At 43.2% G+C, this 57,671-nt stretch carries 42 protein-coding genes (2 of these 42 only partly in view); 19 read left to right on the top strand and 23 right to left on the bottom strand.

The window, feature by feature from the left end; genetic code table 11:
• From ID165_RS05870 to dnaG, 5 genes are all read right to left on the bottom strand, one after another.
• Positions 1 to 1,302, bottom strand: the 5' portion of a protein-coding gene (locus tag ID165_RS05870) for a tetratricopeptide repeat protein (protein ID WP_192349439.1). The gene continues 648 nt to the left of window position 1, outside the view; 1,302 of the gene's 1,950 nt are visible here — the first part of the coding sequence; it begins with the start codon at positions 1,300 to 1,302; its stop codon lies beyond the left edge, outside the window.
• A gap of 78 nt (positions 1,303 to 1,380) precedes the next feature.
• Positions 1,381 to 2,166, bottom strand: coding sequence for a 5'/3'-nucleotidase SurE (gene surE, locus ID165_RS05865; protein WP_192349438.1), 786 nt, complete (start codon positions 2,164 to 2,166; stop codon positions 1,381 to 1,383).
• A complete protein-coding gene (locus tag ID165_RS05860; protein ID WP_225587004.1) occupies positions 2,167 to 2,820 on the bottom strand; it encodes a hypothetical protein in 654 nt (217 codons plus the stop codon).
• 85 nt (positions 2,821 to 2,905) lie between these two features.
• Positions 2,906 to 4,117 (bottom strand): bifunctional 3,4-dihydroxy-2-butanone-4-phosphate synthase/GTP cyclohydrolase II, encoded by a 1,212-nt coding sequence (locus tag ID165_RS05855; protein ID WP_304503153.1) that lies wholly within the window; start codon positions 4,115 to 4,117, stop codon positions 2,906 to 2,908.
• Between the two features lie 86 nt (positions 4,118 to 4,203).
• Entirely contained in the window at positions 4,204 to 6,141 is a 1,938-nt protein-coding gene (dnaG, locus tag ID165_RS05850; protein ID WP_192349436.1) for a DNA primase, read from the bottom strand.
• A gap of 152 nt (positions 6,142 to 6,293) precedes the next feature.
• On the opposite strand from dnaG, the gene ID165_RS05845 reads away from it, so the two are divergent.
• From ID165_RS05845 to ID165_RS05820, 6 genes are all read left to right on the top strand, one after another.
• On the top strand, positions 6,294 to 7,388 hold the full coding sequence (locus tag ID165_RS05845; RefSeq protein WP_192349435.1) for an Mrp/NBP35 family ATP-binding protein: 1,095 nt from the start codon (positions 6,294 to 6,296) through the stop codon (positions 7,386 to 7,388).
• 4 nt (positions 7,389 to 7,392) lie between these two features.
• On the top strand, positions 7,393 to 7,641 hold the full coding sequence (locus tag ID165_RS05840; RefSeq protein WP_192349434.1) for a NifU family protein: 249 nt from the start codon (positions 7,393 to 7,395) through the stop codon (positions 7,639 to 7,641).
• A gap of 11 nt (positions 7,642 to 7,652) precedes the next feature.
• Positions 7,653 to 10,730, top strand: coding sequence for a M43 family zinc metalloprotease (locus tag ID165_RS05835; protein ID WP_225587003.1), 3,078 nt, complete (start codon positions 7,653 to 7,655; stop codon positions 10,728 to 10,730).
• A gap of 409 nt (positions 10,731 to 11,139) precedes the next feature.
• On the top strand, positions 11,140 to 11,796 hold the full coding sequence (locus ID165_RS05830) for a PASTA domain-containing protein (RefSeq protein ID WP_370539738.1): 657 nt from the start codon (positions 11,140 to 11,142) through the stop codon (positions 11,794 to 11,796).
• A 5-nt stretch (positions 11,797 to 11,801) separates the two neighbouring features.
• Entirely contained in the window at positions 11,802 to 13,637 is a 1,836-nt protein-coding gene (locus ID165_RS05825) for a T9SS type A sorting domain-containing protein (protein ID WP_192349432.1), read from the top strand.
• A 3-nt stretch (positions 13,638 to 13,640) separates the two neighbouring features.
• Positions 13,641 to 13,937 (top strand): rhodanese-like domain-containing protein, encoded by a 297-nt coding sequence (locus tag ID165_RS05820; protein WP_192349431.1) that lies wholly within the window; start codon positions 13,641 to 13,643, stop codon positions 13,935 to 13,937.
• Between the two features lie 298 nt (positions 13,938 to 14,235).
• Here the strand turns inward: ID165_RS05820 and ID165_RS27080 are convergent, their stop codons facing one another.
• Entirely contained in the window at positions 14,236 to 14,481 is a 246-nt protein-coding gene (locus tag ID165_RS27080; protein ID WP_192349430.1) for a helix-turn-helix domain-containing protein, read from the bottom strand.
• A 1,177-nt stretch (positions 14,482 to 15,658) separates the two neighbouring features.
• Here ID165_RS27080 and ID165_RS05810 point away from each other — a divergent pair.
• From ID165_RS05810 to ID165_RS05790, 5 genes are read left to right on the top strand one after another with little or no spacing between them, the layout of a single operon-like run.
• Positions 15,659 to 16,060, top strand: coding sequence for a PleD family two-component system response regulator (locus tag ID165_RS05810; RefSeq protein ID WP_192349429.1), 402 nt, complete (start codon positions 15,659 to 15,661; stop codon positions 16,058 to 16,060).
• Positions 16,057 to 17,253, top strand: a complete 1,197-nt coding sequence (locus ID165_RS05805; protein WP_192349428.1) for a sugar transferase — start codon at positions 16,057 to 16,059, stop codon at positions 17,251 to 17,253. Before ID165_RS05810 ends, ID165_RS05805 begins: the two co-directional genes overlap by 4 nt.
• Complete coding sequence (locus ID165_RS05800) at positions 17,253 to 18,011, top strand: TolC family protein (RefSeq protein WP_192349427.1); 759 nt, start codon at positions 17,253 to 17,255, stop codon at positions 18,009 to 18,011. The genes ID165_RS05805 and ID165_RS05800 overlap by 1 nt, the downstream gene beginning before the upstream one ends.
• Complete coding sequence (locus tag ID165_RS05795; RefSeq protein ID WP_192349426.1) at positions 18,008 to 20,083, top strand: hypothetical protein; 2,076 nt, start codon at positions 18,008 to 18,010, stop codon at positions 20,081 to 20,083. Before ID165_RS05800 ends, ID165_RS05795 begins: the two co-directional genes overlap by 4 nt.
• 37 nt (positions 20,084 to 20,120) lie before the next feature.
• Positions 20,121 to 21,569: an O-antigen ligase gene (locus tag ID165_RS05790; protein ID WP_192349425.1), complete on the top strand. Its 1,449-nt coding sequence runs from the start codon at positions 20,121 to 20,123 to the stop codon at positions 21,567 to 21,569.
• Here ID165_RS05790 and ID165_RS05785 read toward each other — a convergent pair.
• From ID165_RS05785 to ID165_RS05775, 3 genes are read right to left on the bottom strand one after another with little or no spacing between them, the layout of a single operon-like run.
• Positions 21,566 to 22,738: a glycosyltransferase family 2 protein gene (locus tag ID165_RS05785; protein WP_192349424.1), complete on the bottom strand. Its 1,173-nt coding sequence runs from the start codon at positions 22,736 to 22,738 to the stop codon at positions 21,566 to 21,568. The genes ID165_RS05790 and ID165_RS05785 overlap by 4 nt on opposite strands.
• Positions 22,739 to 22,744: 6 nt before the next feature.
• Entirely contained in the window at positions 22,745 to 23,998 is a 1,254-nt protein-coding gene (locus ID165_RS05780; protein WP_192349423.1) for a glycosyltransferase, read from the bottom strand.
• Positions 23,999 to 24,004: 6 nt separating this feature from the next.
• Entirely contained in the window at positions 24,005 to 25,237 is a 1,233-nt protein-coding gene (locus tag ID165_RS05775) for a glycosyltransferase (RefSeq protein ID WP_192349422.1), read from the bottom strand.
• Between the two features lie 346 nt (positions 25,238 to 25,583).
• Here ID165_RS05775 and ID165_RS05770 point away from each other — a divergent pair, with 346 nt between their 5' ends.
• The 4 genes from ID165_RS05770 (at position 25,584) to ID165_RS05755 (ending at position 29,828) form a co-directional block, all read left to right on the top strand.
• Positions 25,584 to 26,570, top strand: a complete 987-nt coding sequence (locus ID165_RS05770) for a glycosyltransferase family 2 protein (protein WP_192349421.1) — start codon at positions 25,584 to 25,586, stop codon at positions 26,568 to 26,570.
• A 12-nt stretch (positions 26,571 to 26,582) separates the two neighbouring features.
• A complete protein-coding gene (locus ID165_RS05765; protein WP_225587002.1) occupies positions 26,583 to 27,191 on the top strand; it encodes a DapH/DapD/GlmU-related protein in 609 nt (202 codons plus the stop codon).
• 169 nt (positions 27,192 to 27,360) lie between these two features.
• The gene (locus ID165_RS05760) at positions 27,361 to 28,497 is read left to right on the top strand and encodes a glycosyltransferase family 1 protein (RefSeq protein ID WP_192349420.1); all 1,137 of its coding nucleotides are present in this window, start codon (positions 27,361 to 27,363) and stop codon (positions 28,495 to 28,497) included.
• Positions 28,494 to 29,828, top strand: coding sequence for an oligosaccharide flippase family protein (locus tag ID165_RS05755; protein ID WP_192349419.1), 1,335 nt, complete (start codon positions 28,494 to 28,496; stop codon positions 29,826 to 29,828). Before ID165_RS05760 ends, ID165_RS05755 begins: the two co-directional genes overlap by 4 nt.
• Positions 29,829 to 30,048: 220 nt before the next feature.
• Here the strand turns inward: ID165_RS05755 and ID165_RS05750 are convergent, their stop codons facing one another.
• The 8 genes from ID165_RS05750 to ID165_RS05720 all read right to left on the bottom strand — a co-directional run bounded on the left by ID165_RS05750 (position 30,049) and on the right by ID165_RS05720 (position 42,072).
• Complete coding sequence (locus ID165_RS05750) at positions 30,049 to 31,221, bottom strand: glycosyltransferase family 2 protein (RefSeq protein ID WP_192349418.1); 1,173 nt, start codon at positions 31,219 to 31,221, stop codon at positions 30,049 to 30,051.
• A 438-nt stretch (positions 31,222 to 31,659) separates the two neighbouring features.
• Positions 31,660 to 33,321, bottom strand: coding sequence for a glycoside hydrolase family protein (locus ID165_RS05745; RefSeq protein WP_225587001.1), 1,662 nt, complete (start codon positions 33,319 to 33,321; stop codon positions 31,660 to 31,662).
• A gap of 132 nt (positions 33,322 to 33,453) precedes the next feature.
• Positions 33,454 to 34,911 carry a RagB/SusD family nutrient uptake outer membrane protein gene (locus tag ID165_RS05740; protein WP_192349417.1) on the bottom strand — a complete coding sequence of 486 codons (1,458 nt, stop codon included), beginning with the start codon at positions 34,909 to 34,911 and terminating at the stop codon, positions 33,454 to 33,456.
• Positions 34,912 to 34,932: 21 nt separating this feature from the next.
• The gene (locus ID165_RS26635; RefSeq protein ID WP_225587000.1) at positions 34,933 to 36,237 is read right to left on the bottom strand and encodes a hypothetical protein; all 1,305 of its coding nucleotides are present in this window, start codon (positions 36,235 to 36,237) and stop codon (positions 34,933 to 34,935) included.
• A 90-nt stretch (positions 36,238 to 36,327) separates the two neighbouring features.
• Positions 36,328 to 37,857: a SusC/RagA family TonB-linked outer membrane protein gene (locus tag ID165_RS26630; protein WP_225586999.1), complete on the bottom strand. Its 1,530-nt coding sequence runs from the start codon at positions 37,855 to 37,857 to the stop codon at positions 36,328 to 36,330.
• Between the two features lie 92 nt (positions 37,858 to 37,949).
• A complete protein-coding gene (locus ID165_RS05730) occupies positions 37,950 to 38,954 on the bottom strand; it encodes a FecR family protein (RefSeq protein ID WP_192349416.1) in 1,005 nt (334 codons plus the stop codon).
• A 91-nt stretch (positions 38,955 to 39,045) separates the two neighbouring features.
• On the bottom strand, positions 39,046 to 39,789 hold the full coding sequence (locus ID165_RS05725) for an RNA polymerase sigma factor (RefSeq protein WP_225586998.1): 744 nt from the start codon (positions 39,787 to 39,789) through the stop codon (positions 39,046 to 39,048).
• Positions 39,790 to 40,956: 1,167 nt separating this feature from the next.
• Positions 40,957 to 42,072: a mechanosensitive ion channel family protein gene (locus tag ID165_RS05720; RefSeq protein WP_192349415.1), complete on the bottom strand. Its 1,116-nt coding sequence runs from the start codon at positions 42,070 to 42,072 to the stop codon at positions 40,957 to 40,959.
• 1,493 nt (positions 42,073 to 43,565) lie between these two features.
• On the opposite strand from ID165_RS05720, the gene ID165_RS05715 reads away from it, so the two are divergent.
• Positions 43,566 to 46,184 carry a thiopeptide-type bacteriocin biosynthesis protein gene (locus ID165_RS05715; RefSeq protein WP_192349414.1) on the top strand — a complete coding sequence of 873 codons (2,619 nt, stop codon included), beginning with the start codon at positions 43,566 to 43,568 and terminating at the stop codon, positions 46,182 to 46,184.
• 12 nt (positions 46,185 to 46,196) lie between these two features.
• Here the strand turns inward: ID165_RS05715 and ID165_RS05710 are convergent, their stop codons facing one another.
• Positions 46,197 to 46,910, bottom strand: a complete 714-nt coding sequence (locus ID165_RS05710; protein ID WP_192349413.1) for a LytTR family DNA-binding domain-containing protein — start codon at positions 46,908 to 46,910, stop codon at positions 46,197 to 46,199.
• Positions 46,879 to 47,985: a histidine kinase gene (locus ID165_RS05705; RefSeq protein ID WP_192349412.1), complete on the bottom strand. Its 1,107-nt coding sequence runs from the start codon at positions 47,983 to 47,985 to the stop codon at positions 46,879 to 46,881. Before ID165_RS05705 ends, ID165_RS05710 begins: the two co-directional genes overlap by 32 nt.
• A gap of 948 nt (positions 47,986 to 48,933) precedes the next feature.
• Here ID165_RS05705 and ID165_RS05700 point away from each other — a divergent pair.
• The 3 genes from ID165_RS05700 to ID165_RS05690 all read left to right on the top strand — a co-directional run bounded on the left by ID165_RS05700 (position 48,934) and on the right by ID165_RS05690 (position 50,538).
• Positions 48,934 to 49,167: a MauE/DoxX family redox-associated membrane protein gene (locus tag ID165_RS05700; protein ID WP_192349411.1), complete on the top strand. Its 234-nt coding sequence runs from the start codon at positions 48,934 to 48,936 to the stop codon at positions 49,165 to 49,167.
• A 47-nt stretch (positions 49,168 to 49,214) separates the two neighbouring features.
• Entirely contained in the window at positions 49,215 to 49,700 is a 486-nt protein-coding gene (locus ID165_RS05695) for a MauE/DoxX family redox-associated membrane protein (RefSeq protein WP_192349410.1), read from the top strand.
• Positions 49,701 to 50,277: 577 nt separating this feature from the next.
• Positions 50,278 to 50,538 carry a hypothetical protein gene (locus tag ID165_RS05690; RefSeq protein ID WP_192349409.1) on the top strand — a complete coding sequence of 87 codons (261 nt, stop codon included), beginning with the start codon at positions 50,278 to 50,280 and terminating at the stop codon, positions 50,536 to 50,538.
• Between the two features lie 53 nt (positions 50,539 to 50,591).
• On the opposite strand, the gene ID165_RS05685 is transcribed toward ID165_RS05690, so the two are convergent.
• The 4 genes from ID165_RS05685 to ID165_RS05670 form a co-directional block, all read right to left on the bottom strand.
• Positions 50,592 to 51,911 carry a RagB/SusD family nutrient uptake outer membrane protein gene (locus tag ID165_RS05685; protein ID WP_192349408.1) on the bottom strand — a complete coding sequence of 440 codons (1,320 nt, stop codon included), beginning with the start codon at positions 51,909 to 51,911 and terminating at the stop codon, positions 50,592 to 50,594.
• Between the two features lie 323 nt (positions 51,912 to 52,234).
• A complete protein-coding gene (locus tag ID165_RS05680) occupies positions 52,235 to 55,438 on the bottom strand; it encodes a SusC/RagA family TonB-linked outer membrane protein (RefSeq protein WP_192349407.1) in 3,204 nt (1,067 codons plus the stop codon).
• Positions 55,435 to 57,195: a TlpA disulfide reductase family protein gene (locus ID165_RS05675; protein WP_192349406.1), complete on the bottom strand. Its 1,761-nt coding sequence runs from the start codon at positions 57,193 to 57,195 to the stop codon at positions 55,435 to 55,437. The genes ID165_RS05680 and ID165_RS05675 overlap by 4 nt, the downstream gene beginning before the upstream one ends.
• 472 nt (positions 57,196 to 57,667) lie before the next feature.
• Positions 57,668 to 57,671, bottom strand: partial view of a hypothetical protein gene (locus ID165_RS05670; protein WP_192349405.1) — the 3' portion only. 191 nt of this gene lie beyond the right edge of the window; 4 of the gene's 195 nt are visible here — the last part of the coding sequence; its start codon lies off the right edge, out of view; the stop codon is at positions 57,668 to 57,670.

The following is a 57,671-nucleotide window of genomic DNA, read 5'->3' as shown; positions in this document are numbered from 1 at the left end:
TACAGGCCCTCTCAAGTCATGCCCCAGTATAGAAAATAACTTGTTTTTGGTTTGATTGATTTTCTCAAGCTGGGTGGATTTGGCTTCCAGTTCCGCATTCTGCTTGTAAATTCTCCGTTTTTGTACTATCAGCCCAGCATTATACCTTTTAATATTACGATTTAGGATAAACAGCCAAGCCATGAGCCCAAAAATCAAGATAGAGCCAATTCCTATCAGAATCATTATCCTTCTATTCATAGCCAATCTAGTGGCTTGATGCTCATTCTGCGCTACAAGTAAGTCTAGCTCTGATTGCTCCAAATCATTCTGGAACATCCCCTGCATCAATGCCAATCTATCCCTCGCTGCTCTGTTTGCCAAAGAATCGTTCAACGCCACATAATTCGATTGCTGTTCAAAAGCCTCTCTATAATCCCCCATCTCTTTGTAATATTCTGCTAAATATTTATAGCTGTTTAAAAGTTCATCGAGATAACTGTTTTGGCTAGACAACTTCACTCCCTCAAGCAGTACTTTCTTAGCCTGTTCCGGTTTTCCATTTAGAAGATACGTACGCCCTAGTCTATGCAAAACACTGGCATTAAAAGCTGTGAGTCCCCTGGCTTCACCATTTTTGAGAGCTTTTTCATAAACACGTTCTGCAGAATCAAATTGATTTCTTTTTAGGTAAACATCGCCGATGACACGGTTTGAGAATGACAGCATGTAGGGTGAGCCCGCACGGGTATTTACCTCAATAGCCTTTGAAGCATACAGCATAGCAGAATCATATTCATCCAGGTACAGATAATTGAAGGCGATATTATTAAGGCTCCTTATCATGGTATAAAGATCATTTTCTTTATTGCTGATCTCAAAGGCCTTTTTAAACTGAATAATGGCAAAAGTGTAATTATGCTGCTCATAGTACAAAGCCCCCATGTTGTTCAACACCCGTGCAGCCTCTTGAAGATCCTCTCCTTCTATCGCCAGATCATACGCACTTTTAGAGTAATCAAAGCTCTTCTGCCACTGTCCTCTACGGTAGTAGATCCAGCCTATATTTTCTTTCGCCTTCGCTTCTCCGGATTTATGGTTCAGGGAATGTGCTAACTGTTCTGCTTCCGATGCATATTCAAATGCTTCCTCCTGCTCGACTTCGCGAAGGTAGGAAGACAACTCATTTAGAACTGTCAATCTGTTTTCACCCGTAGTAGTAGAAAGCTCGCTTTTGAGACTATCTATATTTGGGACTTGGGCAAATGCTCCAATGGTGACACTCAGAAAAAAAGTAAGAAAACTATATAATTTTGGGTTCAAATGTTTTTTACTATTTATGAATGGTAAAAGTAATTAAATACATTACACCGAAACCAAAAAATAGATAAACATCAAAATCTACTTCTTGAACTCCTCCCAGTCCCAATTTTTGTTCATTTGAGAGATTGCATGATGTGCAGTCAAATCATATTGACAGGGAACTATCGAAATATAGTTGTTTGCGATCGCCCATTCGTCATTATCTTCTCCCTTATCAAAATTCACAAAGTTACCTGCTAGCCAAAAATACTTTCGTCCGTTAGGATCAAATCGCTCATCGAATTCCTCCTGCCACTTTGCTTCTGCTTGGCGGCAAACCTTCACCCCTCTGATATCCTCATTTTGCTTTGGAGGAAAATTTACATTTAGCGCGGTGCCCTTAGGCATTCCATTCTTCAATACCTGGCGGGCAATTTTCTCCACCCAATCTTCTATATGGGAAAAATCAGCATTTAATGAAAAGTCGCATAAGCTAAACCCAATTGAAGGATATCCTTCCAAAGCACCTTCGATGGCCGCAGACATAGTTCCGGAATAAAGCACCGAAATCGATGTGTTGGAGCCATGGTTGATCCCACTTACTATCAGATCAGGGCTTTTATCCTTCATCACATAATGCTTAGCCAGTTTCACACAATCCGCCGGAGTTCCGCTTGATTTATATGCTTTTACGTCTTCGAAGATATCCTCATCATCCAGACGGAGCGTCTCTCCAATGGTAATGGCATGTCCCATGCCTGACTGGGGACTGTCAGGAGCTACCACGACTACATCTCCCAGCTTCTTCATTACAGACACAAGCACACGGATGCCCTTCGAGGTGATTCCATCGTCATTAGAGACTAGAATTAAAGGTTTTGACATTTAATTTTGATTCAATTCGTTGTAGTAAGCTGTAATCCTAAGAAGATCACCTCTCTTATCATAATCCAAGCGGTTTTTTCGCATAAAAAGTGAGATCTGTTCGTCATGCCCCGGAAGCATTTCAAAAAGGTCTTTTTTCTTCATGCTGTATTGTTCAATTTTACCATTTTTCAAAAAGTAAAATTTAAAAGCAAGTCTTTGTCCCATCATCGATGGACCATAAAAAGGATTCATTCCATAGCCTCCCATCATACCATACCCTCCCATGCCTCTGGAGTCGGTAGCTACATATTCTCTGCAAAGCAAAGCAAGGTCGTCTCCTTCGGTCAGCACCTCAAAGAAAATGGGTGTAGCGTAATCACTTCCTTGAGCATAAGGCAGGCTGAAAAACTTGCGAACCCCACCGTATATTTCATCATACAATTCAAAATAGGTGACGTTGGTAGCAGTAAATGTATCCACTGTCTGATCTTGAAGCTGGACCACATTATTTTCCAGATCATACTTGATATTCCCTCCATACACCTGCCCATCAGCGGCATAGATATTACCCTTGTGCCAAACCTGCGAAGGGAATTGATTCTGCGCAACTGAAATAGTTATGCCCAGAAATAACAAGCCAAGTATTAAGAGCGCTGTTTTCACGGTTTTCATCATATCCTTAATTACGCAATAAAATATCCTCAGGTTGAAACTACTTCCGGTTTTATTGTCCTAATATCAGATTAAGAACAGGATTTTATTTCAAAATATTGTGCCCCATCTTATCTCTTTTGGTTTGCAGATATTTCTCATTGTGCACATTAGGCGCTATTTCAATGGGAACTTGCTCGACTATCTCCAGCCCATACCCCAGTAGGCCAACACGTTTCTGGGGATTGTTCGAAATTAAACGCAATTTACTCACTTCCAAATCTCTTAAGATCTGCGCTCCCACACCATAGTCTCTACTGTCCGAAGGGAGTCCCAAGGCAAGGTTTGCCTGTACGGTATCCATACCTTCTTCTTGTAGCTTATAGGCTTTCAGCTTGTTGATAAGACCAATGCCTCTTCCTTCCTGATTCATATAGAGTATTACTCCTTTGCCTTCTTTCTGTACCATCTGCATCGCACCGTGAAGCTGGGGTCCGCAGTCACATCTGCAAGAGCCAAAGATATCCCCAGTCATACATGAAGAGTGTACACGGACCAAAACAGGTTCGTCTTTCTCCCATTTGCCTTTAATCAGTGCAAGATGCAACTCTTGGGTATTGGTCTGGCGAAAGGCTATCAATTCGAAGTCACCAAAATCAGTAGGTAAGTCCACACCTATTTCACGCTGGATCAGCGACTCATGCTTTAGCCTGTAAGCAATCAAATCTTTGATGGAAATCAACTTCAGATTAAATTTTTTGGCAACTTCCACTAGGTCGGGAAGTCGGGCCATGGTCCCATCTTCATTCATGATTTCCACCAGAACTCCTGCGGGAGAATATCCTGCCAAACGGGCCAAATCGATAGCCGCTTCGGTATGTCCCGCTCTTCTCAGCACTCCACCTCTTTTTGCTTTAAGTGGAAATATATGCCCCGGTTTACCAAGTTCGTTAGGGTCAATAGAATCATCCACCAGTGCTTTGATCGTTTTAGCTCTATCGGCGGTAGAAATCCCGGTAGTGCATCCATGTCCAATCAAATCTACAGACACGGTAAATGGGGTTTCGAAGGCAGCGGTATTATTGCCAACCATCAGCTCCAATCCAAGCTTTTCACAGCGATCTTCTATCAACGGCGCACAGATCAGCCCCCGTCCGTGAGTAGCCATAAAATTGATGATCTCAGGGGTGACAGTCTCAGCCGCACATACGAAATCACCTTCATTTTCTCTGTCCTCATCATCTACTACGATGATTACTTCTCCATTTTTGATTGCTGCTATGGCATCTTCAATTGGATCCAGAATATATTTTTCCACGAAGTTTGTGTTTGAATTACTACTTAGAAAGACAAATTTACACGCTTTCAAATCTTAAACAGGTAGGAGCCAAATAAAGTTTGGTTTTATCCAATCACTATCCCCAACTCTCTATCAATCTCAAGCTGAACTTTTTTGAGCTCAAAGTAGATCACCTGAAACTCATGTACTTTATCATCGGAAAGATGCTCGGATTCTGCATTTTTTATTTTCTCCTTAGCCTCTTCCATAAGCTTGTGCACCATCTTGCGCTTCAATCTCAGAATGGATTTGAAGCCTGTCATCGTGAGGTCGTCAGATTCAGTATTGATAATAATCTGATGGGTATCCGTCCAGTGACGGGATACTTCATGCCGTACAGTGACTAGATCTATCACTTCCTTTTGCACAGCTTGATCTCCCAGCCCTATAAAAAACTCGGCGGTCGGGATCTCACCCTGAAGGAGGCTCTTTCGATAGAGATCCAAAATTTTATTGTAGATGGGTGTGGTGAACTCCAGATCCTCTGTCTCCGATAGCAGGTATTGGCACAAGTGCATTTCCTCATCACCCAATTTTTGCCAGCCGTAATTCACCAAGATTCTAATCATTTCACGTTCTTGGATTTTTAGGATTTCAGAAAAAGAAGTGGCCGTTTCATCAGGAATCAGTTCCTCCATTGCCTGCTCGGCAAAAAGGTCATCTTTTTGGTTATTAAATTTTTCCTTCTGGCCCTTCAGAATCAATTTATTCAACTCAGCATGAATGATATCTTCTTCTATGCTTAGGAGTCCCGAAGCTTCTTTGGCATATACTGAGCGAATAATCGGATCCGGAATTTTCCCAATACTTTGAACTACCTCACGGATCACTTCTGCTTTTCGGATCGGGTTCTTGGTAAACTCTTCTTTGTACAAGCTAATTTTGAAGCCAATAAAATCCCGGCTATTCTTCTCCAGATAATCCTGAAATGCCTGTGAACCGACTTTTCTTGAATAACTGTCCGGATCTTCTCCGTCGGGGAAAACTACCGCTTTCACATTCAAGCCACCTTCCAGCAGTAGGTCAATACCACGTAGTGAAGCCTTTATCCCTGCCGCATCCCCATCATATAGTACAGTAACTTGATCCGTAAACCGCTTAATCAGCTTGATTTGTCCTTCAGTAAGCGAAGTTCCTGAAGAAGCAACAACATTCTCTATTCCGGACAGATGCAGGCTTACCACATCGGTATATCCTTCTACCAGATAGCAATTGTCCTTTTCTCTAATCGCCTTTTTGGCCTGAAACATCCCGTAGAGCACATCACTTTTGTGATAGACAGGAGTCTCAGGAGAGTTGATGTACTTAGGCTGGTTTTTATCCTTGGTAAGAATCCGTGCGCCAAATCCAAGTGGCTTTCCACTGATATTGTGGATGGTGAAAATCACCCGGTTTCTGAACCTGTCGTAGACTCTGGAAGCGTCACCTTCTTTCTGCAGGATCAAGCCTGCCTTCAAGAGCACTTCCTCACTGAATCCGGATGATTTGGCAGCTTTTAGAAGATTGTCCCAACCTTCCAACGCATAACCCAAATCAAACTTTTCGATAATTGCAGGAGTAAATCCCCGCTCTTTGAAATAACTGAGGCCAATTGATTTTCCCTCAGCAGTTTGAAGGTTCCTGACAAAAAAATCCCGGGAAAACCCCAAAGCGATCAATAAACTTTCCCGTTCGTTTTGAGCTTCGTTCTGCTCAGGTGTGCGGGTTTCGTCCTCTTCCACTTCGATCCCATACCTACCCGCAATATGCTTGATTGCTTCCTGAAAACCTATGCCTTCAATGTCCATTACGAACTGAATGGGGTCCCCTGCTTTGCCACAGCCAAAGCATTTATAAATTTGCTTGGCGGGGGAAATCGAAAACGAAGGCGTTTTTTCTCCATGAAACGGGCAGTTGGCCCAGAGATTTTGGCCCTTCTTTTTCATAGGCAAATAATCGCCGATCACCTCTTCGATGTCCATGCGTTCTTTGACCTTGTCCGTAGTAAGTTTGCTGATGCCCATAGGAAAATGAATGGAGCAAAGTTAATGGCTCAATCTAAAAAATGAGAACTTTCCTGAGTTTCTCCCAGTTCACAGGTAGAATACATTTTACTTTCATTCTTTATTTAGAAGTCTTTAAGCTCTAAATTGCGCAAAATTAGAACATTCACCTCATGCAGTTAACTAAGGATAATATCCTGAAAACACTTTCCCGAGTACAAGACCCTGATTTAAAGAGGGATCTGGTTACTTTGGGAATGATACAGAAAATTGAAATCAGCGGTAATAAAGTCAGCCTCAACGTAGTTCTCACTACTCCAGCCTGCCCGCTGAAAGAAGTCATCAAAAACAATTGCCTAGAAGTACTCGAAGAAGACTTTGGAAAAGAACCTGAATGGGATTTATTCATGACCTCCAAAGTCACTACGGTCAGAGATGCGGCGCCTGTGCTGCCGCAAGTGAAGAATATCATCGCCATAGCCTCAGGCAAAGGCGGTGTCGGTAAATCTACCACAGCGGTAAATCTTGCAGTTTCCTTGGCAAAATCAGGAGCAAAAGTAGGATTGATCGATGCCGATATTTCGGGGCCGTCTATTCCTACCATGTTCAATGTAGAAGCTGAGCAACCAACGGTGAAAAAGGTCGGAGACAAAAATATAATCATTCCTATAGAGCAGTATGGAGTAAAATTGATGTCTATTGGGTTTTTGACTCCTGTAGACAGTGCGGTAGTATGGAGAGGCCCTATGGCAAGTTCTGCACTGAAGCAGTTTATATCTGATGTAGAATGGGGAGAATTGGATTACTTGTTGATCGATTTGCCTCCCGGGACTTCGGATATTCACCTCACGATGGTGCAGACAGTTCCCGTGACCGGAGCAGTGATTGTGACTACCCCACAGAAAGTTGCTTTGGCAGATGCCAACAAGGGATTATCGATGTTTAGACAGCCACAAATTAACGTGCCCATCTTAGGTGTTATTGAAAATATGGCTTATTTTACACCGGAAGAACTGCCTGACAGTAAATACTATCTATTCGGTAGAGAGGGAGGTAAAAGACTCGCTGAAAAATACGACGTACCGTTTTTGGGAGAAATACCAATCGTACAAAGCATTAGGGAAAGTGGTGATTCAGGCTACCCTGCCGTCTTAAAAAATGGGATAACCCAAGAATCTTATATGAACTTAGCTGAGGAAATAGCTAGACAAATTGCCATAAGGAACGCCTCTCAGAATAAAACTGAGGTGGTAGAAATTAAAGCTTAACATTATGCAACCGGAACTTAGAGAACAAATAGAATTTGCACTTGATACAATTCGCCCATATCTGGAAGCAGATGGTGGAAATGTAAGGATAGTAGAGCTTACCGAGGATATGGTTTTGAGACTGGAATTGCTAGGCTCATGTGGATCCTGTCCTATGTCTACCATGACGCTAAAAGCAGGAGTGGAAGAAGCCATCAAGCGCGCAATACCTGAAATCATACGTGTGGAAGCAGTAAATCTTACGGTTGCTTAACCTGAAATTGAATGAAAAAAGGTTTTCGGGTTTTTGACAAAGCCAGTATGCTCCTACTGGGAGTATACGCTGTCTTATCATCAGGCTTTGCGCAGCAAACTCAGACCTTTGGGCTTATAAATCAGCTTAACCAATCCAATTCCCATACGCATAGAGAACAATGCGCCCATACAATTTTGGAGCAAAAAATGGAGAAAGAATTGGGTTTTTTCGGTTCAAAACCATTTTTTGAAAGTTGGATCACGGAAAAAATCGAGGACAAAGCACTCCAGCCCCAAATTTTATCCAGAACTAACGAGGATCCCATATTGATTCCCGTAGTAGTTCATGTGATACATACAGGAGAACAAATAGGACAAGGCATAAATGTTCCTGAATCACAGATTCAGGAACAGATCAGGATTTTGAATGAGGATTTCCAGCGGTTAAATGCCGATGCGGCTAATACTCCTGCGGAATTCCTGCCCGTTGCAGGTCAGCTAAACATTGAATTTATTCTTGCCAAACAGGATCCCTCAGGACTACCCACGGACGGTATTACCCGGACCCTTGGCTCCAAATCCACATATGACCCTAATAATGATGCCTCTATCATCGGGCAGCTGATACAGTGGAACCCGGATGAATACATGAATATGTATGTGACAGCTTTGGTAAGTCCCTACATAGGTTATGCATCATTCCCTGTTTCTGATTTACCCGGGCTTAGTACTTCTCAGAGCTCATCTATCACTGACGGTGTAGTGATTGACTATAGATACTTTGGTACCGGAGGAAGTGCGGTATCCTCATCGCGGGGTAGAACAGCCACGCATGAAGTAGGGCATTTTTTTGGTTTAAGGCATATATGGGGCGATGGCGGATGCGGTGTGGATGATTTTGTAGAAGACACCCCCTTGCAAGATGGCTCCAACAACTCCTGCAGTCCCAATGCTACCCGCTTTAGCTGTGATACCAACGATATGATCCAAAATTTCATGGATTATACGCCTGATGCCTGTATGAATCTGTTTACCATGGGCCAGATAGAACGATTTGAAGTTGTTCTTGCCAATAGCCCCAGAAGAGTAACTTTGATCAACAATAGAGCTACCGTAGACCCTGTACTTGCAGATAATGATTTGGCCATAGCCAGAGTAATTGAACCGGGAAGTTTTGAATGCGATGCTTTGATTAATCCTTTCATAGAGCTGCTGAATGCCGGGGAAAATATTCTGACCTCCGGAAGAGTTGAACTAAGGAGAAATGGAACATTGCTAGAATCCAAAAGATTTACCTTCAATCTAGAGACGGGAGAAAGCATTGTGGTGAATTTTGATGAATTTACTCTCCTGCCAAATGCCAACACGGTAGAGTTCACCGTCACCCAAGCAAATGATGTACCCGACACCGGCACTGACAATAATACACGAACCATTACACCTGTTCTGCAACAGGCGATAGACCTGCCCTACACTACTGATCTCGCCTCATTTCCATCACCTTGGACTATAGTAAATCCTGATAATTCAGTGACTTGGGAAAAAAGCACCCTGACAATTTCAGGTAATTCGCAGGAGGTAATTTATATCCAACACTTCGAATATGAATCCCCGGGGCAGCTAGACTATTACATCTCCCCTATTATTGATTTGTCCAAATATCCCAATGCACAACTTGTATTTGAAATGGCTCATGCCCAGTATAATCAGACAGGCTATTCGGATAATTTAATGATAGCCGTATCTCAGGACTGCGGAAACACATTTGACATGGCAACTGCTCCATATAACAAGAATGGCCAACAATTAGAAACATCCTCGGCTACACTGGATGAATTTATCCCAACAAATGACAGCCAGTTCAGGACAGAACTGGTCAATCTAGCCAAGTATTCTGATCTTGGATTGGTGCGCTTTGCATTTATTACGGAGAATGCTTACGGAAATAATATTTACATCAAAAACATCAGGATTCTTCCCAATGAAGAGTATAAATATGGGCTGCGCATAGATGAAATTTTTTCACCAACTCCAATTGCGGATGGCACAAGTGAAACTGACAGTACCAGATTAACCAACACCGGTAATCTTCCCATTACCAGCTTCCAATTTTCCACAAAAACAAATAATGACGCTACGCAGACGTATCTAGCCAGTGGCAGTATAATCCAACCAGGCGAAAGCTTCAACATCAGCACACCGAACGCTACTTCAGAAGGAAAAAATGAGCTTAAATTTGTGAGCTCTCTACCAAACTTTGATCAGAACGGAAATAATTCTGATAGTCTCACCAGGTATGTAATAGAAGATGCCGGTACTATCTCTGTCCCTTGGAGGCAAAATTTCAATAGCTCAGGAGAATTTACTCCTTGGCAAACAGTGAACCCTGAATCAGATGCTGAGCCTTGGTCTGTCTCTTCAATTCCCGCAGGAGAGGGTTCCAACAATATAGCCGGGCTAACCACCGGCAAAGCCGTCCAAAGCTATTGGTTGGGAACTCCTGTCTTTGACCTTTCCGTAAGTAGCCAAGCCGGCATTTTCTTTGATTTGGCCGCAGGTGAGGTAAGTCCCAACACGACATTGAGCCTAATGGCCAGTACAAATGGTGGAAACACATACTCAGAAGTGTGGAATGTGAATGGCACTGAGCTTTCTACCGTTTCTGTAGGAGAAGCCAATCCAAACAGCACGGGGGATTATCTGCGCAAATTTGTCAATTTAAGTGAGTTTGCAGGATCAGGAAACACTCAGACTAGGCTAGCTTTTGTGGTGAAAAATGGCGAAGAAACAGATTCCCCTATTTATCTGGATAATATAGAACTCTTTTTGAATGCAAATCCGGAACCTGTGATACCTGCAGCGGGTTTTTCGTTGCTCTACCCCAACCCTGCACGGGAAATATTTAATATTACGTTCAATTTGACTAATTATGAGGACATGACTATTCAAATCATTTCCAGTACAGGAGCTGTGGTTCAAGAAATTGAATATCCAAACACGCTAAATCAAACTTATTCCTTTAGCACACAACTGTTTTCCAAAGGTGTTTTTATTGTGAAAATAACCGGCAATACCATTCAGGACACCAGGAAGTTGATTATTAATTAATCAAAAATATGCCAATGAAAACCTCTTCGGCTTATTTTTTGCCAATGGAATTCAGCGGTATTAGGGTAATCCTTTTTTGTAGGGATTGAATTCCCTCTTATCTTTAACGTGGATTATGCATTAGGCTTAGTAGTTAGAGCTATAATTGCAAAAAAATCAGACTGTTTGGAGACTTCTTCCCGGCGGTACTATGACTCAGTATGCTAGCAGCTGATTTTGAAGCAATTAAAGACCTTTATAACTTGTGTGCCATGGCGCAGAATTGCTAATGCTTATTTCAGGTTTAACCTTTAAAATTTCTCAGATATTTCATTCAGCTCCCCTTTTGAAAAAGATATTAATTAACCTCCTCGTGATTATCGGAATTTCAGTTTTACTGGGCTTCCTTTTTTTGAAAATATACCTTCCTATGTACACCAATCATGGTGAGTCGGTATCGGTTCCTGATTTATCAGGCTATACCTTCGATGAAGGTGTGGATATTCTGGATCGTGCAGGCCTTCAATACGACGTGTCGTTAGACTCAGGATTCAATACAGACCTCAAGACTTTTGCCATATTGAAGCAAATTCCTGAAGCAAATTCTCAGGTGAAGAGTGGTAAAACGGTTTATCTTACTTTGAATGCCAAAAACCCTCCGATGCTCAAAATGCCAAATTTGGTGAACACCCCTTTAAAGAATGTGCAGGAGATTTTGGCAAATATGGGCCTTGAACGAGGTGATATTGTATATGTTCCGGACATCGGGATCAATGTGGTGCTGGAGCAAAAATACAGAGGAGTGACTGTGAAGGAAGGTTTTGAAATCCCAAAGGGCGCGCGAGTGGATTTGGTAGTGGGTGATGGATTGGGCAATCAAATACTTGCAGTACCTGATCTGAAAGGAATGGACGAGGTTGATGCTGAATTTATGATTTTAGGCTCAAGTCTAAGAGTGGGTAATAAATACTACCTAGAGACCGACTCGGTAGGTGCGGGACAAGTTTTGAGGCAATCCCCCCCTGCGTCCAGACAAGTAAAAACCGGTGAATTGGTAGATCTTTGGATTGCTAAAGATAATTTTTAAGCTGAATGCTGAATACGCTCCATATACTTCGAATGGTAGGGCTGGCTACAGCACTATTTATTTCGACTTTGGCCTATGGTCAATTGGTGGAGTTTGCTCCTATTCAGAATCAAAAAATAAAACCGCAGAATCCATCAGCTCAGCAAGGAAGAATTCTGGAAAACAATACGCTCCCATTCTGGGATGATTTTTCGCAAGGAATTGACACGCTGAAATGGACTGTTTCGGGAGCCTCCTACACAGAAACGATAGGACTGAATGCCCCGTCCATTGGAATGATCCTACTGGATGGTGTAGGCGCAAACGGTAATCCCTACTCTTTATCCGAACGAGACCAAGGAGAAACAGACTACCTTACGTCTAAGCCATTTGACCTAAGCTCGTTAAATTCATCAGACAAGGAAAGCTTATTTTTAAGTTTCTTTTGGCAGGCGGCCGGAAGGGCTGAGCTTCCTGATGAGGGAGACCAATTGACACTTCAGGTTCTAACTCCCGAAGGAAGTTGGATTACAATTTGGAGCCAGCCGGGAGGGGTAGGAATTGACACCGATGTATTCAATCAGGAAATTGTGCAAATTATTCCTGAATGGCAACATGACTCTTTTCAGTTCCGGTTCTATGCAGAAGGCAGACAATCCGGACCATTTGACAGCTGGTTACTTGACTACATCTACCTGAACGACGGCCGAAGCAGCTCAGATCTAAGCTATAGGGACAGAAGCCTTACCAGAACCAATGAACTTAGAATCGGAGATTATGGTGCCTATCCTTTCGCCCTGCTAGAAGCAAATCAAGGCGGGCTTTGGAGCAGTATACAGAATGAATTCTACAATCTGGAAAATCGCTTTCGTGCAATGGAATACTCCATCGTCATCAGAGACTCTTCTACGATGCCTTCCACTCCCATCAATCTCAACACCCCATTCAACCCAGTACCGAATGCACTAGAGCGGAGGGTGTTTGAAAGTAGGGAAGTTGATGAAATACCAGTTCCAAAGAACGAAACTACCTTGGAGATTATCTCTTCAATCACCTCTGGGGATGAATTACTTTATGAAGTAGTAGCCGGGGATACCACTTACTTTTCAGGTGTAAATTATGAGTTAAATGATACCGTAAGGACATCATTCCCACTCTTGGACTATTTTGCCTATGACAATGGTTCCGCTGACTATGCCGCCGGAATCAATCAGCGTTCCGGACAGTTGGCCGTGAAATATACTACGCCTGAGGAAGTGTACATCAAGGGAATATCCATCAATTTCACCAATGCCAAGCAAGCCAATCAGGCAGTGGATATCAATGTGTGGAAAGATTTGGACGAAGCCCCAATTTTCAGAAAGGAAGATCTTATACCGGTGAAAGAAGCCGGGCAGGAGTTCCTTTATTATTCTCTTGACACCAATATCCTTGTGGATGGGGACTTCTACGTAGGTTTCACACAATTCACCAATGATTTCCTCCACGTAGGACTGGACAAGGTAAATGACACCGGAGACAAGCTGTTCTACAATGTAGTCGGGGCGTGGATCCAAAATGAGGAAATACGTGGCTCATTGATGATTAGACCACACATTAGCATGGAGGCTCCTTTTGAAGAAGTTCCTGTGGAAGAGGAAGACATCAGGATTTATCCCAACCCTGTGGAGACACTTCTTAACCTTGAAGGGAGGTTTAGTGAAACAAGAATCTTTGATTCCTTTGGAAGAGAGATTTTTCTTGAGCGTCAACTTTCATCCAAAGGAGAAATTGTTAATTTTAACGGACAGCGGCCTGGAGTGTATGTGCTTAATTTGACCACTGAATCCGGCATGCAATCGTATAGAATTTTAGTTAAATAAATTATGGAAGATATCACTGTAGAAGACCTAAAATCCAGATTGGATAACAACGAAAAGTTTGTGTTTCTAGACGTTCGAGAAGAATGGGAATACGATGATGACAACTTGGGAGCCAAAAATATCCCATTGGCAGACCTCCCGACTAGACTTACAGAGTTGGAAGATTATAAGGATACTGAAATCGTAGTTCACTGTCGCTCAGGAGCGAGAAGTATGAATGCTAAAAAATTCCTGGAATCCAAAGGCTTTTCGAAAGTCCGAAATACTATCGGCGGAATATTAGCTTATAGAAATTTATAACAGAGAGGCTGTCTCATAACTCATAATTTCACATTGAGCAGCTTGCCTCGCTGTGGCGGGAAGTCGAAATGGACTTAATTAGCGCATAAAAGGCTTCGCCTTCGCTACCAATGACGGAATTCAAATAACTGTTCAAATGTTGCGTCAGTCCGAGTCCGGAGTCGATGACCCTTCGACTCCGCTCAGGGTGGCCCAACTTTGTTCCTAAAATCACTTACTGTCATTATTCTTTTGTAAATCTTAAATTTTTCTTACTCAGCCTGACAAGAAACCCTATACTCATGAGACAACCACTTTTTTATTGAACGATTTTTGTGAATTCCAAGGGAGCATCCCTCTTGGTTTTGAATAATCTGCTAAAAGATTGTGGATACTCGAAACCTAGTTGAAAGGCTATCTCAGTTACTAAAAACCTAGTAGTGAATAGTAGATCCCTAGCTTTTTCACTTAATTTATCCTGAATAAAGTTCCCGGTATTCCTCCCGGGATGTAATCCAAGCAGATCACTTAGATAGTTTGGAGACAGATTGGACCGATCTACCAATGACTCAACACCAAGGGAATACCTTCTGTTAAGTGCTTTCCCCTGATTTAGGCAGTGCGTGCTGAAAAAGTCTTAGGTATGCCGGATTCAAGGCAGCCGCGTGAAGATGTTTGGGTATACCTCGAATGAGGCCAACGTAGAAGATGGTATGGCTGAGTCTAGCCTAAAAATCTCGATTTTGAGATTTTCTGACGCATAGATAAAGACCTCATGTCGTCCAAAAGCTTGCTCCTACCGAAAAACCGTCCGCATGAAAAATGGGTTAATCATTCAAAATGATGGCTTTTGGCCCATTATTGGCATTTTTCAGCATTCCCTGATCCTCCAGATAGACTTCCCCTGTACGACTACATCATAGTTTACAGTGCTTTGGGTAATAAACCGGCACTTATAAATAAAAACGGTTTGAAAAATTAATAAGAAGCAGAAGTCCGATCCGGGAGATTACCTCATTACATGTGTTTGCAAGCATGTTCAGGTCATTTTCTATTACTTTCTTCCACGTCATAGGTTTAAAGTTTTGAATCACTTCATAAAAAAATGAAGACTGATGTAGAGCAACATAAGGACCTCGCCAAACTAAACAGGTTAAACTAAATACACAATACGTCAAAAAAATCCCTGTGTGGCAAAATATAAATGTACAGCATATTCATGTAAATGAAATGCTAAATTCTGGAATATAAAATAATAAAGACATCTTTGAACTATATATGTAAATAGTTAAATATTTATTTAAACATTATTTTTATATATATAAAAAACATTATTTATAACATTAACGGAAAAACAGTAGCAACAGATTTGCACTAGTCATAAAAAGCAAACCGTCCTACCTCACAAAAATCTTGCCTTCACCGATCTTTGTATAAAAATCCACTAAAGTATACAAATTAATTCAAATAATCCTATATTTACTCATATAGTTCAATTTAAAAATCTTATTTTTATACTAAATTAATTTTTAAAAACAAACATATTTTTGTCTAACGGCTTTTAAACAAAATTAAATGGTGGGCGGTTTGAAACTTGTTCTTAATAAGACATATATTTGCCCAACTAACTATATTTAATAGTTAGAACTTAATTCCAGGACTGGCAAATCACTTTATATTGATTTAAACTTAACCTGTGCTCCCCAAGCTGATCATCTTTTTACCCCCCAATCCCTACTATTATGGAAGTTCAAGCCAAAAAAAGAAAATTGTTATTAGTTGATGACGAACCCTTAATCGGAGTATTATTGAAAAATAAATTCCAATCGACATACGAGGTCACCATAAAACTAAATGGACTTGAAGGATTAAGCTACATACTCGAAGGAAATGTGCCTGATGTAATTATAATTGATCTAAATATGCCGGTGATGGGCGGAATAGAGTTTATCCAAGAAATCAGAAAGTTCAATTATCTCAATCACATCCTGTTGATTGTACTGTCAGGAGAAGAGACCGCCGCCAGTAGGATAGAAGCGTTCAATGTTGGTGCAGATGATTTCCTTATCAAACCCTTTAATATGTCAGAACTATCCCTTCGTATAGACCGGTTTTTCACTAGGTACAATTTCGACAAGTTATGAAAAACCAGTTAGTTTTCATTAATCCCAATCCCTATTTACCAGAAAGGATATTGGAATCCCTAAAAGAAGACTTCGAGATTGAAACCTATAATGACACACTGTCTTTTGTACAGCGTATCAGAACTATATCACATGTTGCTGTTGTATTTGTCTATGGGGATCTGAAAAGTCCTGAATTCATCAATACCTTAAATAAGATCCGACCTTATTCCACTCGGGACGGCTTCCAGATCTGTGTGGTATGGGAGCATTTTGATTTTGAGGATAAAAAGAATGCGGTCAAAAATGGCATCAGCAGCCTATACCTTACAGGAAAGTTTCTTGAAGGGGGCCTGAATACAGCCATAAAAAAACTGATTGCCAATCCCCCTTTGCGACATTCTTTTACGGATAAGCAGACTTCCATTCCGATAGACCGGATCTATAGAATCCCGTTGGGCAAACGGATATTTGACATTCTTGTCTCAGGTTTAGCCTTATTGCTATTGTCGCCTTTATTTCTGACTATTGCATTGCTGATACGAATGGAGTCTAAAGGGCCGATATTCTACAGGTCAAAGCGGGTAGGAAGAGGTTGGGATATCATTTCTTTTTATAAATTCAGAACAATGGTTCCCGATGCTGAAAGTAAACTGAAAAATCTGGGGCACTTGAACCAATACTCCAAGTCCGACGGGCATTCCAAATCCGGGCTCCCCTCCTACCTCTTTGAGAAATGTGAAATTTGCCGGCAATATTCCCAGTCATGCGAAAACCCGCTTTATGACAAGACGGGTAGACAGATCTGTGAAACAATCTACAGGGCATCCAATAAAGGCGGAGGTTCTACCTTCTTTAAGCTTTCTGAAGACCCGAGAATCACTAAATTGGGAAAGTTTTTAAGGAACAGCAGTCTGGATGAGCTACCCCAATTACTAAATGTATTCAAAGGAGATATGTCAATAGTTGGGAATAGGCCAATCCCGGTTTATGAAGCTGAAAAGCTGACTACTGACCAGTTCTCTAAGAGATTTCTTGCCCCTGCCGGAATCACCGGACTTTGGCAGGTGACCAAAAGAGGCAAATCAAGCATTATGTCGGAGGAGGAGCGAATTGGACTGGACAATCATTATGCAGATAATTACAGCTTATGGCTGGATCTTAAAATACTGTTGATGACCTTACCTGCTTTATTTCAAAAAGAAAATGTATAATGAGAATCACGTTGCCTTTAATTTGTGCATCAATTTGGATGTCGTCCATGGGAATGCAGGCACTGCATGCCCAACAAACCGAAAAAGAGCCCTTTGCTGGAGGTATAGAAGGGTTTAATCTGTTCGAAGATATATCAGGACAGTTACCTTCTTTGGACAGTTTAGTCCAAATTGCCATTTCCTATAGCCCAAGCGTACAGACTGCTGTCCACCAAAGTGTAACGGAAACTGAGAGATTGATCTTGCAAAAGAAATTCTGGACAAACCATATCCAGGCATTCGCCAATGTGGCAGCCGGAAATCAAGGGGTATTCATTGCCGGGGTAAACGAGTCCACTGTAAACACCCTGTCCACCGGCTACCGGTATGGTTTAAGTCTAAATCTTCCTTTGTACGAATTTGTTTCCCGGCCTAACCGCATCAAACTGGCCAAATCAGAAATCAAGACTTTTGAAAGTAAGGCAGAAGAAATAAAACTGACCGTAGAGCAGGGGGTAATCCAAAATTACTTTGATCTCCTGGTGGCCCAGAAGGTCATGATAGATCAACACACCTACTTTGAACAGGCGAAAAATAGTGAACAACTATCTGCACTCAGACTAAGAGACAATCAGGTGAGCTTCACCGAGTACACCAGAATCGCTGAAATCAAAGCGATAGCCAGCGAGAAATACTATAAGTCCTACGGTGAGTTTATGGTTGCCTTTCACAACCTGGAGTCATTTCTGGGGATTAAACTTTATGATTTAAAAAAATGATCCGGATAAAGCATCTGATTTGGTATTTGAGGAAATACTATTACCTCTTCCTGATATTCCCCCTACTGCTGTCCGGGGTAGTGATACTGCTGACAGCCGGCTCCGGAAAGATCTATGATTCACATATGGTGATCTACACCGGAATATCCACACGGAAAAGTGCGGATCTGACCGAGTCACTAAAAATCGATTTCTTTACCTCCAATAATTTGATGGATAACATCATTTCATTGATCAGTTCCAGAAAATCCATCGAAGAGGTAAGCCTAAGGCTGCTTGCGCAGCACCTCTCGATGGCGGAACCCCACCCGGCGATCATCTCCGAAAAAAGCATGGAAGAACTTAAGCTCCATATTTCCGATGAGCTTAAAAATAAGATACGTGTCGCAGAAAACCCTGACCTCACCTTAGCTAACATTATCCGATACATGGATGAGAATTACGATAGCCCATTCCACTATTTATTGGAAAACCATCCCCATTACGGCGTGGATAAAATTCTTGAACGGGTTCGCGTAGACCGGAAAAAAAACAGTGATATGATAGAAATATCATACTATCTGGATGACCCGGGGATCGTTTTCCATACTGTGAAATTTCTGGGCGAGGTATACCTCAAGCGGTATGGTGAACTTCGCTACAATGAGACTGCAAGCAGCGTGGAATATTTCCAATCACAGCTGGGAGTAGTCTTGGAAAGCCTCAATGATTCAGAGCAGCGTCTGAAAGAGTTTATTTCGGTAAACAGGATTATGAACTATTACGAGCAGGGCAAGAGTCTAGACTTATACCGTAAGGAAGTAGAAGCCGAGCAGAGCAATGCTTACCAGCTGGCTATGGGCGCAGAAGCAGGCCTGATAAAGTTGGAAGAACGCTTGAAGCAGAATATCGGGCGTTCAGAAGTGCTTGACAGCATCTCCCTAGCCAGAAATCAGGTCTCCCGATTACGTGTGCAGCTTAGCACCATGACAGGAAGTGACCCAGGCCAAACAGCCCAGTTAAAAGCCGACATCAACAAGCTTAATGTAGAGATTAACGAGAAGATAAACAGACTTTATCAGCAGGACTTCAGTGTAGACGGAGTACCTATGAATGACCTGCTCTTGGAATGGCTGAAACTTTACATCGAAAAAGAAAAACAATTTGCCGCTTCGGATATCACGGTAAAAGCAGTGAAAGAAATAGACAAACGGATAGATGAATTTGCTCCCTTAGGTGCTGAGCTTAACCGGCTGGAACGTGAGGTTGACATCCATGAAAGGGAGTATTTAGCCATTATCCACGGTTTAAACCAGGCAAAAATTCAAAAGGAAAACTTCAAACTTGCCCAATCCCAGGTAGTGGTCGATCCTCCCTTTTTCCCCTCAAATGCCCGGAGTTCCAAAAGGAAAATCCTGGTTATCGCAAGCTTTCTGTTTGGCAACCTACTTGTATTGAGTTTTCTCGTTGTAAAGCTTATCACCAATTCTTCCTTGCGTGATACCGCAAGAGCAGAAGAAATTACGGGCTTGAAGGTAGCAGGGACTTTTCCGGCACCAAATACCGATAAACCTTACAGCGAAAAAGATAAAGTAGCCTTTGAATATTGGCTTAATGAGCTTAATCTCAGAAGAAGCAAAACATCCAAAAACAGTCCTTTCCTTATCGGGCTACTGCTGAAAGAAGAAAATCCGGCTAATCTTAAATTAGTGGAATCCCTATTGGCCTTTCTTGCCCAAAAACAATACAGGGGGCACATCCTCCATTCCGGAATTATGGAAGGAGGACTTCACTATAGCGTGGACACCTATTATCATGCGAAAGACGTCTCCGGTTTGTTGCCGACACACGCACCATTGTACAAAGGAACTGATATCCTATTCATACTACATCCGTACTGGAAGGAGAAGCATGTCTCTTTCGACATGCTGCAGCAGACAGACTGGAATCTTATGGTCCTGGATGCCGGGGTAGTGTGGAAGCCTAACTATTCTAAATTTGTAGAAATGATAGAAACATCCACAGGATCAAAGCCTACTATACTCCTGACTAATGTGGACGCAGTTTATATAAGAGAATATACAGGCGCATAAGTCAAGCGGCTTACCTATTACTAACCAGACCGGATCTTTGGAAGTTTTAAAAACCACTTTGCCCCTAAAACACATCGCTGTTTCATCCATACTGGCTTTGGTATTGGGATATGCCATTTTCAGATATGAGGTGATGGTTCTTGCTGTTCTGTCGGCTTTGGTTGTCTTATTTTTCTTTGGGAGAATGATTTACCTTAAGCCCATGTATGGCTTATACACCACCTTGATCGTTTCTTTTTTTGTAAACGGAATTATCAGATACCTGGATTTACCTCTGGGACTTGGGGTTGACTTGCTATTGTTCTTCTCTATTATCATCGCCCTCTTCTCAAGGGAAAAACCGGCTGTTTCTAACCTCAACAGTAGCTTGCTGTGGATCAGTATTATCTGGTTGGGATTTACGGTGTTGGAGATTTTCAATCCCGAGGCTACAAGTAAAGTCGCTTGGTTCTACGCAGTCCGGGCGGTATCCATCTATCAAATTTTAAGTGTTTTCTTTCTTTTGCTTTACCTGAAAGATAAAAAGCAGGTGTATTATTTTACCCACTTGACCCTAATCTGCTGTTTAGTCGCTTCCTTCTGGGGCTTTAAGCAAATTTTCCTGGGTCTGGATGAATGGGAAATCCGGTGGTTAGCATCAGGCCCCATACGGACACATGTACTCTTCGGTGTGCTTAGGGCATTTTCTTTCCTTTCTGACTCAGGTCAGTTCGGTGCCACGATGGGATATGGTGCTATTGTGGCTTTTTTGCTTGCATTGGGGCCTTTCTCTGCCAGAAAGAGGGTAATCTTGGCCCTAATCGGGTTCATATGCCTGTACGCCATGGCCTTAAGCGGAACACGAGGTGCATTTTTTGTGGTGATAGGGGGAGCTTTGGCTTATTTAATATCTACCAAAAACCTAAAGAGCATTGCGGTTGGCGGCGTTTTCTTGTTGGGGATATTTATGTTTCTGAAGTTCACCACTATAGGCAATGAAAACTACCAGCTCCGTAGGATGCGTACTGCGCTGAACCCTAAGGATGCTTCATTGCAGGTAAGGCTCGAAAACCAGTTAAAATTTAAACAATACTTAGCTACCAGACCATTGGGAGGGGGTATTGGAACTTCCGGTTCTTGGGGACAGCGTTTCTCCCCAAATACTTTTCTTGCAAACACCCCTAATGACAGTTGGTATGTAAGAATTTGGGCAGAAACGGGAATAATAGGGCTAACACTGCACGTTATCATGATACTGTATATCCTTTTTAAAGGATTTGCGGTCACTTTTTCCTTGAATGACCCTATGCTGAGACAGTATATGATGGCGTTGAATTCAGGGTTTGCAGGAATCGCTGTGGCCGCATACGGGAATCCGATTATAGGGCAGTTCCCAATCAACATAATCATCTACTTCACCTGGGGGGCAATATTTCTGGCAGCTAATATGGATAAACCCCAAAAACACTTAGCAGGAGCCGACAATCCTGTATTGCCAACAGGCTAATCTGTTTCGTCGGCCCGGACAGCCCTTTCCCATGTAGCCGGCTGCTCATCCCTTACCCATCTGAAAAATCCCATAATGGCGCAATAGTTCATAACACAAAAATAATAGGGGAGAAAAAACCCTTTAAAAGGTGCCCTTTTGTCCTGAAGCATATTTCCGATCAGAGCAAACAGATAAAACGCATACTGCATTCCCAACAGCACTGTCCAAATCAAGCTGGCTCTATATATCGCCAGGAAGTGATTCAGACCAAATAAGGCCACTAATACAAAAGGTATGATTGCCCATCTCAGCACCCGGTGACTAATGTACTGGAAGGCAAGTAAGGGATCATGAAAGGGATTGATAGCCTTCCGTAGGCGAAACATGCTCTGCCAACCCCCTGCCGCAATTCTAATTTTCCGCTTTGTCTCTTCTTTAATATTTGCACTGGCATACTCCGAAGCAGAGGCCTCAGGCACGTACTTCACCCTATACCCCCCTTCGGCTATTTTCATGGAAAGCATGAAGTCATCCAAGATAGTATTATCAGGAAGTTCCAGAAACAGTTCTTTTCTGCAACTCATCAGTTCGCCGGCAGCTCCGACCAATGTATAAAAGTAACTGTCGTATTTCTTTAGAAATGATTCATATTTCCAATACATTCCTTCCCCTCCGGTACTTGCATCACTTGTTTTTTCCGAAATAATTGATTTCTCTCCCGATACAGCGCCTACCTTACTGTTCCGGTATGGAAGTACCAGCTTGGAAACAGCCTCGGGGTTAAGTACGGTATTGGCATCACAGAAAACCAGGATTTCTCCGGAGGCCCTGGCCACTGCACGCTTCATCGCTGCCAGTTTGCCTTTTCTCTCAGGAGAATGCATGGTTATCACCCCTTCAAATTCCAATGGTATATACTGGGAACCATCGTCCGATCCGTCGCAGATACAAATTATCTCCAGCCTTTCCTTCGGGTACAAAAGGGCCAGTGTATTCCGTAATTTATCACGCAGCATCTCCCCTTCGTTATAGCAGGGTATTACCAAAGAAACAGAGGGGAAATACCCTCCCGGATACATTTCTTTTTCACCGCCTCTGATCTTGACCAAGAAAAACAAAAGTATACCATACCCTACATAGGCATAGAAGCTCAGAAACAACATGGATACAACCAAAATCTCTATCATATGCTGCTATAGTTTTAATGCTGCATAGCACTTCGATGCCATTCCCCAAAAATCACGTACCCGGTTTTCCCAAGAATTAGACTTGGCTACATCATACCTCTCCCGACACACAGAGCTACTGTTGGATTCTATAGCCCGGTCAATCAATTTCAGAAATTTCCTGTGGTCGGTAGCAAGATAAATATGTTCGCTGAAATCAATGATATCGGGTGAAAAATCCGTCGTCACTACAGCTCTTCCGGCAGCTAGGTACTCATTTATTTTCAGAGGATAGATACTTCTGGTAAACTCATTGATCAAAAACGGAATGATAGCACAGTCGAAATACCGAAGATAGCGCGGCAACTCTTCCAGCTTTCTGGGCCCTGTGAATAGTAGATTTGGGATTCGGTCCAGATTTATATCCGTATAAATCTTATCCTCCCTCGGTCCCACCAGCACTAGGGTTTTGTCAGGATGCGCCTCAGCTATTTTTTTAAGCAGCACATAATCTATTCGCTGACATATATTGCCCGTGTACCCAATGATAGGCGTACGAATATGCGCCAGCTCATCGGGAATCTCTCCTGCAGTCTGCCATGTTGATTTAAACAGTTCCGTGTCGCCGCCATTTGGAAAAATACTCACAGTCTTCCCGCTGGATTGTGTCAGATCCTTGCTGAGGTTCTGGGAAGTCGCTATCGCCATATCGTAGCTCCTGATCGCCTGAATCTCCCTGTAAGCCCCGTGTTTACGCGTATATGCATTAATAGCTCCGATGGCATCTCTGGATTGGTAAATAGCAAGTATTGGATTCAGATACTTTTTATAGTTTGCCAAATACGTCGGATTGAACGAGTTGAGAAAAAGGTACTGGCCTACATTCTCTTCCCCAAGGGTCTTTCGGATAGCCTTGGCAAGTATGCGGTCATTGATATCCGACAGCAAATTGTATCCCCAGCCCTTCCTAAGCCAGTTTACAGGGAACACCAAAGTAGGGGTAATAGCCTTTACAATCCCATCAGTGTACTCATAAATTGTTCTTACCTGTGAATTCCCCCTGAGCAATGCCCGCCGGCGCATTTGTATAGCAGGAAGTTTGCGTCCCCTAAACCATTCTGAGAAAGTGTATGGATAATCTACATAATAAACGCGGTTATGCTTGCCAAATTCCTTGGCTAAAGACCAGGATGCAGAGGATATCGGCGAATCCCATCTGGACATCGAAATGATCACTATCGGCAGTTTTCTTACGTCGTCAGGTCCAAGAGGCACTTTCATAAAGACTTATTTTTTTAGATCGGGGAAGTCGTTTTTTCTTTCTTGCCACACTTGGTCAAACGTAAGTAATTTATCATGTTTGGTGACTCCGAAGTCTGACTTAACGGCCTTAAACCCGAAGAGTGAAAGCACCTGAATCCCCGCAAATACAGGAACAAAAGGCAATGCTTTCCAAATTAGCAGCGGTGTATGGGAGCAAACCAATGCCATCACCCAATTAGTAGCGGTCAAACATACCACGACCAGTGAAATAAGCAAAACAAGGGGGTTTGTCAACAAACCATAACTCAGTGTAAGCACTAACCCCCCGGCCAAAAAAATCAGCGGCGGAGTAGAGGTCATGAGGGCAAAATAAATACCATTCCATTCCAACTTAGCCAGTTTGGCCCACAGCAGGGACCAGACATCCTTGAGATGATCAAAGTAAGACTTGAGCCAACGCGTCCGCTGCTTCTGTACCTGATCTCCATGGCTTGATTTTTCATCAAAAATCAGGGCCGATTTCTGATAGGCTATTTTATATCCTCTACCCACTAACTTATTTTGCAAAATCTTGTCCTCAGCCAATATGATTGATGGGTTGTTCAAATCAAAATCAGCTAAATACTGTTCGAATATGTCCATCTCTATAAGCATCCCCGAGCCCGCTATGACAGCAGAAGAACCCAATAAATACGGGAGTTCCTTATGGATGAAATTATAGTAGATTTCACCAAGCGCATCCAAACATGCCAGAGTAGTGTCTAAATTCTTCGCCGTACGCCTTCCCTGAACTGCCTTATTTCCTTCGCCAAAAGATATTGCCAGGTAGCGCAGACAATCCGGATGCAGCAAGTTGTCCGGATCCAATACCAAAACCGCATCATGGGGCCTTACCCGCAGATCTAGTCCTCTTTTTAATGAAGCAAGCTTGGAATTGAGAGCTGTCTCAGGATAATGCACGGTCAACCTACCATCGACAGGCAAATCAGGATGTGGAAGGCAACGGTCTGCAATCAGGTAAATATGAAAATCTGCATGGCTCTGGGCTAAAATCGACGCTATCAAGGGAAGGGCAATTTCAACATCCTTATAAGCGGTTATCACACAGGCTATGTCTACCTCTTGATTACCGGCAGGTAGTTCCCCTGTAGCGCGCGCCGTTTGCAAAGCCACAACCAAAATAGAAATGGAAACAAAAGAAGCATAAAACAAAAGCAACATAGAAACAGCTAAAAGCACAAAATCAATTAGAACCATGATCTTAAGATTTCTGCACTATAATTCATAAATAAAAAGCTAAAATTGTCGAAAGGGTAAGCTTGTACATTCCGAAAGGGAAGTTTAAGTTAATTTATGCCTAATCCTAACAGATGACTAAGAAATGCACATACTAAACAAATTTACCCTTAAACCCGCAACGATAACCTGAAAAAAGTGTTTTTTTTAGGATTGTCCGAAATGGCCGGTAGGAAGGAATGGCCCGCCATTGCGATGCCGGCCAAAATGGCATATGATAAACTTTACCGACAAATGCTTTAGTGGTAGAAAAGCGGATAATCATATTTATTTTTATACTTTTCAGTCAGGAACTATATTTTAGCCTGTGCCATCACTACTTACCCTTCCGCTTGTTTCCATAATCACCGTTAATTTTAATCAAAGCAAACTTACAGAAGAACTTCTGCATTCTTTGGAAAAGATTAGCTACTACAATACGGAAACCATAGTAGTGGACAACGGATCCGACAAATGGGATTTTCAGGGACTTCAAAAACGGTTTCCTTGGGTCAAACTGGTCAGGAGTAAGGAAAATCTGGGTTTTGCCGGAGGAAATAACCTTGGAATCAGTGTAGCAAAAGGAAAGTATCTCATGTTTCTAAACAATGACACCGAGGTGACACCTGGGTTTTTGGAACCTCTGGTTACCATCTTTGAGCAAAACCCAAACATAGGTTCAGCTTCTCCAAAGATAAAATATTATCATAGTCCCAATCAAAACACCATTCAATGGGGAGGCTCTGACGGTGTTAGCTCCCTCACTGTACGGGGAAAAGTGCATGGCGGCGAAGAAGAAGATATCGGCCAATGCGATCAGATTACGGAAACCCAGCTAGTCCACGGCGCGGCTATGATGGTTCCATTTGAGGTAGTGAAAAGAGTCGGATTAATTCCTGATATTTATTTTCTCTATTATGAAGAGCATGATTGGACCGAGATGATTAAGCGTGCCGGCTATAGCATATATTATGTGGGTAGCTCTACGGTGTATCACAAGGAATCCATGACTGTGGGAATATTCAGTCCTATGAAGGTTTATTATATCAACAGGGGAAGATTGATTTTCACACGAAGAAACAGGACGGGTCTGAATAGGGTGGCAAGTTTACTTTTTTTTGGACTGGTCGCTTTACCCAAAAACCTGGTTGCTTACCTGATACAAGGTAAATGGAGACTTGCAAAAGCCTTATTGGCTGCATGCATTTGGAATATTCAAAATCCTTCTGTACATGACCACCCCGTATTACAGGAAGGTAATCCAGGGACATATAGGATAGTGGGACAACGTAACTCTACCATGCATAAATTCTAAAAGCTATCGAATATGCTTAAAACAATCTATGCTAAATTAAAGACCAAGCAAAGTCAGCTTGAACAAGAAGGAGAACCTTCAGGATTGGGCAATATGATAGGTTATTCTATTTCCGGTGTCAGACAGCTTCTAATGGCTCGCTGGTACTTTTCCCGAAATTCCGTGATGGGGAAGATGCTGATGGTAAAAGGAAGACCTCAGGTACAAAACAAGGGCAGGATCATTTTTGGGGATCATGTGAAACTATGGTCAGTATTTCAGCGCTCCAAAATCTTTGTCAAACGGAATGCCTGTCTAGAGATCGGAAGCAATTCGTTCATAAACGGTGCCCACCTATCTGTAAGTGAATCCGTCATAATCGGAAAGCATGTGAACATCGGCCCTTATTCTATCATCATTGACGATGACTTTCACCCAGTGGATGCTGCCGGCACCGGGATCTTACGCAAACCAATTGTAATAGAAGACCATGTATGGATCACTATGAACTGCATGATAATGAAAGGCGTGCGAATCGGGAAAGGAGCAGTAGTAGCCGCGGGAGCTGTGGTAACGCGGGATGTCCCTCCCCATACATTGGTAGGCGGTGTTCCTGCCAAAGTAATCAGAAACCTCAACTAGTGTTATGCTAAGGGCAATAAGTACCGAGTAAACCTGTCAGGTTTTGCTGGCATAAACCACAAAAACCAACATATTCATCAAAAATTGATGGTGTAAACCTGACAGGTTTTGGCTAATATGTCAATTGGTCAATCACTTTAAAATTACAGCAGACAGTAACCAGAAAATCATGAAAATCGGTATAGAAGCCCAGCGGATCTTCCGGACGAATAAACACGGGATGGATTTAGTAGCCGTACAGCTGATCAAAAATCTTCAGCGTATAGACCATACAAACCAGTATTTCATTTTTGTGAATCCGGATGAAGACACACAGACAATCACCGAAACGAAGAATTTCAAAATCATTCCTCTTCGAAAATCCCCCTACCCTATCTGGGAGCAATATTTTCTCCCTAAAGCCGTACGAAAATATAAGCTTGACCTATTACACTGCACAAGCAATACCGCACCGCTGGCTCTTAAAATCCCCTTAGTCCTGACTTTGCATGACATCATCTATCTGGAGCAATTTCAGCTGAAGCTGGGCACCTTGTATCAGCGATTTGGCAATCTATACAGAAGATGGGTTGTTCCCCGTATAGTAAACCGTTGCCACACCATTTATACTGTGTCTCCTTATGAAAAGGAAGTAATCGAAAAGCATTTCAATTTCCCGCTGGGAAAAGTCAAGGTAATCAACAACGGAGTGGCAGTTCATTTTAAACCACAATCAGCTGAAGCGGTAGAGGGGATAAAAAGAAAATACGGACTTCCTGATTCATACATGCTCTTTTTAGGAAATACAGATCCAAAAAAAAACATGGTGGGGCTGCTTCAGTCCCTTCTTGTTCTCGAAAAGGCCAACAAACTTTCTTTCGGAATTGTAATTCCTGATTTTGGCAGGAAAGAACTGGAGAACTTACTTTCCGGTATCGATGCCTTGGTACTATTGGACAGAATACATCTCCCCGGATATATTGCCAACGAGGAACTCCCTTTTTTCTACAGCGGTGCGAAAGCATTTATCTATCCTTCATTAAGAGAAAGCTTTGGGCTACCCATTCTGGAAGCAATGGCCTGCAAGTGTCCCGTGATCACATCCAACACCTCTTCCATGCCAAGCGTGGCAGGGAAAGCGGCACTTCTGATCAATCCAAAAAAAACTGCTTCCATCAGCGAAGCCATTTTACGCATGGCTACAGATAAATCCCTGCGTCAAGACCTAATCGAAAAGGGAATAGAAAGATCCTCCCAATTTAGCTTTAAGAAGGGAGCCGCTTCTGTCCTTGATACCTATATGTCCATTAAGCGCAAAAAACCATGACACCCAAAAACTATTGGTTGACTAGTGGCTTTTTCACTATGATGCACAAGGCAATTGATTTTTTGGTCGGTTTCTTGGGATTTATGATTTTGGTAAGAATCTACTCCCCGGAATCATTTGGGATATGGGTTCTTTTTATCACGATAGTCACTATTATTGAACTGTCGCGCAACGGCTATCTGCAAAATGGGCTGATCAAATTTCTGGTATCCGATACAAATCAGGATGGTGAAATACAGATGAGTTCCCTCCAACAAAATATCATTCTCACACTAATCTTAATGCTCTCCACCTATGCCCTTGCTCCGTATGCTGAATCGGTTTTTGGCGCACCGGGACTATCTAAGTTGCTTAGGATACATGTTTATTTCACTCCTTTTTTGATCTTCCATACGCACAACCTGATCCTGATGCAGGCAAAGTTTAACTTCCGATCCTATTTTTTTGCGGGAATAAGCAAAACCGTCCCTTTTTTTATTTGTATTTCCTTCTTCTATATAAGTAATATAGACCTTGATCTTATACAGCTGGGTTGGATTTATAACTTTTGCTATATAATTGCGCTACTATCCTCCCACATTCAGGTTCGGAAGTACCTCAACTTTGTCTGGGGATGGAACAGCTATTGGTTTTCCAAGCTTTTCCATTTCGGTATTTACGTATTCGGCACAAATCTTCTCTCTGTCATCTCATCCAGTATGGATAAATTTTTGCTAGGCGCATTGCTTACCCCCATAGAAGTGGCTATGGCCAACAGTGCAGGCAGGGTGACCAATCTTCTGGACATACCCATCAATTCGATTGCCTCCATTTCCTTTCCCAAAGCCTCTGATGCCCACGAAAGAAAACAACACGCTGAGGTGTCCAAAACCTACGAACTGACTCTTGGGGCAATGCTAAGTTTCAGTTTCCTGTACCTGATTGCCATTTTACTTTTCAGTAAAACAATAATCCTATTTATAGTCGGAAAGGACTACCTGGCGACGGTGCCCTACCTTCAGGTTATTTCACTTCTAGCTCTGGTACGACCGCTGGACAGACAATCCGGTGTGTTTTTGGATGCCATCGGAAAGCCATCTTACAATATGGTGCTTGTCTTCACCACCATGCTATCCGGTGCGTTGTTCTCCTGGTTTTTTATATCAAGATATGGACTTATGGGAGGAGCATATGGAATAATGCTGTCCCTGACTATTACGGCGGTAATCAAAAGTTTTATACTAAACAGATTCCTGAAAATCAATTACCTCAATATTCTAAAACAGGCTTTACGCAACTATCCTCTAGCCATCAGGCTGGGCTGGTCAAAAATAAAGCGGAAACCACTATAAAGGCGCACTTCGCCTCAAGCTGCCCGAAAAATCGCTTTTATTCTACAGCCCCCCTTTGAGGGCGCAGAATCAGAAAGCTTGATATACCCAAATCAGACCTATTCCTTACAGGGAAATCGCTTTTACCCCAAAACCCTTCAAGGGTTTGTCCTCCCATTAGGATTGTTAAAGGCGATTTCCGTGCTATTCCTTACAATAAAGATACCGCTCAAAAGAGGGACTAGAGGCCTTTCTCATTTGCCCGTTCAGCCCTTTGCCAGGTTACTGCCTGCCTCCCCCTGAACCATCGGAAAAAACCCAAGACAGCACAGTAGTTCATTACAAAAAAATAATAGGGCACAAAAAAACCCGGTACTTTCACCGGTCTATTTCTCATTAAATAGCCAAGCAAAGCCAGTCCATAAAAGCAATATTGAATCATCAGAAGAAATACCCAAACCTGGTGGTGGGAAGCAAAGACCAGTACATGGTTCAGGAGAAACACCAGCGGTAAAAGAAACGGCACCACCGCCCATCTCAACACTCTATGGCTCACATATTGGAAACTAAGAGTCAAATCATGAAAGGGGTTAATCGCCCGGCGAAGCCGGACTATACTTTGCCATCCGCCTGCGGCAATCCTGATTTTCCGTTTCATTTCCTCATTCACAGAAGAGCTGCTGAACTCCAGCGCTTTGGCGAGCGGGGTATACTTGACCAAATATCCCTTTTCAGCCATTCTCATGGTCAGCATAAAATCATCCAGAATGGTATCGTCGGGAATGTCATCGAGAAGGACTCTCCTAAAACTCATCAGGCCTCCGTCACCTCCGACCAGGGTATAATAATAACTGTCGTATTTCTTGAGAAACGACTCATACTTCCAATAAATGCCTTCCCCTTTACTGCTGGCTCCATCTGATTGCAAGGTGATAATCCGCTTTTCGCCGGTTACCCCTCCTACTCTCAAATCCCGGTAGGGAATGGTAAGCTCCTGAATCGCTTCTATATTGAGAGAGGTGTTGGCATCTGAGAAAACAAGTATTTCTCCGGAAGCCATAGCCGCTGCTTTTTTCATTGCGGCAATTTTCCCTCCCCTCCTGGGAATAAAAACCGCCTTTATTGAAGAGTACTCCAAGGGGATACGTTCAGAACCGTCATCCGAGCCATCACTTACGAAAATGATTTCTAACTTATCCGGCGGATAGTCAAGATTAAGCGTATTTTCTATTTTTGACCTTAGCCCCAACCGTTCATTGTGAAAAGGAATGATTAATGATACCGTCGGAAAATAAGAATGTCCTTCGGAAGGCCTGTCCGACCGCCTCAATTTGACTAAAATAAAAATAACAAAACCATATCCCAAGTAGGTATATAAAATCACCACAGAACACAGTACAAAAATCACCTCCATGACAGTACAAATTCGGCTCCGGTATCGCGCTTGGTTAAGCAGCTGCCTTACCTATCTCCACCTTCGCCTTTTTCAGTAGAAATTTAAAAATAACCTACACTTGACAATAGTAGTTTTATTTTATCACTTTTCATGAATGAAGTTAAAGATTTTAATTGCAGCTACGTACACCGGATTATGAATTAGGGTTCGCTATAGCCTGTCCCGAAAAAAAATCGGGACAGGCTATACTTCAGTAGAAAATCAGCCTGTCTGTAGACTCAATCCGCAACGGCGGATAGTTATGGTGAAGACAAAAACAGAAACGTAGTAGCTGATTTTGAAACAAATAGAACCGGAATTGCCATTGTATTATAATTATTGTACCATCACGTCCCAACAGGCTGGGGTAATTTCTTCAAGAACAAGAAAGCGTAAACCCCTCCCGACCATAAATAATCAATCTATAACAGCGGAGATTTGAAATACCTCTTCTTGGGCATTTTTTGAAGAAACGGATATCCTAAGATCAATTGACTCTCCCTTTTGCAAAGGGATCAAATTATCCAATTTGATATGGTGCAGGTCAAATGGCTCTAAGCTTTTGGATTTCCCCTTGGCAAGCAAAATAGAATCTTCACCATTTACTACCCATACTTTGATTTCAGAAGGCTTGGATTTTACCTGTCCAAAGTTTTCTATCGGAACAGTAATAGTGTTTTGTCCGACCACTGGTTTTCCCGTAGATAGAATCGCTGGATTATAATCCACCCATGGCAATCTCGCATAACCGAAAACCAGTTGCCCGCCTATATTCTTTCCAATCAGTTTACCTACAAAATCCTCTTCCTTAAACCCATTTCCTAGCCCCTCGAATGTAATTTGAAGATCATCTCCCTTAGCCTTAAATGCTGTCATTTTAGCACCTTTCCCAAAATTAACTTCTTCCGGCGCTCCAAAATAAAGGCTATTCAAATCCAAGTGTTCAAGTGGCTTAAATCCCTCTTCAGCTTTTATCAAAAGCTTGATGCTGTTGGTCTGGGGTGTAATTGGCTTCTTATTGATCAATTCCAGCTGAAGCCCTGCTGCCAATGGTATACCGATATTTTTGGAACTGTGAGAATCGTTGGGTTTGTCTTCATTCTTGAGGGTGTCAATAACCGCAAAATTAGCTTGTGTGGCTCTTCCCAACTCATCCTGAAATATTTTAATTCGTTCATATTTAAACCAATCCTCGGCTGTCCCATCTTCATAACTGGTGATACCCGGCATATAAGCCTCTCCGGGATCAGTTTTCCAGTGTACCCCATCCTTTGACCGTAAATAAAATGCAATTCTGCCCAGCCAATCATTCACTATTAAATGATATTGAATAGCGTCTCTCCAGACAACAGGATCTTCAAATCTTCCGTCAACCGGTGGGTATACTCTTTTGTCCGTAACTTGATAAAAAGTGCTTAGGCCATCTTTACTAAACCAGACTCCTCCTCCCCTGCACACCATTAGGAAGGAACCGTCTTCCCTCTTAGCAAAAGTCAGATTTGACAACCCTTCAATTATAGGCCTGTCCCTTTGATCAAACTCGTAGTTGCTGTATTCCCAAGGTCCGGATAGACTTTGGGATGTATACCTGCCGTCAATTACATAGAGGACGTAATCTCCGGCGTCTGTTTTATAAATTTCAGGATTATGTCCTTTTCCTATTTCATCTACCACCGTAAAGGGTCCCATTGGTGAATCAGACTCAGCATGCACCACAATAGAATTTGGCCATTCATGATGCCCTTTTGGAGAATCCTCCCTCCACCTGCATACATACATATGAAATTTACCATCCTCCCCTTTCAGGATATTACCACCCCAGTAAGACCATTCATTGTCCTCAATTCCATTATCGATGTACCTAGGAACCACATCCGCTTTTCCCCATGTATTGGAGGTAAGTTGACCAATAGGAGGAATCGGCCGGAACAAATCGATAAACTTTCCCCCCTTAACCAGATTTTTCCATTCCTCAGGCCGTTGTCTTTCTTCTACCTGACCAAGGATAGTCCCTGAACAAAAAAAGCCAGAAAGAACGGCTAGTCCGATTTTAAACAAACATATTTGATGATTAAGCATTAGTTATTATAAATAATTTTCATAAGGTATAGTGAAGGAAAAGCTGAAGAACGGAACACCTTCCATCCCCCGGCTTTTCTAATTATGGCCATTCAAATAATGAAGTAGTTCATTAGTTGAATACACGTAAAATCAATAGTTTTCATTCTGAATTAAAACTCCGTTACTCTTATCAATTTCTGACTGAGGCAATGGCCATTCGTAGAATTTATCTTCAAAATTAAAAGGAATGACACCATCTTCAACATTGTTGAGGATTTCACCTGCAATTTTCCATCGTTTCAAGTCGTAGTACCGAAGCCCTTCGAATGCAATCTCAATTCTTCTTTCATGCCTGATGATATCACGCATCTGTTCTTTTGACAATCCCGACGGCAAATTATCCAACCCAGACCTATTTCTAATTGCATTGACTGCTGAATACACCTCTTCAGACGGCCCGTAAAGTTCATTTTCAATTTCAGCATGCATCAATAATACATCTGCATACCGTAACAAAACCCAATCTTGCTCACTTCTTGTGGCGTAGCCATAAGGAATTAAGTCTGGGGTAAGAAATTTTTTCACACCATAGCCGGTAGGTCTGTTATTAGAAGGTGAATGGATATTGCCATCTCCCCAATCTACATAATCGGTATAAATACTCTGGCTGAGCCGCTGATCACCTTCTTCAAATTCATCCACAAAGCTTTGCAGGGGGCTCACTACTACCCAATCCCCATACCATTGATCCATAGCGGTAGAATTGTTGGGAGCCAGAAATTTGATAGAGAAGATAATTTCCTCATTCCCTTCCTGGCTTCCGGCCCTAAAAACACTTGTAAAGTCTTCCGCGAGCTTATAATTACTATTAACCAGCTCATCCGAAAGTATGTTAGCCTTAGACATAATTTCAACATTGGGGGTGTTTTTACTGTCGAAGGCATCAAACATATATGCCCTTAATAATAGTGCCTGGGCAGAGGTCTTCACGGCATGCCCACCTCCACTATAATAGGGAGTGTCTGGAAGCGAAGCTATTGCAGTCTCCAAATCGGCAACTAACTGAGCAAAAACCTCACTCTTAGGTGATTTAGCCTGAAACTGGGTCTCAAAATCTAAAGGAACGGTCACTACAGGTACAGCTCCGTAGGCCTGGTATAATTGGAAATAGAAAAATCCACGGATAAATTTCGCCTCGGCAGCCAACTGCTCTTTATTTGACCCCGTCATATCGCTCCCCTCATATTCTTCCAGATTTTCAAGAAAAATATTGATTCTTGCGATGGCCTGGTAAGAAGATATGTAGATATCAGAAATATACCCACCGGAAGATGGAAATATATTTCCCTGAACTATACCATTGCTGCCATAATAGTTATGTTGGCCATAGCCGTTATCTGTCACAGCATCCCAGTTAGGTGCTCCGGCAGCATAGTATTCACTCTGCATGGCACCGTAAATAGCCGTGAGAGCATTATCAAAATCTGCTCTGGATTTCCAGAAAAGCTCTGATGAGAGTTGATCAGTGGGGTTTTTACCCATGAAATCGCTACAAGAACCAAGTGCGATCACGGAGCCAACGAGTATATATGATAGTATATTTTTCATTTCAAGGTATTTAGGGTTGGATTAAAGTTGCACTTGGAGACCAAATGCATAGATCTTATTCTGAGGATAGCTCACAAAATTACCGTTGCCGGCTCTTTCGGGATCTAAGCCGGGGTAATCTGTAAAAGTGAAGAGGTTGTCCCCTGAGAAATAAACCCGAAGCTTACTGACGTTAATCTTACTGATAAAACTTTTCGGGAAGCTATATCCAACAGACAAGTTTTTTACCCTTAGATAGGAGGCATCTTGTAGGTAATAAGAAGATGCTCTTGAAGATTTGCCAGAGTCATTCCATCCCCAATACATCCTCGGCATAGTGGTAGAAGGATTTTCTTCGGTCCATCTATTCCTCCAATCCACCGTAGGAGGAGCACCCTGCACAAAAGGAATAGTGCCCCAGTTGTTGACATAAATATCCCTGGCCTTTACACCCTGAACAAAAGCAGCTATGTCAAATCCTTTAAAAGATGCACTTAAATTAAAGGAATATTCGAATTTCGGGAACGGATTTCCTATGACAATCCGGTCATCGTCATTGATGACCCCATCATTGTTTTGATCTTTGAATTTCAGATCACCTGGAAGGGTATTATCATTAAACTGCTTGGCCGAATTTGAGACCTCTTCTGCAGTCTGAAATATCCCTATTTGCTCCAACAAGTAAAAACTACCGTATGGAAGACCTTCTCTGAATATTTGATTACCGCTAATTTCCTCTGCCCCAAATTCAACCAGCTTATTCCTAAATCGATCAATAAAAAAACCTGCTGATACGGAAGGGAAAGCACCCCACCTGTTATCCGGACTAAGCCTACTGGTACCGTCGTACCTCATATTTACTTCCAAGAGGTACCTTTCATCATAATTATATCCTATCCTCCCAAACACGGATTGAATTGCCCAATCGTTAGACGAGCCAGAGGCATTTTGAACAGCCGGACTTCCTGCATCCAACTCCAATAATTCAGTAGAAGAATAACGTTCCCGATAGCCGTTTAAAAATTCGAAATGATTGCTTTCCTGACTGTAACCAGCCTGAAAATTGAAGTTGTGTTTTTGGCTGAAGCTTTTTTTATACGCAAGGTAGGAATAGAGATTGGTGTAGAAAGTTTGGGAGTTATACACATTCAGACCCCGCCCCCCTACATCCAAATCCGTCATAAAATCGCCGGTATGGTAGTTGTATAGCTTCACAGTAGGTCTCCAGTCCTTATTGGAATCAAATTCAGCCCTTACTGCTCCCTTGGTATACCACTTTAATCCTTTTATAAGCTCAAACTCTGTCCACAATTGCGCATTTATTGTATGGTCAATTACCTTACTCAATACACCATTCTCTACAATGGCGAGGGGGGTTTTATTATTTGACTCAAAATCAAAAGATTTAAAAGTATATCTTCCGGATCCATCAGGCAGCTATGGGCGGTAGGTAGGAGCTTGGGAAAGAGTTGATAGAAAAGTATCTTCAGCCCCCTGTCTTGGGCTTTCCCTTTCCCCTCTAATCATAGAAAGGTTGCCTCCGAATTTTACTCTATCGTTCAGTCCTGAGCTTAAGTTTACCCGCAGGTTATAGCGGTTATAATTAAACCCTTTCATTACGCCTTCCTGATTTACATATCCCAGAGAAATATTATAAGTAGTCAGCTTCTCTCCGCCGTTAAAAGATAAATGGTGATTTTGGGTTGTAGCCGGATTAAACATGATATCCAACCAATCTGTATTTGGGTATTTTAAACGATCGGTGGCATTTCTATAAAGATCAATTTGCTCTTGGCTATAAAGCCCCGTCGTGATCCCGCTGTTGGTTTTTGCCTCATTCCAAAGCTCCATGTATTCAGCAGAATTCGTAATAAACTCCGGCATACGGGATGGGGTATATATCCCAATATTGCCGGAATAGTTAATTTTCAATCCTCCTGTACTGCCTTTCTTGGTAGTCACCAGGATTACACCATTCGCTGCCCGTGAACCATAAATGGAAGCTGAGGCAGCATCTTTCAGAACTGAAACATTTTCAATATTATTAGGATCAATTTCTGACAAATTCCCCTCCACCCCATCAATCAACACCAAAGGATTGGAACCGGCCTCGCTGAAAGTCCCCTGTCCTCGAATACGAATAGATAACCCTTCATCACCAGGCTGGCCTGAATTCTGTACTACGCGAACACCGGGCATTCTCCCCTGAAGCATTGATGAAGCGTTGGTCACCGGCCTACTGATCAACATATCCCCACTCACCTCAGCTACCGCACCGGTGACATTCACCTTCTTTTGAGTACCATAGCCCACCACAACGATCTCGTCCAAGGAACTGGCATCTTCCAAAAGTGTGACAGCTATATCAGACTGGTTAGCAATAGTTACCGCTTGACGTTCAAACCCAATGAATGAAAATTCAAGTACATCTCCTTCAGCCACTTCCAGTGAAAATTTACCATCTATATCAGTGACAGTACCTGTGGTGGTACCCAATACGATTACTGTCACTCCGGGAATAGGCTCCCCATTAACGTCCCTGACTGTACCGGTGACCTCGTTCAGTTCCCTGATGGTAATTACCGGTTCGGAAGAATTTTTTCTCAACACTTCTCCGACAAAAATCGAGTTGTCCACTTGTTTGAATTTCAAGCCGGCGACCGTGGCTATATCCACGAGAACCTCTTTTACGGATTGTTTTCTATTTTTGACATGTATTAGGGCAGTGTTTTGAAGAATTTCTTCCAGATACACAAATTTGTAAGCTGTTTTACTTTCTAGGTTTTTAAATAAATCCTCTACTCCCCACTTGTCTTTTTGGAGTACGACAAACTCTTCGTCAACAGGCTTGACTTGGGCATTTGTATCGTGGGCCATCGCTGCCGTGAAAAAAATGCATTGCACGATGAATCCATACATGAGGTTTTTCGATACCATTTTAATTAGGCACAGTAATTTTCTTTTCATAATTTGAATTGGTTTTAGGGTTTACGCTTTAAAACTCTAGGGTAAAGGATTTCATTTGGCGATGGAGACTTTACCCTTTTTATGCTTTTATATCATAGGGCTGTTTTTTTTATATGAACACGATTATTGTCAATGGTAAAACTGAAGTCTAAAGAGAAGCTTAGACCGGTCAGAATGTCTTTGAGGTTTTTGTTTTGGAATGTCCCGATTACTTTTTTATTGACATCAATGCTTTCATCTACTCTGATATCCACTGAATACCACTCAGAAAGGTCATGCAACACATCGCCAAAAGGCTTTCGCTCAAAAATCAAATTCCCTTCCTTCCAAGCTGTCACCCTTTCTGCCTCAAATGATCCAACAGAAAAATCATCGCTTGCTTTTCCTTTGGGACTCCACAAAGCCATCAAGCCGGGAGTGAGTTCCACTTGATTGCCCACCTTATCCACTGCTACCTTTCCTTCCACCAGTGCTATCCTGTAGTCGTTATTTCGGGAATAAACGTTGAACTCTGTACCTAAGGCTGTGGTGGTTACCTCTTCCGTGATCACTTTAAATGGTTTGGAAGAATCCGAGACTACATCAAAATACGCTTCTCCCTTAATATTGATCACTCTATCGCTTACCCCATAATCCGAATAGAAGCTGATTTCAGATCCAGAATTGACTATGATCCGGGTTTTGTCAGCCATCACTAACGTCAGCTTTTCACCGGGCCCTGTGGTCTTGGTGGTAATGGTACGTTGAACTTGGTCTGATGTGCGGGTGTTTCTGTTACTAAAGCTTTCAAATAAAACATAGGAGCAAAACATGAATAAAAACAAACTTGCTGCTACCCTTAAGCTTTTATATATAAAAACGCTCTTGTCAGCCCTGATATCTTGTGAGGGATCCCGCATTCTTTTGTGAATATCCCTAAGCATTCTGTCATAATCGACCTCATCACTTGTACTGGGAGAAGCCTTCTTCCAATAATTTTCAATCAGTGCATCGAACTCTTTTCTTGATCCGGGCAGCATCAGCCATTCTCTTACCTCGTATTCATCCTGAGGAGAAGCAGTGCCTTTTAAAAATTTAATGATTTTCTTTTCTTCCAAAGCGAATGATATTTGCTATAGAAAACATATAGCAGGAAGAATACTTAATATAAACTCAATAAAAAATAAAAAAAATTGAAAAAACCCCTTTCTACAGAACAGAAGAGAGATGGATCAACGCTAAGGTAAGTGAGATCGGATAAGAAATATACGGTTGCATTTCCTTTTTCATTGTTTTCGAAGCCAAATAGATGTGGTGCTCTATCGTTCGTTGGGATAGGTTCATCTGGCCGGCAATTTCCAATGCTGAAAGGCCTTGCAGCTTGTTCAGCTTAAAGACCTCCTGCTGAACTTTCGGCAGCTTTTCGATATAGGAATAAGCTATTGATTCTAGATCTCGGTAATCCAGCTCATTTTCTATCTTATTATCGTTCAGATAGACATTTTCAGGCGCCTCTTCCAATGTACATGCAGGCCGCCTGTCTCTGGCGTAGTTATACATGTAAAACTTGACGGCCTGAAACAGATAGGTTTTAAAGCTTTTGGAAGCATCTAACTCAGCCCTTTTGGTCCAGATTCTGGTGAAAATTTCCTGAACAGCATCCTTAGCCAATTCCCTATTTGGGAAAAAAGTAAGCGAAAAAGCCATTAATTTTTTGACATACCGAAAATACAGCTCGTCAAAAGCAGGAACATCTCCCTTCTTTAATCTGATCAGCAAGTCTTGGTCACTATGATTGCTAAGGCTACCCATAAAATGGATTCTTGGACTTTTCCCATTAAAGCAGCTCCAAAACAGGATTTTGGCTTTTTCAAAGCCTGGTTCCGAACCTGATTTATTGGGTTTATTGACAATTGTATGGAAACAACAACCGGTGAATAGGTTTTTAAACATATCACTATTTTTCCGATTATCCATAGGCACTGCCGTGCAAAATTACTTTAACCGGCTTCTGAACCGATTCTTCACATGCCACGGATCCATCAAGAAAAAAAGGCCATAGTCTCCTGCCATGGATTATCTGTTGGAAATGAAGGTCATTTTAGGAGGATGCCTGCTATACGTAGGCTTTTGTAAAAAAATAGTGAAAAGCTACAATCCCGCCAACCAACGTGATATTTTCATTCAGTGATATGGAGCAGGGCAAGCCCTCACAGCGATGGTCATCACAAATCAAATGCATTCATTTTGGATAGGGTTCTTTTCCTGATACCCGAAGCAAAAAAATCCCAAATAGGCTAATACAGTTAACACCACTGTACGGATTGTGCGTTCCCAACTCTCAAATATTATAATATCCATCTCTTCCTTACTAAACTAACCAGAGTCTTTCCAGACACACCTAAGCCAACACATATTCAAATTCCTGCAGGCAAGTTTTACAGGATACTGCACATCTTCTACACTCCTCCAACTTATATTTTTCACACTCAGACAGAAGTCTCTTGCAAGTTTCGGCGCAGGCCAGCATCATTTTCCCACGATCTAATCTGGCAGACTCGCACGCATCCAGGCATTCTGTACCTGCTATAATACAAAGTTGGGCAAGCTCTTTACATTTTGTCAGTTCAGTTAAATCTTTAGTTGATTCTATCAAGTTATAGCAGTCTGCTATACACTGCTCCACTGCTTTGGAACAATTGCTTTTAAGTTGTATTAAACTAGTCATGGTTAGGAGAATCTATACCTTATCACAACCAAGAAACCAGCCATATAAAGTTACTTTACGTATTGACTATAGGCCGCTGTATAGACTCTCCGGTTCTAAACCAATAAAACAGTTTTATAATCTTTTAACACGCAATAAGACTTTTATAAATTGTGGGAATGTTTCACCGACAAGTCAATTTCTTTTTTTAAGCGCCTACCTAGCTTGAGAAATATATTCCCAACCCGTTGAATTAACTCAACAGGTTGAAATTTGGTTTGGAATTCGCATTTTATAATTCATCCGCAATTCCGCAGGTCTTAAAATTCCTTGACAGAAATCAAACATCCACGTAGATCAAGGCACTACCCGGTCCGAGCTTGATTAGGGAAAATCCCGTTTTTCAAAACATTCTACTCTATTTTATCCCTAAGCACTGCCTCAGGTTTTCTATCCGTGTCGAGCTTGAGTTTCATTCCATTTTCATTGCGCAGGTACAAGGTACGGGTTGGAAAGGCAATGGATATTCCCAACTCCCCAAACTTCTGATAGATCTGAAAATTGAAATCCTGCTGTATATCCATGTAGGTATTAAAGTCGGCACTCTTGATGATATAGACAATCTCATAATCCAAACTAGAGTCCCCAAAAGCCTTAAAGTGCGCCCTGTCAAAGTTGACCCGTTCTTCTGACTCTACAATCTCTTTCAGTAGTCCAGGGATCATTTTTACCTGTTCCACGGGAGTTTCATAAGTCACACCGACGGAAAAAACAATCCTTCGGGTCTGCATTTTTTTATAATTATGAATTCGGGAGCCGGTCAGGTCGCTGTTGGCAAAAACCAACTGCTCACCGGAAAGCGTCTTGATTCTAGTGGTTTTGATACCGATTTTATCCACAACTCCATTTTTATCCTCTACCACCAGAAAATCACCGACCTCAAATGGACGGTCAAAAAAGATTACAAAGTAATTGAACAAGTCACCTATGATATTCTGGGCTGCCAATGCAATGGCAATCCCTCCTATTCCCATTCCGGCTATAATTGCGCTGACATTATAGCCTAGATTGCTCAGCATGAAAATCAGTCCGACCAGCCATATGACCCCATTGATAATCATGATAACTCCCCCCATCTGCTTCACCTTTTCCTCTCCTCCTTCCTGCCTTCTTATATAAGACTGCAGCAGCATAAGGATAATGCCTGAGACAAGCCTGATCGCATAGTAGGTAATAATGACTACAAATATCACTTCCAAAATAGAAGTGATCCTTTCAGGCCAAACCAGGGTCTTCAGCCCTGCATACATAACAGTAAAATAGACCATGGGAACCACATATACCCCTATACTCTCGACTATAAAATCATCTATAGTAGTTTTTGATTTTGACACGAAATCTGCTAAACGCTTTAACACTACGTTTTTAAAAATCCTGACCAGCATTAGGGCTAAGGCAATCGCTCCAAGAACTATCAAATATTCTTTTCCTGTATTTCCGAAATATTCCGTAGTTAGTAAATCTTCCATAAGACTCGTTAGTTGTGTGGTTTAGTACTTATTATAAATTGAATTCAGAAAAAAACGCAAAAGGTCAAGTAGTTTGTTAACCTGGAATGCAGCGAGTTGTGAAATAACTACATTTCATAAACGGTCTGCCGGAAATGGCTTTCAATTGGCTGCGCAATTCGTTTTAACAAGAGTATTAGAAGGTTTTTTGTTCCTTCAAAGCTGACTTTTAATTCAAAAACCTTTGGATAAGTGGAAGCGAGTAGGTAGCCCCTCTGTTTACCGGTTAAAGCACTGTAGGTGTGAAATAGTTATAGTCCGGGGTTTCAACCCAGGGTCGAATAAGCAAACAAGGCCATTGCTTGCCTACAGATCCGGTGGGAAACGAGAGCTAATACAGTAGGATGGAAACAAAAATTCATTAAAATGAAAAATCCTTGTGCTTCAGCCCGTATCCTCACAATTTCTTGCCGCCGTACGTGCCGGTCATGTATTTGGCTAAAACCTGACAATCATGGCTCCATCCACGTCGCCGTTCGTACCTCCACAAACAGCTTAAGCTAGTTCGGGACAGTAGTCTGAAGACTGCATTGATTTAGGTCCAAGTCTCCTGGCTTGGACCAGTAGAGCCCCTACGTGTCATCACGGAGCGTGCCGCAGAAACGAAGCAATCACGTAGGTAGGAAAGATTTGTAATTTGCCCGCAGCGGGGCCCAGAGTTTCATCTGTTTATAATTTGATTTTCAATGGCCATATGGAATCTCGTATGGCTTATAATCATCCCAGTGTGCGACGTTCTTCGTCATGCTCGATTTCATATGATTATAAGTTTTTCTTAAGGGTCCTAACCTGTTCCATGACGAAGGAAATGGGATACCCGCCTATGACCGGACGGAGAATCCCGCATTCCAAATGTCTTCACTTCGGAAGTTTTACACAACATGCTCAATTTCAACCCCGGGCTAAAAAAGAACAAAGGCTATGGACTCCTGCCCGGAAGCATCGTCCGGAAATAAGATCTCGTGCAGGAGATGGAAAGGTAAGTTGTACCTATTGTATCAATCCATAATTTGGAATGGATAATTCCATAAAAACAGCCCGCTACAAGGCAAAAACGCAGTAAATCCCGCATTGGGTTTATTCCCCGCTGCACCCAACCTGCTTTCTTCTGCTCCGTAGGGAGATAGGCGAAAGTAAGGCGGGAGAAGACTGAGGAGAACCCCTACCGAACTTTCGGCAGGGATTTACTGCAGTAGGTAACACTACATTAGTATAGCCGTCGCCTCCTCCGGACAAGCTAGTACTGGTATTCGCTGATATCGGTGGACGGAATTCCTGAACCGTAACAACCTGCTTTTGAGGCAGGGTTAAAAAAGGAATTAATTGTTCTGGATTACTGATAACCTAAATTAAACACCCTCTATTTGGCACTTTTTTAATACAGGATTCGGTTGTTTATCCCAACTATTGGATCAAAAAAACAGAAGTTGATAATATGAAGAAAAAAAGAAAAAATGGACTTCATATATCGTATGCATTTGTTAGAATTAGATCCATCCAATGAACAAGACATTTTGGATCATTGGGATCAGCTCAAACTTGCAATTTCAGCATCTTCAACTACACTGTATAACAAAATAAAGGACAAGGCCTATTCATCGCTGGATGATAGAGTCAAACTAAAGGTTTACAAATATGTACTGCGGGGAAGGTATAGAGCAACACCATTTGGATATTGGGCGGGGGTAGGCCTCGGAAGATGGGGATCTAAAACAGATCCACTTGTTAAAATTGATACAACACGAATACCTACTCCCTATAATACCCTTAAACAAATTCCGGATAATTTACCTCACTATAAGCTTGTTCACGGGAACGAACTATCCGGGCATCATCTTTTCTTTTGGGCTTATTCTGTTCAAGGGGAAGGATGGGCATTGAGCTATATCGAAAGGACCAAATTAACCGAACTTCTGTTGGCATTATTCAAGTCAAAACGCCTTATAACCTTTCTGGACTTTAAAGGCCTGATTGAAAGCAATAACGATGAGAAAATTCTTACTATATGGAATAATTTAATCAATTCAGGCCTTCTGGTTCTGTCAGACTTTTTTCAATCTTCTCTTAACCAGCACCCAAGTACTAGCATTGGAAACACAACAACCGCTGTTAATCTAAAGCTTACCCATCCCCCTACACTTTCTGCTACTGTACACGGTAAATTGGACAAACTGACTGATGAAATGGGGAAGTTATTTGCGCCTGTAGAAAACACCTATTTAACTCAATTCAAGAAATGGTTTGTCCAGCGATTTGATGACAGGTCAGTTACTTTAAGTGAGTTGGGTACCGTAGCCGTTTTTATTCCCGAATATACGGGCAACAACTCACCAAAAATTACCACTGAGAAACTTGCGGGCTCCTTATGGGTGCCCAATACGACATTGGACTTGCGGGAGATGTTTACCCATCAAAAAATAAGTGAGGTGAACCATCTTAGCATTGCTTATAGAGTCGGAAATAAAGACAACCTATTGATAGAAAACATTGCCTGCAACAGACCATTTGCTTATTCGGGAAGATTCAGCCAAGATGAACAGCTAATTGAATTTCTAAAAGCCAGCCACCTTCCATCTTTTACAAATAAGGAGATTGTCTATGCCGATTTGAATGTTTTCGAATCAGTTAAATCATCTATCATTTCAGAACACCGGACTATATTGCCTTATAGCATTTCAGCCTTTGAACCCGGTGACCAAAATTTCCGAATTGGTGCGGAGGAACTTTTGATAGGTATTCAATATGAACGGGTTTTTCTCTACAGTGAACGATTGGGAAAGGAAATAATCCCGGTACTCCAGCATCCTCTCAACCCTTACTACATCAGTCACCCGGTAACCAGGCTATTATGGGAAATAGCACATCAGGAAAGTTTCAAATTTCTACCCTATTATCATCCTGCCTTTCAGAATGGAAAGTACGTACCCCGACTAATGTGGGGAGACACTACCCTTCAGGCTCAGCGATGGCGTGTAATGGCCAATGAATTTACAGATCATGCCTCACTGGGGAAGGTATTGAAGGCTAAATGTCTGCCGGAGAATATTGTAGCCGGTGAACATGACAGGGAATTATTACTGAACCTTGACGATCCCCGCGACCTTTCCATTTTGGCTGCGGAAATCAAAAGACTTGGTCAATGTGATGTATATGAATGCCTTTGGAAAAACAAATCTCCCTTTCATACTTCTTCGGGAAGCCCTATGTATCCTGAATTTATTTATTCCTGGTTCAATCAAGAGATCGAATTTAAAAAGCCTTTACCCCTAAACAGAATTTTAAAGCAGGATTATGAGTGGATTTATATAAGGATATTTCTTCCTCAGGTATCTGTAATACCATTTCTGAAAACCAGTCTCCCTTCCATCATGAAGGAAATTTTGGATAATTACGAAATCAAAAAATGGTACTTTATGAATTATTATGTGTCCTCCCATGAAATCCGGTTAAGGATTCTGCCGCTCGTTCCCAATGAAGGAATTTCTATTTTTGGAAAAATCCAGCAGATGATTTTAGCCGAAAAAATGGTCACCGGGATTTTACTTACGCCCTACTATCCGGAATATGATAAGTATAGTCAAAGCAGTATGGCTATTTCTGAATCCATATTCTGTTTTGAATCACTGTTTATTCTTGACATCCCCAATTCACAAAATCCTTCCTTTTTAAATGCTGATGAATCGTATAAGGTTCTGCTTATAGCAAATCTACTGGCAGGAATATTTGAAGTGAGCCAACCTGAAGATCAACAGGATTATTTCAAATCCATCATAAAAAGTATCTCACGACAACGCAAAAGAGAAATTCGGAATAAATTTCAAAGCAACCTACCTATGGGCATGGCCGACGCGGTAGACGAAGACTATCTGCAGCTATTCAAAAAACATACGTTTTATCATAAGCATCCCCTCAAAGAGTTTTTTTTGATCAACCATTTACACATGTTTTGTAACCGTGCTTTTCCTGTAGACACCATCGATAGAGAGCAGGAAGTCATTTACTTGATCCACAAAAAATTGCAGACTCTCAAGAATAGTCACTGCCCCGCAGCTATGGTATCGGATCCACGATAAAGAAGTGCTGCCCTAAATCCCCAAATATCTATCAACACTGCCTGCATAGGTCTTGCCTTTAGCAATATAGTGTCCGTTAACCAACTGGATGTCTTGAGGAAACACCTTTACGATTTTATTTATATTTGCCACAAATGACTGATGAACCCTAATAAATTGGTTGTTTGGCAGTTTGGATAAGGCATACGCCATGGTACCCCGCTCTTTGTACTTTGCAGAAGCGGTGACATACTGGGTATAATTTTTAAGTTGCTCAAGATATAATATATCATCGAAAAACACCTTGTTGAAGGTTGCTGAGCCATCCTCCTTCAACAGGACAAAATTCCTTACGATTTTCACCTCAGGCAATCGGGTGTTGGCAAATCTTTTTGTAGCCTTTCTAAGTGATCTGCGGAGCTCCAGATGGGAAACCGGCTTGATCAAATAATCCAACACACTGGCTCCGTATGCCTCTAGCGCATATTCCTTATACGCAGAACAGATTATAACAGGGATATCCAATAATTCCAGGTCTTTTGAAAGCAGCATACCATGGTATGACTCCATTTCTATATCTGTAATCAAAAGATCACATTTTCCCTCTTCTGTAAAATGAAATGCCTTGAACGGATCTGTCTCCGCAAAAGCCACTTCAAAACCCGGGATGGCACGGATCATCTTCCTTAAATATTCCAGGGCCATTTCCTCATCATCAATGAGTCCAATCTTTATTGGTTGTTCCATAGGTAATTGAGATTAAAAGTGAATATTCGGAGCCGGTAAGCTGTTCCTCAACAACGGCTTCCGGAAAATAGTAATGCAGGATTTTCACAATGGTTTTCATGCCAAACCCCGACTTTGGTGTTTTTTGTCGTTGGCTGATGTGATTATGTACCCTGAAAAAAAATCCGTCAGCACCTGGGTCTTCGTCAAACTTGGCTGAAATCAATACCGGGTTGGCCGGTACACGGAATTCGCCATGCTTAAAAACATTTTCCACAATGCTCAACAGCACCATTTTTGGCATGAACAGTTCTTCAGCTCTGAGTAGAACAGCGTCCTCAATGTCCAATTCCACATTCAAATCTGAATATCTTATCTGCTGACAATGGATGTAGGATTTTATTACATCGAGTTCAGTCGCCAGTTCATTTAATTCTCCTATATCTTGATAGGTATATTTCAGAATACTTGAAAACTCGGTCAAATCAATAAAGAGTGAGTGTGAATACCTGGATGATCTTCCGGCTATATCTGTTATTAGATTCATCATAAAATGGGGACTTAACTGAAGTGAATTATGGGCGATACCCAAGCTCTCCAGTTCTACTTCAATGCGGGCTTTGGCCAATTCACTTTTGAAAAATTTATAGAAAACCCAAATGGAAAAAGTAAACACCATGAAGTAGACGCCACGAAGCATTTCCTCTAATAGAAAATAGCTAACAGAATCCTGTATTAAGTCATAATAAAGGAAAATATAATACTTGGATACTAATATCAAGCTCAGAGACAGGATACTCAATAGCATAGCCTTAATAAAACCACCCCGGTAGAACAAACCGGGAAAAAACCAATAGAAAAATACGAATGAGCTTAGTATACCTGCTGCCATATTAGCATTTGCATAGGTAAACCCCATAGACTCTTCCTGCAGTAAATCGGTGCTTCCTAAGTCAAACACATAATAGCATCCCCAAAGAATGCCAATCATAAGTATAGGATGGTCAAATAGATACTTCAGCTTGCTATATAACCACTCCAATCTACTGTTTGTCCCTGAAAATTGTATTGAAAAAACCTTACTTATAGATTTCATAAAAAATCAATTAACTATGATCAACGAAGAAGAATTACGGCATCTTGACCTACAGGTAGGCAATGCCGGGATAAACCGCCCGGATTTATCCATTCAAACAAATAACATCAAAGTTACCGGAAGTATATTCAGGCCGTGTCGCACGACCTTAACGAGGGCTTAGCAGACCCTCTCCTTCCTAATGAAGAATGGTTACAGGCTCACCTCCTAAATGGCCTGTTACATACACTCATTTATTATCAGGCGAAATGCTTTATGCCGGTCCGCCAAACCCGGATGGGAAACCCCTTATCAGCAGGCTCTATCAGTTAGTGCCTGCTTTTTAGTTGTTCTTTTCCCTGAGTGATTTTTTTAATATCACTGACTGGGACACCATGAAATTCAGCATACTTCTGAAAAGTAATCAGTTGAAGCGTTGACTTCCCGCAATTACCCTTTACCTGTTTTATGATTTTATAGGCATACGATCTGCTTCTCCCGTAACCAACATGATATCCTGGACATAAATGACACTTCCTTGATTAAGAATCATACTCTGATCAGTTACTAAAAATGACTATAACGATCTTATAGTCCACCAAAACGCACCCTTGGATATTCTTAAAAAGGCCTTATTGGAATTTAATATACAAAAGTATTTTAACACAACAATAGTTTGAACTAATTAATAATGGATTTATAGCACCATCCTCTCATTACTTGGTTTGTGATTTTTTCTGAATACCCGACAGGAACTTGATTCAGCTGCGCCCTGAGCTACAAAACCCCATATTGGAGTGATCAATCAAACTACATAGGCAAGAATGACAAAAACATCCTATTATCCCTTAAATCCATACCGAAACCCATTCTATGTCCCTGATTCTTGACTTTCAGAGCTATTCTTGCGGAACTTGACACCTCCAACTTAAACCACTTAGTACGTAAGAAATTACAAACCATTTTTATATGGACAAAATCATTTCTACCCTGCTAATCCTCCTCTGGACCTATACCGGTCTGGACAAACTTATCCGCTGGAAGGCGAGCAGGAATGCCTTTCATAACCAGACTTTTCCCAGTGAGCTGGCGGAAGTGCTGGCTTATGCGGTGCCGATAGTTGAATTGCTGATTGCCCTGCTCCTGCTCTTTCCGATTTACCGGAGGTGGGTTTCTCTAGCTTACTTTTTCCCTCACCTCTAATAAGGAAACCGGGCGGGAGCATTTATAAAACGAATAAAAATGAACTAATGAAGACAACCGAAATAAAAATCGATAGCAGCGGCAAACGACTGACCGAATCACTTGCCGAAGCAGCCTCCTTACTGCTGGCTGCACTCTTTGCCTATACTGCGGTGAGCAAGGTGTATGATTGGAGCGGAACGCGGATGGCGATGTATAACCAGGTATTCCCGATAGGGATGGCTGAGGTACTGCTCTATGTATTGCCTGTAGTGGAACTGGGCGTGGCGGTACTACTGCTGGTCCCGGTCTGGAGAAGAATAGGATTGCTGCTGAGTGTGGTGCTGATGGTACTCTTTACAGGGTATGTCGCACTGGTCTGGCTGGGATTTACAGAACGAGTGCCCTGCTCCTGTGGTGGGGTGCTGGGCAGTCTGGACTGGGGGGAGCATCTGGTGCTTAATCTGGTGTTTTTGGCAGTAGCGGTGTGGGGAGTGGTGAGGGAGGAGCACAGAGATGCACAGAGAAAATGTGAGGAGCACGGAGACCTTTAAAGGGTAAGGATTTATTGTTAAGGGTTAAAAGTTCACCTGCAGTGCGTGGTGAGACCACCCTCGGTCGGCAGGGCTTAAATTGATTTGTCTCGTAAACTCTGTAGAAAAGAAGCCTGCCCTCCGGAAGGCGGGGAATGGGTAATATAAATACAAGTTAGGTGAAAAAAGCTATGGCTGGCAAAATACCAAACAAAATCTAAGCCGTCCGTGATGACACGAACGGCGGTGAAAAAGTTTGAAAAATGAAGTTGGAAGGCAGTCAGGAGACTGCAATTTGATAAGCACAAGTCGTGAGACTTTGCGCTAGCTGAGGTACCATTAAAACCTTTGAGATTTGGCAAACCTCAAAGGTTACAAATTAAACGCCAAAGTAAATGCAGCCCGACGAATGCGATGGGCAAGTACGCCAGATTATAAAAGACAACACGGTCCGTGAAGCCACCAGGTGGTTGCCGGACAACAGCAGGGGGCTTAAACATCCGGCCGCCCCTCTCGGAAGGAAGATCTGTCTGGATCCGAGTCAGACAGATGCACCAAAGCGACCGGAGATTAATTAGTAATTTAACCAATACAATTTATGAAACTTACAACAATTAACCTCCTACGCGGAGGTGTATTTTCGCTTGCTGTGGTAGCCGCTTTTGCGTTTACCCAGCCAAAGGGTAACAACCCTGAATATGGAACTCCCGACAATGGGGAAACATGGTATCTTCTCGATGAACTTGTTCCCGGTGAAGATTATCGCTGTATCCCGGGCTCACAATCTTGTACTTTTAGTGATAGCACTATGACAAGTCCAAATGATAGCCCTGTGCATCAGTTTATATTGCTTCCATAATCGTTTGAATAATTTGCCATACAGGACCGGATAAATATCCCGGTCCTGTTTTTTTAATAAAAGCTCAGCTCTCTTTTGGGAATAGGTAAAACGTAGCGCTCAGAATCCGGCGGTAATTCGTACCCTTCTCCCATATAGGATCGCTGGAGAGTGGTTTTAAGCCTCTCATCCGCATTATATCTTCGAAGATCCCCCCACCTTGAACCCCTAAAGACAAGTTCCTTTCTTCTTTCATCCACCAGAATTTGTAATGCCTGCAATTCATCCGTAAACCTCACCGGCTCAAACCCTTCCTGATGCCTATTAACCAAAAGTTCATTTAAAACCTCCGCTGCTTTCAATAACTCCCCACTTCTGATCAGGCACTCGCTATAGATCAAATAAACTTCGTCTACTGCCAGTCCACCAAAAAGAGATATCTCGCCTTGATAGCTCCCCCTGAAATTCACATATCCGGCAGGGGTTGTCCTATAGTAGAGGGACATTCTCAGATCAGTCTCACCATACAGATCCAACAGTTCCGGGTTAACCTGAAATGAAGAAGGGGAATAGACAAAACTATATGCACCTACCTCGCTCATCCAGATGACTTCTTTGTTAAACATTTCAAAAGGGTAACGCAATTCAGCATCCAATCCCCGGTAGTCCAAAAGCTCAACCCCCATTTCAATCACCTCTTCCGCTGCCTTCTGCGCCAATCCGTACTCCTCCCAATCAAGATAGACCCTAGCCATTAGCGCAAATACCGCTTTCTTTCCAGGACGCAAAGGATTATCTGCCATTTCCGGTAGTAACTTTTCTGCCTCTTGCATATCATCCTGTATAATCTGCAGAATCTCCTCTTTTCCTGCCAGCTCCGGCGTAAGGACAATTTTGGCGGATTTCCTGACAGGGATCTTGATGTTCAGGTTCTTTCCGTTCAGGTTGGGTCCGTCCAAAAACAATCCGGAGAGCTCAAAATATGCGTTTGCCCGAAAAAAGAATGCCGTTCCTTTGATTTCCTCCCATCTTCTTCCTCTTTCGTCAATTCTATCCAAAGACTCCAATATTACATTGGCATATTGAATTCTGTTATACAGGTCACGCCAGTCAAAAATCTGGTCATCAATCCGGAACGGATCCATCTGCCAAAAATAGAGGTTTTGTTGCCAGGGCGGCAGGGCATTGATCCCTGCATCATCCGAATAAAACTCACCTCCCATCAATAAAGGCAAAGCGGAATACCGGTTTAAAACACCTGAATTATTGAGCATCGCATCAAGGGCTTCTAAGGAGTCGGGCGTATCGATTGCCTTGGTGGGCTTCTCATCCAAAAACCGGTCACAGCCAGTCAGGTATAGCCCTAATAAAATACATATTAAATATTTTTTCATGTGTCTATATTTTCTTTTCAGTGGTCACATGGAATCTTTGACGGTTAAAATAATCATTGCCCTGTGTGTTTAATGATGATTTTAATCGTGTCGATTTCATGTGTTTATATTTTGTTTTTCAAAGGCCACATGGAATCTCGCAGGGTTTACAATCATCCCAGTGTGTGTCGTTTTCGACATGCTCGATTTCATCTGTTTATAATTTGGTTTTTAATGGTCCTCCCGGTGGCTATCGGGAGGAATCTCGCCTAGGAAATAATCATCCCTCTGTGTGTTCCCGTACGTACGGGATCATGCTCGATTTCATCATGTTATTATTAAGGTTAGAAATCAATGCGTAAGCCCATGGCAGCGCTTCTCAGCGGTCTTACACTGGGATAATCAGGATCTTGGGAGTCATCCGTCGCCTTCCAGAGTATCCCGATATTGTTCACATAGGCAAACAGTTCGATACGTGGCACCGGGAGTCCGGGATTTGTGGTTCGGTTCCAGGAATATCCCGCCCGGATGTCCTGTAGCCGGATGTTGTCCCCTTTTTCCACCAGCACTGAGGAAGAACTGTAAAAACTATGTCTCAGGGTATTCAGCACATCCGGTTGGGAAGGCACATGGGTATCCAGTTCATCGCCGGCATCCCGCCAGCGCAGGCTGTAGTCCGCATGGGAAATCTCCCCCCTGGAAAGTGCCGCATAATCCACAGAGCGGCTGCGGTAGTAATAGCCCAGCCGGTAGGAAATATTGAAGGAAAGGTTCCAGCCCTTCCAGTCCAGTGAGTTTCTTAACGATCCGAAAACGGTCGGCCTTGCAGAGCCGTGAAAACGGAGTGTCTCAGGGGTCATTGAAGAGATGATCCCGGAATAATTGTCAGAAAGCTCTCCATCCAGATACCCAAGTGGGTTTCCATTGGAAGGATCCAATCCTCCCCAAGGATAGGAATAAACCGAAAAGAGCGGACGGCCTTCCATAGGGATCATATTCGAAGCGGAAGCCATATACAATGATGGCGAACTGGCCCCGTCGAAGTAGGTCACTTTGTCCCTTATCCCACTCAGCAGCCACTGGGTACTCCATCTGATCGGGCCTTGGAGGTTGACCGAGTTCAGCGTCAGATCAACCCCCCGGGTAACTGTCCCGGAAAAATTGCCCCGGTACCGGTACATCCCATTGGAATCGGGCACCTCAGAGTCACCGATCAGATCCTCCCCACGCTTGGAATAGAATTCCAGTGTCCCCCCTATCCTGCCGTTCTTTGACTCGAAATCGAGCCCAAGGTTTACGATGCGGATCTTCTCCCACCGCAACTCCGGATTGGGCGGGTTCATTATCACCCCATACCTTAGCCCTGCGATATAAAACCGGCTCGTGGCATAAGTCACCGTAGTAAATGCCGTAGTCGCCTTGTCCACATTCCCGTTGTACCCAAAGCTCGCCCTAAGCTTCAGATAGGGCATTCCTTCCCATCCATAAAAACCTTCCCCGCTCAGAATCCATCCCGCTCCGGCACTCCAGAGCGGCACACCGCGCCGGTTGGTCTCTACCCCAAACAGGTTGGACATGTCCTTTCTGGCACTGGCGGTCAACAGGTATTTATCCCGATAAGTGTAAGCCGCATTTGCAAAATAGGATACATAGCGGTCCACCGTCCCGGAATGGCTTCCATCATAGGGAATCACCAACCGGCTTCCGGGATTGTGGTACTGCGGAAAACGGGTGATATTGTCCACCGGACTGCTCAGGCCGGTGGCATCATCATAGCCGTAATACACCATCCCGTCCCCATACCCCTGCACATCCCGCATTTCCCAGCCACCCAAGGCATTTAGTCGGTGAAAATCCTTTTTCAGCGAGTAAGCCAGATTGGCGCGGAGGTTATGGCTGTAAGATTTTCCGGTATTGTGCGAAAAGCGGCTTCCCCCCGGAATAGGTGTGGAAAGACTACCGTCTTCCAGTATCTGGGTATAACTGTTGATCTGGTGCCGGACTGTAAACAGTTCCTCGGTTTCTATATTCCTTGACTCAGTGCCATTGGTCCAGTATTGGTATTGGACTTGGGCATCCAGTCCCGGTAAAAGGCTGTACTTCAGACCAAGGTTGGCACGGATATCCATGGAAACTGTCCGGTCATTCCGTTTGCCGATTTCATCCAGTGGGATGGACCTCCAGTCGAGCAGCCCGGATCCCCCGGTACTTTCCACAAACCTTGTATTTACACCGGCCACCACGGGAAGGTGGTTGCCCTGATTGTCTGCCAAGGCCTCATACGGATGGAGATTGGGAATTCCCGTATCCGTGAAAATGCTCCCCCTGGCCAGATAAAGTCCCGAGGATATCTCCAGCTTGTCCCGGAGCAGCTTCCAGTCCTGTCTGGCGTTGAGTGTAATCCTATCGGTCTGTGCCCCTATCCGGTCACCTTTGTTGTGGTCATACCCGCCGGAGAAGTTGAAGCGGTATGCATTCCCTCCCCCGCTGACCTGAAACGCATATTGCTGGCGCACAGCTGGGCCATAGTAGTATTCGGCCAATTCCCTGCGGGCATCCTGTCCTTCATACATTGCAATCCGCGAATCTGCCTCCCGGGCTGTGATCCTTCCTTCCCTGGCTGCCAGCAGTGTCTCCACGACCGGAGAAAGGGGGCTGCGCGCAGTGCTGTTGATCCTGGAATTATAGTACCCAGTCTCAAATAGGCGGCGCTCCTGGGCTATAAAATCGGCCATTTCCATCTGCGGCTGGTAGAACAGGTCACGGTTCTCCGTCACCGTAAGGTTCGACTGCACTGATATCCTCAGCGGCTGGCTGTATTTCCCGGACTTGGTCGTGATCACGATCACGCCGTTTCCTGCCTGTGCCCCCCAAATCGACGCCGCCGCCGCGTCCTTGAGTACGGTGATGGAGGCGACATCATTGGGGTTGATGTTGTCAATACTGCCTTCGTAGGGCAGATTGTCCACCACGATCAGCGGCCGCGTATTGCCAAACAGGCTGCTTCTGCCCCGGATACTAATGGGATCATCCCCTGCCGCAGTCCTGTTGAAAACCACGCCTGATGTCACATCCTCCAGCCTGTCCATAAGATTGGTACTGACGCGCCTGTCCACCAGCTCTTGGTCCAGAAAGGCGAAGGAACCTGTGGCACGCTCCCTGGGGATCTCCTGGTATCCTGTGGAAACAACCTCCACCTGGTCCAGCCCGTATTCCTCGGTGGCCAGCATAATCTCCAATCCGGATTCTGGGGGTAGTTTCACCTGCTGTCTGTGGCTTTTGTACCCTATAAAACTGACCACCAGCTTATATTCTCCCGGTGGGAGTTCCAGCCGGAAATTCCCGTCGGGATCTGCAACGACAGACCTGCCGGGTTCTTCTATATACACCAGTGCCCCTGCAAGCGGCTCCCGGGTTTCCGCATCTTTTATCGTCCCGTGTAGGGTATATTGTGTGTCGTTCTGCAAGGCATGGACAGGCAGGCCATGCCACAGGCATATCAGGAACACCACCAGTGTCCTGAACTGTACTGTGTGGTTTTGTCTCATTTTGCAGTTGGGTTGGTGGGTTCTGGATAGGCGGCTTCTGAAACCGGGCGGTTCAGGCAGGTCTGGACCAGCTCGTCCCAGCCTTCTAGGGTATCCGGAAAATTCCCGGTACGGAGGATTTTCCCCCCGCTGTCCAGCAGTAGCTGGGCAGGAAAGGACTGGATCTGGTACTGGCGGAGTACCGGATGTTCCGTACCCCCGGAATACAGGTCCAGGGAGGCAGCGGATGTATAAAGCCCACCGGCCAGACTCTTCTTCCATCTCGCCCTGTCATTGTCTCCCGAGACGGTGACAAAGAGGATATCCGGATGGTCTTTATATTTTTCCATCAGGGGCAGGAACTGGCTTTTGGCAAACTTGAGGCAGGCCCCGCACCCGCTGAGCCAGAAGTCCATAAAGACCAGCTTGCCTTTCCATGATTCCGGATACACGTTATGCCCGTCTTCCCCGATAAATGGCCGGTTTAGTATTTCCCGACCGGCCAGATTGCCACGGTATAGTCTGTCAAGGTATTCTGCCACCCAAGGGTTTTCCGACTGATTCAATGCTTTTACGATCAGGGAATCTGCCTGTGGAAGGTTTTTGTGCTCTCTTATCAGATACAACCCATCCACCTGATCCCGCAGCGCGGGGGGAAGAGTGGCGGTGAGGTTGAAAAACGGGATCCGGGTCAATTGTTCCAACAGACGGTTTTCCAGATAGACAGACTCAGCCCATTCCGCGGGGACTGTTTTTCCTGCTTTCGCAAGGGCCAGATCTTTCCTGTCCATTCCGTGCCGGAGCAGGAGTTCGCCCCAGTCATCGCTTTTGGGGCGGGCGTAGGAGGCAAATTCCAGGGCTTCCCCGCGGAGCCTCCCTGTCCAATACATGCTGAGCCATCGGTGGAATTCCGGGTCAAGTTCCCCTTTGTACCGCGCAAGTTCCCCGAATACCGGATGGCTGGCCCCGGAGGCTTCCAACAGCTGTCCGGCCCTTTTCATGCGGTCGGCGTCGGTTTCCAGCCACTCCATCTTCCGTGTCCATCCCGGCAGATAGGCTTCCTCCACGCGCCTGTATTGGGCTTCCCTTTCTGGGCTGCCGATCATGGCAGCCGCATCGGAGAGGATCATCACCGGGTTCCTTCCCAAGGCTGCCGACCGGGCGGCCTCCTGCAGATGGAGCTGAAGCCTTGCCTTGCCGGCCTGTGGCCCTGAAAACAGCAGCCTGCCGGACTTCCGGTCATACCGGACGGAAAGGGAATCGCCCGGCTGGACCCAGATATCTTCCAACAGGGGCTGGTTTCCTATGAGTAAATGGAGTCTGGCTATGGGCTGGCCCAACGGAAGGCGAACCTGAAATGTCTTCATCCCACCTGTGCCCGTGAAGAACTGGCCTGTTCCCAATGGCAGTGTATCCTGCAGGATAGTAGCATAGTCATAGCGGCTATCCAGTTCCAGCTCCCTGAGCTCATAGTGGAGCGGAGGCAGTATGTCAGCCGATGGACGGATCTCTCCCTTCAGTGTAAAGAATCCCACCACCGAAGCAGAAGAGCCTTCGCCCTCCTGCCCTTGTCCGGAGTGGTCAACCAAATCAAAATCCTCCGGCAAAGTATCGGAGCGGGTTTCCCCGCCCCGATGGGTGTCTCCTTGTTCAGGGGAGACGATGGGGCTAGACCTATGAAGAAAATCCGCCCCGGGTGAATCAGCAACTTGTGCTGGGAGTGTGCTTGTGGGAAGACATAGCAGTCCCACTAAGCAGATGAGTATGTTTTTTTTCATGCTTTTAGATTTTTAAGCTGGAAGACGGGAGACGGGAGACGGGAGACCGAAGTGTGTACCGTCATTGCGAGGAGGTACGACGAAGCAATCTCAGTCGTCAGTGTGACCGTCATTGCGAGGACGAAGGACGAAGCAATCTCAGTGTTTTAAGAGCTAACCTTAATGAGATTGCCGCGTCGGCCTAAGGGCCTCCTCGCAATGACGTGCATATTACCAAGTCTTTTCTCTAGCTTCTTGATTCTCGACTCTAGCTTCAAGACTCTTGACTCTTGCTTCTTGACTCTTGCTTCTTGGCTCTAAACCAGACATAGTTCTTCCACCTTGCTCCAACCGAGCAACCAGCAATTGTTATAACTAATAACTAAATGGTGTCAGCTCTACCGGCTATTCTGAGCTTGCTGACGTGAGTGTGTGGTAACCGATCTGCTCAGGGATGTGCACCTCCCCTTAATCGGTCTTAAAAATCAAACCCTTAG

Source organism: Algoriphagus sp. Y33, assembly GCF_014838715.1.
GTDB lineage: Bacteria > Bacteroidota > Bacteroidia > Cytophagales > Cyclobacteriaceae > Algoriphagus.
This window is presented reverse-complemented; position numbering and strand designations above follow the sequence as displayed.

Excerpts from the sequence above, each read along its gene's own strand:
- ID165_RS05810 (WP_192349429.1), top strand. The coding sequence starts at position 15,659 with ATGGAAGTTCAAGCCAAAAAAAGAAAATTGTTATTAGTTGATGACGAA.
- ID165_RS05750 (WP_192349418.1), bottom strand. The coding sequence starts at position 31,221 with ATGGAGGTGATTTTTGTACTGTGTTCTGTGGTGATTTTATATACCTAC.
- ID165_RS05715 (WP_192349414.1), top strand. The coding sequence starts at position 43,566 with ATGGACTTCATATATCGTATGCATTTGTTAGAATTAGATCCATCCAAT.
- ID165_RS05785 (WP_192349424.1), bottom strand. The coding sequence starts at position 22,738 with ATGATAGAGATTTTGGTTGTATCCATGTTGTTTCTGAGCTTCTATGCC.
- surE (WP_192349438.1), bottom strand. The coding sequence starts at position 2,166 with ATGTCAAAACCTTTAATTCTAGTCTCTAATGACGATGGAATCACCTCG.
- ID165_RS05720 (WP_192349415.1), bottom strand. The coding sequence starts at position 42,072 with ATGGAAGATTTACTAACTACGGAATATTTCGGAAATACAGGAAAAGAA.
- ID165_RS05740 (WP_192349417.1), bottom strand. The coding sequence starts at position 34,911 with ATGAAAAATATACTATCATATATACTCGTTGGCTCCGTGATCGCACTT.
- ID165_RS05760 (WP_192349420.1), top strand. The coding sequence starts at position 27,361 with ATGAAAATCGGTATAGAAGCCCAGCGGATCTTCCGGACGAATAAACAC.
- ID165_RS05700 (WP_192349411.1), top strand. The coding sequence starts at position 48,934 with ATGGACAAAATCATTTCTACCCTGCTAATCCTCCTCTGGACCTATACC.
- ID165_RS05725 (WP_225586998.1), bottom strand. The coding sequence starts at position 39,789 with ATGTTTAAAAACCTATTCACCGGTTGTTGTTTCCATACAATTGTCAAT.
- ID165_RS05845 (WP_192349435.1), top strand. The coding sequence starts at position 6,294 with ATGCAGTTAACTAAGGATAATATCCTGAAAACACTTTCCCGAGTACAA.
- ID165_RS05835 (WP_225587003.1), top strand. The coding sequence starts at position 7,653 with ATGAAAAAAGGTTTTCGGGTTTTTGACAAAGCCAGTATGCTCCTACTG.
- ID165_RS05780 (WP_192349423.1), bottom strand. The coding sequence starts at position 23,998 with ATGAAAGTGCCTCTTGGACCTGACGACGTAAGAAAACTGCCGATAGTG.
- dnaG (WP_192349436.1), bottom strand. The coding sequence starts at position 6,141 with ATGGGCATCAGCAAACTTACTACGGACAAGGTCAAAGAACGCATGGAC.
- ID165_RS05840 (WP_192349434.1), top strand. The coding sequence starts at position 7,393 with ATGCAACCGGAACTTAGAGAACAAATAGAATTTGCACTTGATACAATT.
- ID165_RS05805 (WP_192349428.1), top strand. The coding sequence starts at position 16,057 with ATGAAAAACCAGTTAGTTTTCATTAATCCCAATCCCTATTTACCAGAA.
- ID165_RS05680 (WP_192349407.1), bottom strand. The coding sequence starts at position 55,438 with ATGAGACAAAACCACACAGTACAGTTCAGGACACTGGTGGTGTTCCTG.
- ID165_RS05745 (WP_225587001.1), bottom strand. The coding sequence starts at position 33,321 with ATGCTTAATCATCAAATATGTTTGTTTAAAATCGGACTAGCCGTTCTT.
- ID165_RS05690 (WP_192349409.1), top strand. The coding sequence starts at position 50,278 with ATGAAACTTACAACAATTAACCTCCTACGCGGAGGTGTATTTTCGCTT.
- ID165_RS05860 (WP_225587004.1), bottom strand. The coding sequence starts at position 2,820 with ATGAAAACCGTGAAAACAGCGCTCTTAATACTTGGCTTGTTATTTCTG.
- ID165_RS05675 (WP_192349406.1), bottom strand. The coding sequence starts at position 57,195 with ATGAAAAAAAACATACTCATCTGCTTAGTGGGACTGCTATGTCTTCCC.
- ID165_RS05825 (WP_192349432.1), top strand. The coding sequence starts at position 11,802 with ATGCTGAATACGCTCCATATACTTCGAATGGTAGGGCTGGCTACAGCA.
- ID165_RS05830 (WP_370539738.1), top strand. The coding sequence starts at position 11,140 with ATGTACACCAATCATGGTGAGTCGGTATCGGTTCCTGATTTATCAGGC.
- ID165_RS05755 (WP_192349419.1), top strand. The coding sequence starts at position 28,494 with ATGACACCCAAAAACTATTGGTTGACTAGTGGCTTTTTCACTATGATG.
- ID165_RS05795 (WP_192349426.1), top strand. The coding sequence starts at position 18,008 with ATGATCCGGATAAAGCATCTGATTTGGTATTTGAGGAAATACTATTAC.
- ID165_RS05800 (WP_192349427.1), top strand. The coding sequence starts at position 17,253 with ATGAGAATCACGTTGCCTTTAATTTGTGCATCAATTTGGATGTCGTCC.
- ID165_RS05710 (WP_192349413.1), bottom strand. The coding sequence starts at position 46,910 with ATGGAACAACCAATAAAGATTGGACTCATTGATGATGAGGAAATGGCC.
- ID165_RS05685 (WP_192349408.1), bottom strand. The coding sequence starts at position 51,911 with ATGAAAAAATATTTAATATGTATTTTATTAGGGCTATACCTGACTGGC.
- ID165_RS05765 (WP_225587002.1), top strand. The coding sequence starts at position 26,583 with ATGCTTAAAACAATCTATGCTAAATTAAAGACCAAGCAAAGTCAGCTT.
- ID165_RS26630 (WP_225586999.1), bottom strand. The coding sequence starts at position 37,857 with ATGAAAAGAAAATTACTGTGCCTAATTAAAATGGTATCGAAAAACCTC.
- ID165_RS05820 (WP_192349431.1), top strand. The coding sequence starts at position 13,641 with ATGGAAGATATCACTGTAGAAGACCTAAAATCCAGATTGGATAACAAC.
- ID165_RS05695 (WP_192349410.1), top strand. The coding sequence starts at position 49,215 with ATGAAGACAACCGAAATAAAAATCGATAGCAGCGGCAAACGACTGACC.
- ID165_RS05705 (WP_192349412.1), bottom strand. The coding sequence starts at position 47,985 with ATGAAATCTATAAGTAAGGTTTTTTCAATACAATTTTCAGGGACAAAC.
- ID165_RS05775 (WP_192349422.1), bottom strand. The coding sequence starts at position 25,237 with ATGGTTCTAATTGATTTTGTGCTTTTAGCTGTTTCTATGTTGCTTTTG.